48 protein-coding genes and 1 tRNA gene are annotated in these 49,443 nt (G+C 41.3%); 26 read left to right on the forward strand and 23 right to left on the reverse strand.

Annotation, left to right across the window (positions count from 1 at the left end):
- Window positions 1-137 precede the first annotated feature (137 nt).
- Window positions 138-1,445, reverse strand: coding sequence for a sensor histidine kinase (locus ACYVBM_RS17750; protein WP_460687040.1), 1,308 nt, complete (start codon window positions 1,443-1,445; stop codon window positions 138-140).
- A 134-nt stretch (window positions 1,446-1,579) separates the two neighbouring features.
- Between ACYVBM_RS17750 and ACYVBM_RS17755 the strand changes: the two genes are divergently transcribed.
- Genes ACYVBM_RS17755 through ACYVBM_RS17765 form a run of 3 tightly spaced genes read left to right on the forward strand, consistent with a single transcriptional unit; the run spans window position 1,580 to window position 3,697 of the window.
- On the forward strand, window positions 1,580-2,125 hold the full coding sequence (locus ACYVBM_RS17755) for an RNA polymerase sigma factor (RefSeq protein ID WP_460687041.1): 546 nt from the start codon (window positions 1,580-1,582) through the stop codon (window positions 2,123-2,125).
- Window positions 2,125-2,823, forward strand: coding sequence for an anti-sigma factor (locus tag ACYVBM_RS17760; protein ID WP_460687042.1), 699 nt, complete (start codon window positions 2,125-2,127; stop codon window positions 2,821-2,823). Before ACYVBM_RS17755 ends, ACYVBM_RS17760 begins: the two co-directional genes overlap by 1 nt.
- Entirely contained in the window at window positions 2,798-3,697 is a 900-nt protein-coding gene (locus ACYVBM_RS17765; RefSeq protein ID WP_460687043.1) for a DUF4097 family beta strand repeat-containing protein, read from the forward strand. Before ACYVBM_RS17760 ends, ACYVBM_RS17765 begins: the two co-directional genes overlap by 26 nt.
- A gap of 139 nt (window positions 3,698-3,836) precedes the next feature.
- On the opposite strand, the gene ACYVBM_RS17770 is transcribed toward ACYVBM_RS17765, so the two are convergent.
- From ACYVBM_RS17770 to ACYVBM_RS17785, 4 genes are all read right to left on the reverse strand, one after another.
- Window positions 3,837-5,270, reverse strand: a complete 1,434-nt coding sequence (locus ACYVBM_RS17770) for a Gfo/Idh/MocA family protein (protein WP_460687044.1) — start codon at window positions 5,268-5,270, stop codon at window positions 3,837-3,839.
- A gap of 132 nt (window positions 5,271-5,402) precedes the next feature.
- A complete protein-coding gene (locus ACYVBM_RS17775) occupies window positions 5,403-8,561 on the reverse strand; it encodes a glycoside hydrolase family 2 TIM barrel-domain containing protein (protein WP_460687045.1) in 3,159 nt (1,052 codons plus the stop codon).
- A 211-nt stretch (window positions 8,562-8,772) separates the two neighbouring features.
- A complete protein-coding gene (locus tag ACYVBM_RS17780) occupies window positions 8,773-9,045 on the reverse strand; it encodes a chaperone modulator CbpM (RefSeq protein ID WP_460687046.1) in 273 nt (90 codons plus the stop codon).
- 3 nt (window positions 9,046-9,048) lie between these two features.
- A complete protein-coding gene (locus ACYVBM_RS17785) occupies window positions 9,049-9,966 on the reverse strand; it encodes a DnaJ C-terminal domain-containing protein (protein WP_460687047.1) in 918 nt (305 codons plus the stop codon).
- Between the two features lie 124 nt (window positions 9,967-10,090).
- Here ACYVBM_RS17785 and ung point away from each other — a divergent pair, with 124 nt between their 5' ends.
- Genes ung through ACYVBM_RS17805 form a run of 4 tightly spaced genes read left to right on the forward strand, consistent with a single transcriptional unit; the run spans window position 10,091 to window position 12,134 of the window.
- Window positions 10,091-10,762: a uracil-DNA glycosylase gene (ung, locus tag ACYVBM_RS17790; protein ID WP_460687048.1), complete on the forward strand. Its 672-nt coding sequence runs from the start codon at window positions 10,091-10,093 to the stop codon at window positions 10,760-10,762.
- 30 nt (window positions 10,763-10,792) lie between these two features.
- A complete protein-coding gene (locus ACYVBM_RS17795; RefSeq protein WP_460687049.1) occupies window positions 10,793-11,236 on the forward strand; it encodes a GNAT family N-acetyltransferase in 444 nt (147 codons plus the stop codon).
- A gap of 12 nt (window positions 11,237-11,248) precedes the next feature.
- Window positions 11,249-11,377, forward strand: coding sequence for a hypothetical protein (locus ACYVBM_RS17800; protein WP_460687050.1), 129 nt, complete (start codon window positions 11,249-11,251; stop codon window positions 11,375-11,377).
- A gap of 4 nt (window positions 11,378-11,381) precedes the next feature.
- Complete coding sequence (locus tag ACYVBM_RS17805) at window positions 11,382-12,134, forward strand: lysophospholipid acyltransferase family protein (RefSeq protein WP_460687051.1); 753 nt, start codon at window positions 11,382-11,384, stop codon at window positions 12,132-12,134.
- Window positions 12,135-12,259: 125 nt separating this feature from the next.
- Here the strand turns inward: ACYVBM_RS17805 and ACYVBM_RS17810 are convergent, their stop codons facing one another.
- Window positions 12,260-15,169, reverse strand: coding sequence for a putative LPS assembly protein LptD (locus ACYVBM_RS17810; protein ID WP_460687052.1), 2,910 nt, complete (start codon window positions 15,167-15,169; stop codon window positions 12,260-12,262).
- A gap of 204 nt (window positions 15,170-15,373) precedes the next feature.
- Here ACYVBM_RS17810 and ACYVBM_RS17815 point away from each other — a divergent pair, with 204 nt between their 5' ends.
- The 6 genes from ACYVBM_RS17815 (at window position 15,374) to ACYVBM_RS17840 (ending at window position 22,748) form a co-directional block, all read left to right on the forward strand.
- Window positions 15,374-16,315 carry an N-acetylmuramoyl-L-alanine amidase family protein gene (locus ACYVBM_RS17815; protein WP_460687053.1) on the forward strand — a complete coding sequence of 314 codons (942 nt, stop codon included), beginning with the start codon at window positions 15,374-15,376 and terminating at the stop codon, window positions 16,313-16,315.
- A gap of 150 nt (window positions 16,316-16,465) precedes the next feature.
- Window positions 16,466-17,449: an MlaD family protein gene (locus tag ACYVBM_RS17820; RefSeq protein ID WP_460687054.1), complete on the forward strand. Its 984-nt coding sequence runs from the start codon at window positions 16,466-16,468 to the stop codon at window positions 17,447-17,449.
- Between the two features lie 101 nt (window positions 17,450-17,550).
- Window positions 17,551-19,350 carry an OstA-like protein gene (locus ACYVBM_RS17825; protein ID WP_460687055.1) on the forward strand — a complete coding sequence of 600 codons (1,800 nt, stop codon included), beginning with the start codon at window positions 17,551-17,553 and terminating at the stop codon, window positions 19,348-19,350.
- A 220-nt stretch (window positions 19,351-19,570) separates the two neighbouring features.
- Window positions 19,571-20,776, forward strand: a complete 1,206-nt coding sequence (locus ACYVBM_RS17830) for an ABC transporter permease (RefSeq protein WP_460687056.1) — start codon at window positions 19,571-19,573, stop codon at window positions 20,774-20,776.
- 46 nt (window positions 20,777-20,822) lie between these two features.
- Window positions 20,823-21,950 (forward strand): Nif3-like dinuclear metal center hexameric protein, encoded by a 1,128-nt coding sequence (locus ACYVBM_RS17835; RefSeq protein ID WP_460687057.1) that lies wholly within the window; start codon window positions 20,823-20,825, stop codon window positions 21,948-21,950.
- Between the two features lie 42 nt (window positions 21,951-21,992).
- A complete protein-coding gene (locus ACYVBM_RS17840; RefSeq protein WP_460687058.1) occupies window positions 21,993-22,748 on the forward strand; it encodes a zinc ribbon domain-containing protein in 756 nt (251 codons plus the stop codon).
- 200 nt (window positions 22,749-22,948) lie between these two features.
- Here the strand turns inward: ACYVBM_RS17840 and ACYVBM_RS17845 are convergent, their stop codons facing one another.
- From ACYVBM_RS17845 to ACYVBM_RS17870, 6 genes are all read right to left on the reverse strand, one after another.
- On the reverse strand, window positions 22,949-23,296 hold the full coding sequence (locus ACYVBM_RS17845; RefSeq protein ID WP_460687059.1) for a hypothetical protein: 348 nt from the start codon (window positions 23,294-23,296) through the stop codon (window positions 22,949-22,951).
- Window positions 23,297-23,354: 58 nt separating this feature from the next.
- Window positions 23,355-24,668: a ribosome biogenesis GTPase Der gene (der, locus tag ACYVBM_RS17850; RefSeq protein WP_460687060.1), complete on the reverse strand. Its 1,314-nt coding sequence runs from the start codon at window positions 24,666-24,668 to the stop codon at window positions 23,355-23,357.
- Between the two features lie 198 nt (window positions 24,669-24,866).
- Complete coding sequence (gene era, locus ACYVBM_RS17855) at window positions 24,867-25,739, reverse strand: GTPase Era (protein WP_460687061.1); 873 nt, start codon at window positions 25,737-25,739, stop codon at window positions 24,867-24,869.
- Between the two features lie 106 nt (window positions 25,740-25,845).
- Window positions 25,846-26,478 (reverse strand): DUF6624 domain-containing protein, encoded by a 633-nt coding sequence (locus tag ACYVBM_RS17860; RefSeq protein ID WP_460687062.1) that lies wholly within the window; start codon window positions 26,476-26,478, stop codon window positions 25,846-25,848.
- 368 nt (window positions 26,479-26,846) lie between these two features.
- Window positions 26,847-26,918: transfer RNA gene (locus ACYVBM_RS17865), tRNA-Met, on the reverse strand.
- A 51-nt stretch (window positions 26,919-26,969) separates the two neighbouring features.
- Window positions 26,970-27,899 (reverse strand): 3-keto-disaccharide hydrolase, encoded by a 930-nt coding sequence (locus tag ACYVBM_RS17870; RefSeq protein WP_460687063.1) that lies wholly within the window; start codon window positions 27,897-27,899, stop codon window positions 26,970-26,972.
- 192 nt (window positions 27,900-28,091) lie between these two features.
- On the opposite strand from ACYVBM_RS17870, the gene ACYVBM_RS17875 reads away from it, so the two are divergent.
- Window positions 28,092-28,577, forward strand: a complete 486-nt coding sequence (locus tag ACYVBM_RS17875) for a cytidine deaminase (protein WP_460687064.1) — start codon at window positions 28,092-28,094, stop codon at window positions 28,575-28,577.
- A 58-nt stretch (window positions 28,578-28,635) separates the two neighbouring features.
- Here the strand turns inward: ACYVBM_RS17875 and ACYVBM_RS17880 are convergent, their stop codons facing one another.
- The 3 genes from ACYVBM_RS17880 to ACYVBM_RS17890 all read right to left on the reverse strand — a co-directional run bounded on the left by ACYVBM_RS17880 (window position 28,636) and on the right by ACYVBM_RS17890 (window position 31,257).
- Window positions 28,636-29,706 (reverse strand): sensor histidine kinase, encoded by a 1,071-nt coding sequence (locus tag ACYVBM_RS17880; protein WP_460687065.1) that lies wholly within the window; start codon window positions 29,704-29,706, stop codon window positions 28,636-28,638.
- Between the two features lie 126 nt (window positions 29,707-29,832).
- On the reverse strand, window positions 29,833-30,294 hold the full coding sequence (locus ACYVBM_RS17885; protein ID WP_460687066.1) for an HXXEE domain-containing protein: 462 nt from the start codon (window positions 30,292-30,294) through the stop codon (window positions 29,833-29,835).
- A 54-nt stretch (window positions 30,295-30,348) separates the two neighbouring features.
- Window positions 30,349-31,257 (reverse strand): S41 family peptidase, encoded by a 909-nt coding sequence (locus ACYVBM_RS17890; RefSeq protein ID WP_460687067.1) that lies wholly within the window; start codon window positions 31,255-31,257, stop codon window positions 30,349-30,351.
- A gap of 251 nt (window positions 31,258-31,508) precedes the next feature.
- Here ACYVBM_RS17890 and ACYVBM_RS17895 point away from each other — a divergent pair, with 251 nt between their 5' ends.
- The 3 genes from ACYVBM_RS17895 to ACYVBM_RS17905 are packed head-to-tail and all read left to right on the forward strand — an operon-like array spanning window position 31,509 to window position 35,767.
- A complete protein-coding gene (locus tag ACYVBM_RS17895; protein WP_460687068.1) occupies window positions 31,509-33,893 on the forward strand; it encodes an ABC transporter permease in 2,385 nt (794 codons plus the stop codon).
- Between the two features lie 26 nt (window positions 33,894-33,919).
- On the forward strand, window positions 33,920-35,530 hold the full coding sequence (locus ACYVBM_RS17900) for an ankyrin repeat domain-containing protein (protein ID WP_460687069.1): 1,611 nt from the start codon (window positions 33,920-33,922) through the stop codon (window positions 35,528-35,530).
- A 57-nt stretch (window positions 35,531-35,587) separates the two neighbouring features.
- Window positions 35,588-35,767 carry a hypothetical protein gene (locus ACYVBM_RS17905; RefSeq protein WP_460687070.1) on the forward strand — a complete coding sequence of 60 codons (180 nt, stop codon included), beginning with the start codon at window positions 35,588-35,590 and terminating at the stop codon, window positions 35,765-35,767.
- Window positions 35,768-35,781: 14 nt separating this feature from the next.
- Here the strand turns inward: ACYVBM_RS17905 and ACYVBM_RS17910 are convergent, their stop codons facing one another.
- From ACYVBM_RS17910 to ACYVBM_RS17920, 3 genes are read right to left on the reverse strand one after another with little or no spacing between them, the layout of a single operon-like run.
- The gene (locus ACYVBM_RS17910) at window positions 35,782-37,305 is read right to left on the reverse strand and encodes a serine hydrolase domain-containing protein (RefSeq protein WP_460687071.1); all 1,524 of its coding nucleotides are present in this window, start codon (window positions 37,303-37,305) and stop codon (window positions 35,782-35,784) included.
- Window positions 37,306-37,343: 38 nt separating this feature from the next.
- Window positions 37,344-37,877 carry a hypothetical protein gene (locus tag ACYVBM_RS17915; protein ID WP_460687072.1) on the reverse strand — a complete coding sequence of 178 codons (534 nt, stop codon included), beginning with the start codon at window positions 37,875-37,877 and terminating at the stop codon, window positions 37,344-37,346.
- 28 nt (window positions 37,878-37,905) lie between these two features.
- Window positions 37,906-38,907, reverse strand: coding sequence for an alpha/beta fold hydrolase (locus ACYVBM_RS17920; protein WP_460687073.1), 1,002 nt, complete (start codon window positions 38,905-38,907; stop codon window positions 37,906-37,908).
- Window positions 38,908-39,299: 392 nt separating this feature from the next.
- Here ACYVBM_RS17920 and ACYVBM_RS17925 point away from each other — a divergent pair, with 392 nt between their 5' ends.
- The 4 genes from ACYVBM_RS17925 to ACYVBM_RS17940 are packed head-to-tail and all read left to right on the forward strand — an operon-like array spanning window position 39,300 to window position 42,712.
- The gene (locus ACYVBM_RS17925; RefSeq protein WP_460687074.1) at window positions 39,300-40,328 is read left to right on the forward strand and encodes a sensor histidine kinase; all 1,029 of its coding nucleotides are present in this window, start codon (window positions 39,300-39,302) and stop codon (window positions 40,326-40,328) included.
- Window positions 40,325-41,032: a LytR/AlgR family response regulator transcription factor gene (locus ACYVBM_RS17930; RefSeq protein WP_460687075.1), complete on the forward strand. Its 708-nt coding sequence runs from the start codon at window positions 40,325-40,327 to the stop codon at window positions 41,030-41,032. Before ACYVBM_RS17925 ends, ACYVBM_RS17930 begins: the two co-directional genes overlap by 4 nt.
- A gap of 17 nt (window positions 41,033-41,049) precedes the next feature.
- The gene (locus ACYVBM_RS17935; RefSeq protein ID WP_460687076.1) at window positions 41,050-41,871 is read left to right on the forward strand and encodes a class I SAM-dependent methyltransferase; all 822 of its coding nucleotides are present in this window, start codon (window positions 41,050-41,052) and stop codon (window positions 41,869-41,871) included.
- Between the two features lie 22 nt (window positions 41,872-41,893).
- Window positions 41,894-42,712: an SDR family NAD(P)-dependent oxidoreductase gene (locus tag ACYVBM_RS17940; protein WP_460687077.1), complete on the forward strand. Its 819-nt coding sequence runs from the start codon at window positions 41,894-41,896 to the stop codon at window positions 42,710-42,712.
- 43 nt (window positions 42,713-42,755) lie between these two features.
- Here ACYVBM_RS17940 and ACYVBM_RS17945 read toward each other — a convergent pair whose 3' ends face one another.
- The 4 genes from ACYVBM_RS17945 to ACYVBM_RS17960 form a co-directional block, all read right to left on the reverse strand.
- Window positions 42,756-43,487 carry a hypothetical protein gene (locus tag ACYVBM_RS17945; protein WP_460687078.1) on the reverse strand — a complete coding sequence of 244 codons (732 nt, stop codon included), beginning with the start codon at window positions 43,485-43,487 and terminating at the stop codon, window positions 42,756-42,758.
- A 5-nt stretch (window positions 43,488-43,492) separates the two neighbouring features.
- Window positions 43,493-44,239, reverse strand: coding sequence for an ankyrin repeat domain-containing protein (locus ACYVBM_RS17950; RefSeq protein ID WP_460687079.1), 747 nt, complete (start codon window positions 44,237-44,239; stop codon window positions 43,493-43,495).
- A gap of 221 nt (window positions 44,240-44,460) precedes the next feature.
- Entirely contained in the window at window positions 44,461-44,964 is a 504-nt protein-coding gene (locus ACYVBM_RS17955; protein ID WP_460687080.1) for a hypothetical protein, read from the reverse strand.
- A gap of 4 nt (window positions 44,965-44,968) precedes the next feature.
- On the reverse strand, window positions 44,969-45,469 hold the full coding sequence (locus ACYVBM_RS17960) for a hypothetical protein (protein ID WP_460687081.1): 501 nt from the start codon (window positions 45,467-45,469) through the stop codon (window positions 44,969-44,971).
- 800 nt (window positions 45,470-46,269) lie between these two features.
- Between ACYVBM_RS17960 and ACYVBM_RS17965 the strand changes: the two genes are divergently transcribed.
- The 5 genes from ACYVBM_RS17965 to ACYVBM_RS17985 all read left to right on the forward strand — a co-directional run bounded on the left by ACYVBM_RS17965 (window position 46,270) and on the right by ACYVBM_RS17985 (window position 48,866).
- On the forward strand, window positions 46,270-46,743 hold the full coding sequence (locus ACYVBM_RS17965) for a VOC family protein (RefSeq protein WP_460687082.1): 474 nt from the start codon (window positions 46,270-46,272) through the stop codon (window positions 46,741-46,743).
- Window positions 46,724-47,302 (forward strand): GNAT family N-acetyltransferase, encoded by a 579-nt coding sequence (locus tag ACYVBM_RS17970; protein WP_460687083.1) that lies wholly within the window; start codon window positions 46,724-46,726, stop codon window positions 47,300-47,302. The genes ACYVBM_RS17965 and ACYVBM_RS17970 overlap by 20 nt, the downstream gene beginning before the upstream one ends.
- A gap of 280 nt (window positions 47,303-47,582) precedes the next feature.
- Window positions 47,583-47,918, forward strand: coding sequence for a hypothetical protein (locus ACYVBM_RS17975; protein WP_460687084.1), 336 nt, complete (start codon window positions 47,583-47,585; stop codon window positions 47,916-47,918).
- A gap of 52 nt (window positions 47,919-47,970) precedes the next feature.
- Window positions 47,971-48,693 (forward strand): hypothetical protein, encoded by a 723-nt coding sequence (locus ACYVBM_RS17980; protein ID WP_460687085.1) that lies wholly within the window; start codon window positions 47,971-47,973, stop codon window positions 48,691-48,693.
- Complete coding sequence (locus ACYVBM_RS17985; RefSeq protein WP_460687086.1) at window positions 48,690-48,866, forward strand: serine hydrolase; 177 nt, start codon at window positions 48,690-48,692, stop codon at window positions 48,864-48,866. Before ACYVBM_RS17980 ends, ACYVBM_RS17985 begins: the two co-directional genes overlap by 4 nt.
- Window positions 48,867-48,964: 98 nt before the next feature.
- Here the strand turns inward: ACYVBM_RS17985 and ACYVBM_RS17990 are convergent, their stop codons facing one another.
- Complete coding sequence (locus tag ACYVBM_RS17990) at window positions 48,965-49,336, reverse strand: DoxX family protein (protein ID WP_460687087.1); 372 nt, start codon at window positions 49,334-49,336, stop codon at window positions 48,965-48,967.
- Between the last annotated feature and the right edge of the window lie 107 nt (window positions 49,337-49,443).

Below are 49,443 nucleotides of genomic sequence, written 5' to 3' on the forward strand. Positions count from 1 at the left end.
CCTCACTTAAAGCAATTTTTGCTCCAAATGAGGCATTTTTTATATTCTTTTGCTAATAAAATACAAGCCTACACTGCATTACATATTTTCAGGAAGACCCTATAGCATTTTTGTAAGCAGGCTTATACACGGATATTTTAGGACATGACCTGTGTCTCCTTTCCTTTTTGAAACAGCAGCCGGAAACACGTGCCTTTTCCCGGGGAGCTTTCTAAAGCTATATCACCGTCATTTTTGGTGATAAATTCTTTGGAGAGCAGCAGCCCAAGCCCCGCGCCCCTTTCGCCATTGGTTCCGTAAGCTGGATTTTGCCGGCTACTGAATAACTTATTTTTGATTTCTTCATCCATACCAGTTCCCTGGTCTTTTATATAAATGGCTACGCCATCTGCTGCATTTTCTGCAGAAACACTTACTTCCCCTCCGGGATAACTGAATTTTAGTGCATTGCCCAACAGGTTGCGCAACACCACCGCTACCTGGTCGCGATCTGCAAAAATCCGGATATTGTCAGGTACATTTACATTTACCGCAATCCCTTTTTGCTGCATAATGAATTCAAAAAAATGAAGCACCTCATTCAATAGATCTGTAAGGGGGAAAAAAACCGGCTTTGTTTGAATTCCCTGCATACCTGATGCGCTCCAACGCAGCAATTCCCCTATTGTGTTATTCAGCTGAGCTACTTTTTTTTGAAAAGACCCTGTCGCCTCCAGCATATCTTCTTTATCCAGTAGATCGCTGCGATACATGTCAAGAGCCCTTTCAAGGCTTAATAAGGGGCCCCTTATATCATGAGAAACAATAGAGAAGAGTCGCTCCTTGTTCTGGTTCGTCATAACCAGATCCTGCTGCCTTGCTTCTATTTCCTGCTGGTAATCTGATTGGACATATTTAAAAAAAACAACAGTTACTATAACGAACATTAAAGATATAGCAACAACGCTATTGATACGGCCCGGTGATATCTGCGCTTCACCCGGCAAATCGATATTGAAATTGAGAACGGCCAGGATTGCAGCCACAGTCAAAATACTCAGGCCACCAATGAGCCATTTATTATCAAATACAAGAATTAAAATCACAAGCGTTCCAACCAGGCAATATTCTGTTCCATTTTGATAAAACAGTCCAGACAATGTATAAATAATGATGGAAAAGGCAATTCTTACAAGCTTGGCGCTCTGATATAGCCTGTGCTTATGCATCAAAATCAGTAATAACAAAGAAATAAGATTCGCCAGGTTCAGCCCAACCAGTAAATACCTGTTCTGAACAATATTGAGCGCAAGAAACAATACAACAAATGGCATGCATATCATGGTCAGAATATTCAGCATTTTTACCCGCCTCGATTCTATTATGGGCAAATCGGGGTGTACGCCGGTATTGATAATATCTGTTAAATAGCGAGATATCACTAAGCTGTTCTGGTTTCTGCTCATTCCTTAAAGATAGTATTATCTACACGCTTTTTGAAAATATCCCGGTTAATTATCCGGCTTTTTTTGAAGTGGGCCTGAACAAGTGTAACATTCTTTGCAATTTTGCGATTATTCTATAAAAGCAGCAATAAATATTGAATCTTACGGCTGAAATAACATTGGACGAACAGGTAGAACTTTGCCGTGAGGGTAACAGGCAGGCGTATTATAATATATATAACCGGTATGCCCGGCCCATGCTTAACAGCAGTATGCGGCTATTAAATAACCTGGCAGATGCAGAGGATATGGTACAGGAAGCATTTACAGATGCCTTCAACAGCCTGGAAAAATTTACTTATAAAAGCTCTTTTGAGGCATGGCTAAGGAGGATTGTGATCAATAAATCTGTTAACCTGCTACGGAAAAAGAAAATAAAATGGGTAGATGCGGAGCTTACAAACATCAACAGCAGCACAGATCAGGAGGTAGATGAAGACGATTTTAAGGCTGATATAGATAAAATTAAACGGGCTATAGCGAACTTACCTGAAAATTACAGGGTGATATTCAACCTGTTTGTAATAGACGGGCTAAAGCAGGAAGAAATTGCCGTGTTACTAAATATATCTCACAATAATGTACGAACCATTTATCACCGTGCCAGGAAAAAAGTGATAGATGCCGTAAACGCAACATAATGAGTAAGAAACTAGAGAATTTCATACAGGATCATAAGGACGCATTTGACAGCTACCAGCCATCTGATGCATTATGGCATCGTATTGAAAAAAAGCTGGAAGCATCAAAAAGTGAAAAAAAGGCGAAGGTTTTCTTTATGAAAAACCGGATCAAAGCGGCGGCCGCCGTAGCAGCTATACTTACTACTGCTGCTTTGCTTTATATTCTTAATAAAGAGGCAGGGCCCGTGCATGAGCCACAGATAGCCGGAAATGGAGGTAATTATATTCCAGACAGCAGCCCTCTTAACGAAAAGCAATCACCGGTAGTTATAAACAGTGATACACCCAGGGACCATGCAAACATAGGAGGCAATAAAAAGGATTTGAATGAAAGGCCGGAGCTACCCATTAAAAAAGAGGAAGAAGAGCTATATCATTATACAAGGCTTATTGAAATAAAGCAGGAGCAGATGCAGGCTTTGAAAAAAAGTGAACCAGAGTTGTATAAAGAATTTTCGAAAGACATAGAAATGCTAGAAACCTCATATGATGCGCTGAAAGCACAGCTGAAAACCGGTATCAACAGTGAGAAACTCCTGGAAGCCATGATTGGCAATTTAAAAATGCAAACAGATCTGTTAAATACACAATTAGGAATACTGAAACAAGTACACCGTAAAAATAAACAAAATGGCAAAGATTATAAAAGCTTATAGCCTCCTGCTTTTGCTGACAGCTTTAACACTGGTAGCTCATGCAGATGATGGTGAAAAAAATAAAACCTATTCCAAGACTTATTCATTACGCGATAACCAGGAGGTAAAGATCAGCAATAAATTTGGGAAAGTAACTGTAAACAACTGGAACAGGAAAGAAGTAAAAGTGGATGTTAGCATCACAGTGTATGCTAATGACGATAAGGTAGCACAAAATATTATCGACAACATCAATATTGAAAGCACTGAAGCCAATTTCATCAGTTTTACAACCAAATTCTCCGGCAACAATAACAATAAAGGCAAGAACATAAAAATGAAGGTAAATTATACGGTTTATATGCCCTCTTCCAACCCGCTTTCCGTTAAAAATGAATTTGGAAATACGTATATACCAGACTGGCCAGGAGAAGTAAATATAGATCAGTCTTTTGGTGATATCGAAACCGGGGTATTACCGAAAGTAAAGGATATTAAAGTACAGTTCGGCTCGCTTATCTCAAAATCAATAAACGATGGTAATATGAAGATCTCCTATTCGGACTTAAAAATTGATAACCTTTCGGGCAACATCACTACTAGAATTGATTTTTGCAAAGGCTCAAAGATCGGACTGCCAAGCAAGCTGGACCGGCTTGATATGAAAATATCATACTCTGATGTGACACTGCATATTTCTCCATCATTAGATGCTACTTTTACTATAAGTACCAGCTTCGGTGACCTAAAAAACAGCAGTAAGCTGAACCTGACTAATGAAACCAGGGAAAAAAAGTACGGGCCTACATTTGATAAAAAATATAGCGGCAAAACAGGTTCTGGAAAAGCTGTAGTTAATATCAGCAACAGCTTTGGAGATATCGTGCTGAAATAAAAAGATACAAAGGAGGAAGGAAGCTTAAAACCTCTATTCGTATAAAGAGAAATGCCCCCGGATGCCGGGGGCATTTTCATATACCTAATTGATTGCTCACAAACTGATACAGGAGTTTATCCCCGAAAAATACCACTATCTATTTTACAAAAGCATGTTTAAATCCTTGCGTACGGTTCCATGCGCCCCTTGTAAAATCAGGTATCAGTACAGGTGCGCTGCCATTTTCAATAGAAATAGCCGAAAGCTCTGTAAGGCAACACCACTCGGCCAGGTCGTAAACGTCCATATCCAGCGGAAGGCCATTTTGTAAACAGTATGCCAGGCGGTAATCCATAATAAAGTCCATACCACCGTGCCCGCCAACCTTTTTGGCAGTTTCTTCCAGTTCCTGGTGAATAGGATGCTTATACTTTTTCATCAGGGCTTCTTTAACCTCTTTGCTTACAAAGCTGTGCGCATTCAGCTTCTCATGATCGGGTGTTATATCTGCTGTTACCTGCTCGGCATCCAGTGCATATCCGTCAACAGGATATTTATTGGCAAAACCTTTTGTGCCGGTCAGCTGGTACATACGAGAGTAAGGACGGGGCGTCATCACATTGTGTTGTATCTGCATGGTTTTACCATTCTGGGTTTTGATCATGGTAATGGTCTGGTCTCCGTTCTTAAACGCACCAGGATCCTCTCCTTTCAGCTTCCTCCACTCTTCCCGGCCATTGAATGATCTTGTATCAATGGAAACCAGGTAATTCATTTTATCGCCCCTGTGAATATTTAAAGCCTGGCATATAGGCCCGATGCCATGTGTAGGATACACATCGCCACGATAATTTTTATTATAATCTAAGCGCCAGTTATTCCAGTAATCATTCCAAAACTCTGACAGGTTGTGAATATAGGCACCCTCAGCATGTATTACTTCGCCAAACAACCCTTTCTGTGCCATATTTAAGGTTGTAAGTTCAAAAAAGTCATACACACAGTTTTCCAACATCATGCAATGCTTGCGTGTTCTTTCCGAAGTATTGATCAAATCCCAGATATCCTTCATATTCATGGCAGCAGGTACTTCTATAGCTACGTGCTTTCCCTTTTCCATAGCATATAAAGCCATAGGAACATGATGTTTCCAGTCAGTGGCTATATAAACCAGGTCAATATCATCTCTTTCACAGAGCTTCTTCCAGGCATTTTCTTCTCCTGAATAGGCCGCTGCACGGGCTACATTATTTTTATCAAGGATTTTTTGGGCCACTTCTACCCTTTCCGGCCTCAGGTCTGCAAGAGCTACTATTCGGGTATTCGGGATCTGTGTCCAGCGCCCTACAGCGCCGGGGCCGCGCATACCTAAACCAATAAAGCCAACCCTTACTACAGGGATCTTAGGCGCTGCAAAAGCCAGCATGTCCTGTTGTCCTGCAGGACGCGGTGGTGCCGGAACAGCAATAGACCTGATGCCTCTGGCCTGTGTAGCTCCTGTTTGAGCAACTTTTTGAGCACTATTACAACCTTGCATTACCAGGCCCAGCAACGCAAAGGCAACAAAGCAAATTTTCCACCTGTTCATCATGGGCTTAAAAATTTATTTAGTTTATACCACCGATCTCAATGGCGAAGATTAAAGATAACCGTTTACCCTCTATAGTAAACAGGCAAACGTTTGCACAAAAAAAATTCACCATGAAAAAAGTATACATCCGGATTACTGTAAAGGCCTGACCCAATAACTGTAATGATACTCTCCAGGAATGATCCAATACTTTTTCATTGGCATAGCTCCCCAGCTGTCTATACCCTGAACACCTAATTGCAACAGGTCGATGTGCATGTAAATCCTGTCGCGCTCTGTAAGCTCACCAGAATGATACTGATGCTTTTCAGGAGCCGGATCCAAATCATTCAGGCTATAGGGTAACGCAGATACGGATAGCAGGCTGTCTGCAAAATCGATCCTGATCCCTTTGCCTTTATTGTTGGTGAGCGTTATCCACCGTACATCTGTTTTATTGCCGCTTTCCTGCGGTCGGGCATAAGGGAAATACTGTTGTTGCAGTGTTTGAGTATAAATACCTGTTTCACTGGCATACTTCCTGTCCCAATAATTTTCCCAGGGGCCACGTCCATACCACCGGATATGGTTTAGTTGTTTATTTACTTCAAGATCGTTACCAATGCGCATCACCGTTTTATAGCTTCCTTTTTCTATTTTAAAATTGTTATTTACTTTGATGCTGCCATCACCATACACAGAAAATACCTGGACCGTTTGCGCTTTGTTATCTAAAATATTTTTTGTGAAGGTGATCCTGTACTCATTATCTGCTACCTGCTCCGTTTTGACTGTTGCCACATCCTCCTGCCCGTAAGCATTCCGCCAGTTACGTAAAGACTGGTTCAATCCCGCACCTATATCATTATCTGTAGGCGCCCGGTAAAAAGAAGGCACCGGGCCACTTTCGAGTACTGGTATACTATTTACTTTATACGAAGTAAGCACTCCTTTTTTTGTATCGAAAGTGACCACAAAATTTTTACCCGTTACATGGAGCAAAGAGCTGCTTTGGCTGGCCTTCACTGCTGCTTTGGATATAGATGGTTTTGCTGCCGCAGGCATACCGGCATATGCCACCTGCTCATACGCTATTTCATATCCCTTGTCGAGCAAAGGCTCGCCATTTTTTAAAACATACCGCAGATTGAGAAGATATTCCCTGCCCTCTTTAGGGTTTAGCTTTACAGGTAACTGGATATCGGCCCCTGCACAGGGTTGTATATCCAGTTGCTCAACATTTCCTTTTGCTATAACGCGCCCATCTTCAAGAACCGACCACTCTAACTGTACATTATCCATATTTCTGAAAGAGTAGGCATTAGTGATATGGACCGTATTATTTCCTTTATAGGTTGTTTTTATAAACTGGTGCACTTTTTTCAGCTCCACTGCCATTGGCGTAAGCTCCCGATAGGCGGTAACCACACCTTTTACACAAAAGTTATTATCGCTGAAATCCTCATTTACAGGGCCTGTTAAAGGGAAATCCCCGCCATAGGCCATAATCCTTTTCCCATTTTTAACTGTATCAAAAGCCTGGTCGATCCACTCCCAAACATAACCACCCTGAGCACCGGGGGTAGATTCTATAGCATCCCAGTAATCTTTAAAGTTACCAAGGCTATTACCCATAATATGGGCGTACTCACTCATAATAAGCGGACGGGGGTCTTTCGACTTTCCCCAGCCTGCCACCCAATCAGGAGAAGGGTACTGGGGGCAAAGAACATCAGTATTGTAATCCCGCTCTGAACGCTCGTACTGCACCGGTCGCGTATCTTCTTTCTTCAGCCAATCATAAGCCTCGTACATATTTACACCGTTGCCGGCTTCGTTGCCTAAAGACCAGGTTATAACACACGGATAGTTCTTATCCCGTTCATACATCCTCTTTATGCGTTCTAAATGTGCGGTGCGCCATTTTTTATCATTCGCAAAAGTGTATTCAAGGTCATAGCCTCTGCCATGCGATTCTATGTTAGCCTCGTCAATAACATACAGCCCGTATTCATCGCAAAGCTCCATCCAGTAAGGGTCTGGCGGATAATGAGAATGACGAACTGCATTTACGTTCAGCTTTTTCATCATTTCCATGTCCTTCAGCATATCTGCTTTTGTTAAAGCATGGCCTGTTTTGGGATTGTGCTCATGCCTGTTCACCCCTTTAAAAAAAACACGCTTCCCGTTCACCAACATATCCCTTCCCTTAATTTCTATGCTTCTGAAACCTACGCGTACCGGCACTACTTCCAATATTTTGCCCTCTTTGTCTTTTAATGTTAAATTAAGCACATACAAATAGGGTGTTTCTGCAGTCCATGTTTTTACTGCAGGTATTTCCTTCTTAAAAGAAACATTGGTTTTATAGTGCCCCAGCACTGTATGAATACCAGAAATCTCTTTACAAACTTCTTTTCCGGAAGCATCGGTGAGCCGCGCTTCTACAGTAAATGAATCAGGTTTGGAATGAAGGGTTTTTACATCGGTTTTATAACTGTTTACTTCAACATCTACCTGCAAACTGCCATCCTTATAGTTATTTATAAGATTGCTTTGCACTTTAAAATCCCTTATATCCAGCTTTGGAGTAGCATACAGGTACACGTCTCTTTCAATGCCGGAAATACGCCACATATCCTGACACTCCAGGTAACTGGCATCGCTCCAGCGATATACCTGTAAAGCCACCAGGTTTTCCCCTGGTTTTACATACTCAGTTATATCGAACTCTGCAGCCAGCTTGCTGTCTTCACTGTACCCCGCTTTTTTACCGTTCACCCAAATGAAGAAAGCAGACTTTACAGCACCCAGGTGAATAAATATTTGCCTGCCATCCCAGTCGGCCGGGATCACTACTTTCTTCCTGTATGAGCCTACAGGATTGTTATCGTCCGGAATATCAAAAGGCGGGTTCAGCCTTCCTCCTCTAAATTTAGCACCAGCGAACTCATAAGGCTGGTTTACATAAATAGGCAGGCCATAGCCGTTCAGCTCCCAATTGGCAGGAACGGGAAAGTTCACCCATTTACTATCATTATAAGTAAGTGTATAAAAATCCTGGGGCCTGTCGTTAGGGTTTTGTACCCAGTTAAATTTCCATTGGCCATTAAGAGATAAAAAATATTTAGAACTTTCTTTTACCCGTTTTTCTGCTAAGGCAGCACTTTCATAAGCAAAAGCACTGGCGCGCATAGGCATCCTGTTCACAGAAACAATTTCCGGTGTTTGTAATTCAACAGGCAGTGATGATTGCGAGAATGCGGTTAAAACAAAAAGGTTGAGTACAAGCAAAAATGACAGGAGCTTCATATTATAAAATTACGATTGACAATAGCATAAACAATGTTTACAAAGAAACATGGAAACATCTTAATTACAAAGCCTTGTGCAAACGATTGATCTGCCTGTTATACGGGTTATAGTATAAACAGATTGTAGCTTTTCCCTGTTTTAATGAATGCTATCATACGCTGGCCATGCAGGTACTGCACTTCCACCCTCCTGTAAGAAACTGACAAGATTACGCCTTCAAAGCCCGTAATTCGGTCTGAAGGGACTCTATTTTTTTTAATAAATGGCTGATGGCCTCCATACCTTCCATATTGATGTCAAGATCAAAATGCAGGTGCATATATCTTTCCAGCAGTGACAAATGTTCACTACTGATAAAATAAGACTCGTTGGTATATTCCAGCTCAATCAGGCCATGCTCGCTCAGGTTTTTTACAAACGATGTTTCAATACTGTAATACCTGCAGCATTCCTCTATTAAAATATGATTCCCGTTTTCCATATATTATTTTTTAGAGGCTTCATCAGCCAGTTGTTGAAATAAGCTTTTTTCTCTTTCATTCAGGTTTCCAGGCAGCTTTACATCCCAGGTTATGTATAAATCTCCAAATACACCTTCTTTTTTATATACAGGGAACCCCTTGCCTTTTAGCCTGACCCTTGTTCCATTCTGCGTTTCGGGCTTCAAAGTAAGCTTTACCTTTCCATCCAGGGTATCAACCATTTGCTCGCCACCCAGCATGGCCTTATACAGGTCAATAGATGCATTCAGGTATAGGTCATTCTCCTTACGTGTAAAAGCAGTATTGTTTGTAACAGTAAAGGTAATGAACAAATCTCCCGCAGGACCGCCATTTACGCCTGCGCCACCGTATCCTTTAATTTTAATTTCCTGCCCGTTTTCAATACCGGCAGGTACTGTAATACGTATATTTTTGCCATTAACAGTAAAAGTTTGCTGGTGCGTTTTATAAGCATCGGTTAAATTCAGTTGTACCTCTGCCCTGTAATCCTGCCCCCTGTATTTCACATTTCTTTTCGAATGCGAAGCTCCGCCAAACATCTGCGAAAAGAAATCAGAAAAATCGCTGCCATCGCTGTAAGTAAAATGCCCGCCATAATCATCGCCGCCGAAAGGACTTCCGGTACCGGCTCCTTGCTGCTGCCGTTGCTGCCGGGCCTGCTCAAACTGCTCCGCATGTTTCCAGTCAGCGCCATACTGATCGTATTTCTTACGTTTTTCAGGATCGCTTAAAACCTCGTGCGCCTCATTGATCTGCTGGAATACTTTTACAGCCTCCGTGTCATTGGGATTAAGGTCCGGGTGATGTTTCCTGGCCAGCTTCCGGTATGCTTTTTTGATATCGTCGGCCGAAGCACTCCTGTCCAGGCCTAAAACTTTATAATAATCTATATAATCCATAATCTGAAATAAATAATGAGGGCAATTTAAGTTTTTTCTCCATTATATTACAATGAGAAAAACCTCTTTACATCATATTAACACCAACAATTATTATTAAGTTTGAGCTTTTAAACAACAAGGCATGGATGTACAAATAGAAGCCTCATGGAAAGAGAAGCTAAAAGATGAATTTGAAAAACCTTATTTTGGAAATATTGTCAATCACCTCAAAGCAGAAAAGCAATTAAAAAAGATCATTTATCCTCCAGGCCCGATGATCTTTAATGCCTTTAATTCAACTCCTTTTGATAAAGTAAAAGTATTGATACTGGGGCAGGACCCTTATCACGGCCCGGGACAGGCACATGGCCTGTGCTTTTCGGTGCCGGATAGCGTACCCCCTCCACCCTCACTAATCAATATATTTAAAGAGCTACAAACAGATATCGGGATGCCGGCGCCTCCAAGTGGCAACTTAAGCAAATGGGCTGCGGAAGGAGTTTTTCTACTGAACGCATCGCTTACGGTTCGTGCGGGAGAACCTATGAGCCATGCAAAAATTGGCTGGGCCCAGTTTACAAATGCTGTTATTAAAATCATTGCAGAACAAAAACAACACGTCGTTTTTTTACTATGGGGCAAATTTGCACAGGAGAAAGCGGCTTTTATCGATACTTCCAGGCACTTGATCTTAAAAGCGGCCCACCCCTCTCCCCTGTCGGCCCATAACGGGTTTTTAGGCTGCAAACATTTTTCTAAAACCAATGAATACCTTACCGCGCAAGGCATTGAGCCGGTAGACTGGAAGCTGTAAATGTGAAATATAGAATATGTAAACTATTGAATGGTACGGAATGATGTAGTACTACAAACCGAAAAAGTTTTACTTCGCCCTATCGAAACCGGTGATTATGCTCCGTTTCTGCAGCTTACACGGGAGGATAGGGATATGTGGGAATATTTTTCTTCCAGACTTAGCGATGCGGATCAGCTAAAAAACTGGTTGGATAGCGCCCTGCAGGAAAAAGCCGCAGGAACGCGCATGCCATTTACTATTATAGAGAAAGTAACGGGGCAGATTGCCGGCAGTAGCAGCATCGGCAATATTTCATGGCACGACAAACGCCTTGAAATTGGCTGGAGCTGGCTGGCAGCGCAGTTCAGAAGTACTGGCATCAACCGACATGCTAAGTTTTGTATGATGCGCCACGCCTCTGAAGAAATGAATTTCGAAAGAGTGGAATTTAAGACCGGTGTACTAAATACCCGTGCCCGCAAAGGACTTTAAAAAGTAGGCGGTGTGGAGGAAGGCATTTTAAGAAGCCATTCTTTATTGTGGAACGGCAACAGGCGCACTTCGGTATTTTACAGTGTTTTGAAAGATGAATGGCCAAAACTGAAAACGACTATTTTTGCCGATATTCAATAAAACAATGGGTATCCTTAAAGAAATAGCAGGCCGTATATGGGCCACATGGGGATTGATTTCCTTTATCATTACCTTTATTATCATCTTCCCGGTCTCTATGATATCTTATCTCTTTCCTGAACCCAAAGGAACAGACTTTCTTATCAGGGTATCAAGAATATGGATGAGGGTATGGATGTTTTTAATTGCCTGCCCCATAAAAATAACAGGCCGGAAGAACTTTGAAAAAGGGAAAAGTTATATTGTTACCTGTAATCATAATTCTTTATTAGATATACCGCTGTCATCGCCTTTTATCCCTGGCCCCAACAAAACAATAGCAAAAACAAGCTTTGCCAAAGTTCCTGTTTTTGGATGGTTTTATGCAAAAGGATCGGTACTGGTAGACCGTAAAAATGAACAAAGCCGCAAAAGAAGTTTTGAAAAAATGAAACAGGTGCTAAAAATGGGAATGCATATGTGTATCTACCCAGAGGGTACACGCAACAGAACCTCAGCACCTTTAAAACCCTTTTACAGCGGGGCTTTTAAGCTGGCACACGAAACCGGGGCATCTATTATTCCTGCTATTATTTCAGGAACTAAAGAAGCTGTTCCCCTCAATAAAACATTTTTCTTTTTACCTAAAAAGCTGGAGCTCCGCTTCCTGCCTCCCGTATCTTCTGAAAACATTACTGCTGCTGAGTTAAAAGAAAAGGTATACCATATTATGGAAGAAGCTATACTCAATAGCCGGCATATAGCAAATAACGGTTAACAGTTATGAGAAACAGAAAGCTAAATACAGAAAAGCTGGTAGCTGTTAAATAGTCAGCTATTTGAATAGGGTGCATTCAATATTCGAAAAATAGTTTATGCCTTTTATCTATCGTTTATCAACTATCATCTGGTAGAATAGAACGATCTGGTACGGTTGATCTTCAGATCCTGTAATATACCCGCTTTGGGGCTTATAGTAAAATTGAAAAACCGGTATAGGCCAATAGGCGTTACGTTAATGGCCATCTGCCAGCAGTGTAGATCCCTTGAAATAGCCATTGAAAAAGTCTGCACTTTGGCGGTAGCAAAATCATAATAGCCGTTTACGCTAAAGTTCCATTTAGGCGTAAGATTAAAGCTCCCGTTGAAATTAACGCTGGAGGTTACCGGGCTTACTGAGCTTTGAAGCGTATTTAAGTTACGCCCGCGGCGGGAGTAATTAAGCGAGTAAGACAGGCTGATAGACCACGGAGTATTAAAATCCACAAACTCTGCGGGATTCTGGCGCATATATTCCATAAGTCTTTGCTGATCTGCCTGCAACATAGGGTCGTTCAGATTTTGATTAATGGCTTTTTCGCGGGCCTTAGCCTTTTCGGGATCTGTAGGCTTGCTTTGAAAGCTGGTGCTCATGGAAATACTGGCATTAGTAACGGTTCCTACTTTCCATCCGCCATCGGCCCAGGCATATTTGCTCGTGGCATAACCACTCTCGCTAAGCTCATAAGGTACGAGCGTGGCGGAAGCGTTAATATTTATTTTTTCAAAAAGATTGGTTCTGAAATACATGCTGATCGGCGACAGCTTCATGCTATCGGCCAGGAAATTATACGACCCGTTAAAACCAAATCCATCCGCCAGCTTGATTTTTTTAATTCCGTTTTCAGCATCTTCTTTCGATGTATTGGCATACGAGTCGAGTGTTTTATCGGGTACATTTTCATCAGCAGGGTCTTCTTGACCTGAAGACTTTGCTTTCTTCTTGGGCTTTGCCCTTACTTTCATTTCGAGATTATTATCCAGCCCGAAATTGATGCCGCCCGACCGCCTGCTGGTAAACTGGTTAACAGGCCTGGAGTACAAACCGTCTAATTGGTTATAGGCTGCTTTTGTACCTATACTATCAATCTGCACGGCGTCCCAAAAACGCTGATTCAGGTCGGGGGTATAGCTCAGCCCGAATGTAGGGCGCATCACATGCCGTATCGCGATTATTTTTTCAGTAGGCAACTCGTATAACCCGTATAATGCCGTATTAAACGAGATACCAAAAGACGCCTGCTGCTTGATCTTAAATGCACGTTTCAGGTTAGCCACAATAGTATCTTTTACATAAGCGCTGTCGCCATACCAGAAAGTTTTCGGCCCCCAGCGCATGGTAGTGATCCCATCCACCCACTCCTGCGAGTAAGAAACCGAGGGGGCTATTACCAGGGCACCACCAAGAATAGGCGGCAGTGACAGAGTGATAGGTATATTATGATTGGCGCTCCAGCGGGCAGTATCTTTCAGGAACTCAAAAATCCTCCGGTTCCCCATCCGGTCGTTAGTACGCGAATAATTGATACTGTCGTAGAAATTAAAATCATTCCTGAAGCTGCCTGTATAGCCTATCCCCAATTGCTCGTACCATCTTTTTTTGCCTACAGCATCTTTTTTCTGAAAAGGATATAAGGTAGTGACTGAAAAATTAGCTGTAGGAAAATTAATGGTCATTAACCGGGAGGTATTGTTCTGGCTGTGGTTCATAGCCAGGGTAAGGTTGAACGGTTTATCGATCCATTGTTTGGAATATGTTATAGATGAGCTGAGGTTATTGTTATAGGGCGCCATCGGAACATTGGACAGGTTCCGGTTATAATTGGTAGAACTGAAGTTCACATTAGAAGAAAAATTAATACCCGGCCTGGCCCGGCTGTCTGATGAATGTGACCATGAAAAAGAGTATGTGTTACTTTTATAATAGTCAGGATCGTCCTTTGTATTTCTTTTTGTACTCTGTATACCCAGGTTCAGGTTTCCCTGGTATTTATATTTTTTAATATATTTTGGATTGGCATTTACCCTCCAGGTACCGAAAGAATAAATATCCCCATATACCTGTACATCCCAGTAATCACTGATGCCAAGGTAATACCCTAAGCCGGATAAGCCCACCCCTTCCTGGTCGTTGGTTTCAAAGCTGGGTGCCATAAATCCTGAGTGCCGGCCCTGGTAAAGCGGGTAAAACCCAAACGGTAAATAAATAGGAACGGGTACCGAATCAAATTCAGGACGCACAGCGCCGGTTACAGCCAGCTTTTTATTTATAATCTTTGCCTTGTTGGCACGAAAGCCGAAATGCGGATGATCGAGATTACAGGTTGTAAAAAAGTTACCTCTTGCATAAAAGGTATTTTCATTTACTTTTTTAGCTATTTGTGCGTGCACAAACATTTCACCCTGCTGGGAAATAGTACCTCTTAAAATACCCTGCTGGCTTTTAAAATTATAATCAAGCGTATCAGACCTTTGGGTACCATCACCATAATCTATGTTTACATATTCCACAATGGTCCCTGTGCTGTCTCTCTGGGGTCTTGCCGTTACAATACCTGTAGCCTGGTTCAGCCTCATATACGGAGCTTCCAGTGAACTGTTCTGATACTCCGTCTTTGCCTTTCCGTACAACTCTATTGTCTTGCCCTGAATCATACCAATAGCGGAATCCTGTGCCTTATATATAACGGGTGCAGATAAACTGTCTTTAGAGAGTTTTAAAGTAAATGTATCGGTTGGGGCCTGGCGGGCAGAATCAATAGGAGTGACCGTAGTATCCACAATAGCAGTATCGGTAATAATAACCGAATCTTTACGCGAGGGAACCGTATCTTTCAGTTGCAGCACACCGCTTTCCACCACTAAGCTATGATTAATGGTAGCGGAAGTTTTTTTTGCAAAAAAATTAATAGCGCCAATTTGTTTACTGACCGTTAAAAGGAAGATAACAGTAAGTATAAGTACGGCATGGTAAATTCTTTTAAATTTGCGCATTGGTTTTCAAAGTTCGCAAACGTACAGTAAATTTTTCATTCTAATTTCAGCAGGTCCGGATGAAAAATACATATTGAGGGTGCCAGAGTTGATTTTTAACAAAAAATATGTCAGGCACGTTTGAATATTATAAATTCTGTAACTATTGTATAAACAGAAGTTTTGTCAATGATTATTAAAAAATAAAAATATACGTATAAATTAATGATCCGATACATACTTATTGCAGGCTTTTTTTTAAGTTGTTGCTTTTCTTATGGGCAAACGGGGTCTTCTGTAAAAACCATTATTGTAGATGCTGGTCATGGAGGCCCGGATGTGGGCGCCAGAGGTACCGAAACCAATGAAGCCACGATTACCTTACAGGTAGGTATAAAATTAGCAAAAGCATTACGAGAGCAGTTTCCATCTGTTAAAATACTTGAAACCCGGCCCTCTTTTGCACTTCCCGGTAATCATACCAACGCAAATGCCGCCAACAGGTACAGAGCAGAATTTGCTAATAATAACCATGGTGACCTTTTTATTTCCCTGCATTGTAACGCTGCCGGAAAGAAACCCGGCGGCTGGTACGCTAAAAAAGTAATAGGCAGGGAGGCCAGAACACGTTATGTAAAAAAAGGGAAGAAAAAGGTAAAACAAACTTATTATGTAAATAAATATCAGGATGTTTGGGTAGAGAACGGAGCAAAAGGAACTGAAACGTATATATGGGCTGTAAACAAGAACGACCAGAAAGTGTCTTCCCTGAAAAATACCCTACCGGAAGATGGTGATGAGGATTATTACAGCGAAGAAGGAGAAGACCAGGAAAGCGACAGTCTTGAATTGCCGGACCTGAACGATCCGGCCGAGAAAGCAAGAATGCTGATATATGCCCAGCATTATTTCAGGAAAAGCTATGCTTTGGCTACCCTGGTAGAAAAAGAGTTTATTTCCAGCGGGCGAACAAGCCGTGGGGTGCAGCAGCGTAACCATAAAGGCATTTGGGTATTACAGGCTACAGGAATGCCCAGTATACTGGTTGAAATGGGTTTTATAAGCAATAATGAAGATCAGGCTTACCTTATGAGCGAAGAGGGACAGAACACCATTGTTAAAGATATTGTTAATGCTGTAAAGGTTTACCTGGAAAAATATGGTTAAACTAACTAATTTAACCTACTTTGCGAAACTTTGGCTATGAACTGGTTAATGAAAATTCAGGCATATATTTTGTCTTATGGCTTATATTGCATGTGATCAATCAAACATTATCGTCTAACTACCACTACAAAACCCTAAGAAAATATAAAAATGAGAATCTCAAATGAAGTAAAAGTCGGGGCTTTAGCCCTTGTATCCATAGCTTTATTAATCATTGGCTTCAGATTTTTAAAGGCAAAAGATATTTTCAACCGTACACCAAAGCTGTATGCTGTATTCAAATCAGTTGGAGGGCTTGAAAAGTCGAACTTTGTAAAAATAAACGGGCTTACGGTAGGCACAGTCTATTCTATGGAACCCGCAGATGAAAACGTAACAGCTGTAAAAGTCGTACTCAGTATAACAGAAGATGTGCATATACCATCCAATTCTGTAGCGTATATTGAAGGGGCATTGCTCGGATCTTCTAATATTGTTATAGAAAGAGGCAATTCAAAAACCAATCTCCAGAGCGGCGACAGGATCAATACAAAAGAAGAAGCAGGCCTTTTAGGCAATTTGTCCTCAGAAGCTAAACCGCTGATGTCAAAAATAAAAACAGTAGCTGATTCTGTAACACTGCTGCTTTCCCATTTCAATCATATACTCAATGAAAATACGCAGAGAGATGTGCAGAATGCCATAGCCAATCTCAATTACTCTACAGCCACGCTTAATGCCCTACTCGCAGGTATCAATAAGCCCTTAACCCATACGCTGGATAACGTAAGTGCTATTACAGGCAACCTTAAAAATCAAAATGAGGCCATTCAAGGAATTTTAAGCAATGCCAATACTTTTACAGCCAACCTGAGGCAGCTGGAGTTTCAAAAAACTGTTGATACCCTTAACGCGGCTATAACAGATCTTCATAGTACTATTAATCGCATATCTGATCCAAACGGTACGCTGGGTGCCTTGACCAACGACAGGCAGCTGTATAACAAAATGAGTGATGTTTTGCTAAGCGCAGAAATATTACTGGACGATCTTCGTGTACATCCAAAACGCTATGTCAACATTTCAGTATTTGGTAAAAAAAATAAAGCCGGGGAATTAACAGCTCCTGCTATAAAAGACTCTGTTCCCCGGTGATAATAAAAACTTTCACATCCCGCATTTTATCATTCCACGTTGCTTTTGCAGTATTAGGCTGCCTTATAGTGTATGGCACTACTGCCAAATATAACTTTGCAATGGCAAATATCAAAAGTGGAGCTCCGCTACGGGATACCATTAAAATCATTAAGTCCAACACTTTATCCATCCAAAAGGAAAATGACAGCACTACGCTTACCGTTCTGGAAGGCAATGTAATATTACAACAGGGAAAAACCATTTTCAAAGCGGATAAGGCTATTAAAAACGACAACCTGAATACATTTGAAGCCTGGGGACATGTACACATCAACGATGCCGATACTACAAATATTTATTCCGATCACTTAAAATATTTTGGTACTACACAAATCGCCCATCTTGATGGCAATGTAAAACTTACCGACGGGCAGGCCACGCTTACCACACCCAGCCTGGTTTATAATATGAACACCAATATAGGCGTTTATAAAGAAGGGGGCAAAGTAGTAAACAAAAAAAGCGTGATCACCAGTAAGGAAGGCGAATACTACTCTGATATAAAAGATGTGTTCTTTAAGAAAAATGTGGTAGTTACCGACCCAGCCTACAATATCAAAACAGACTCCTTACAATACAATACCGGTACGCAGATAGCTACTTTTATTACCCTGACACATATAAAGGATAGCGCGCGCCGAAGTATCGATACCAGAGAAGGGTATTACAACCTCCGAACAGGCCAGGCCGAATTTGGTCAGCGGCCTTTTATCAACGATGATAATAAGTCTACCCTTAATGCGGACAAAGTATACCTCGACGACAATATAGCCCGCGCCGAAGGAAACGCCATAGCCGTAGACTCTACCCGCGGCACCATCATTATTGCCAACCTGATCTTTCAGAACAGGATCAACGAAGCGATACTGGCCACTCAAAAGCCGGTAATGATCATTAAGCAGGACAACGATTCTATTTATGTGGCCGCTGATACTTTGTTCAGCGCCAGGCTTTCCGATCTTTTTGAAACGCAGACAGTGCCTGTAAACAATGAATCCGGTACTAAAAACGATATAAATCACATAGCTGATACAGGAGAAGACAGTATTATTGCTGTAAAAGAAGAGGTAAGGAATGATACGGGTGCTATAAAGCAGAAAAAAAGCGCCAGACCTTCTGATGTTTTTGAAACGCAGGCAGCACCTTTAAACGGCGCACCTGTTGCTAAAAACAATGCAGATACAACAGCCGCTTCAGGCAAAGACAGTGTTGTTGCCAACACGGTTATCACTGTAAAAAAAGATATAAGAAGAGATACTACTACTGTAGCGCAGAAGAAAGCTGCAACGGACAGTACCGACCGCTATTTTGAAGCGTTTCACCATGTAAGGATCTACTCAGACTCCATGCAGGCTGTTTCCGATAGCCTGTTCTATTCTTTTAAAGACTCGACCTTCAGGCTTTTTAAGGACCCTGTAGTATGGGGTAAGGATAACCAGATCACCGGAGACACCATACTTCTGCATACGCAAAATAAAAAACCACACTGGATGGAAGCCTTCAAAAATGGTTTTATGGTTAATCATATTGGCAGCCAGGCTTTTAACCAGATCAGTGCTACCCGTATTGATGCATTCTTTATAGATGGGGGTCTCGACTCTGTCCGGGCTAAAGGCACAGCCCGGTGTATTTATTACTTGCAGGATGAAGACAGCGCCTTTACAGGGATCAACCAGTCTCAATGCGATATTATTGATTCCTATTTTCAGAATAAGCAATTATATAAAGTGGCTTTCCGAAGCCAGGTAGAAGGTACTATTTATCCCATCAGCCAGAAATCACCTGCTGAAATGAAGCTGGACGGTTTTATATGGAAAGAGGCCCTGCGGCCTAAAACCAAGTACGAATTATTCGAGTAGACTGTTGGTTACTGGTTAGGTATATATATTTTTTTCGTTTTAAGCATAAAGGAAGGACCGCCGAACACACCCTACAAAGCCTACCCCTGATCCATGTCCCCCCCGAAACAGGAAATGTTAGGCTCCCTTTGGTTTAGATATCAATTAAATATTAAATTGCGGAACAAAAATAATTAATACTATCCGTCGCACTTTAGAAATAATAGGTAATAGTTTCAAGATGGCCCTGCAGGAGCTGCTGAAAAATAAACTCCGGACCTTTTTAAGTCTGTTCGGTGTTACTATTGGTATTTTTTGCATTATCGGCGTGCTGGCCACTGTAAACAGCCTGCAGCGTAATATCCAGAACGAGATAAAGTCCATGGGGGATAACATTATCTTTATCGACAAATGGGTATGGAGCGGCGGCCCCGATTATCCCTGGTGGAAATTTGTAAACCGCCCCTATCCCAAGTATTACGAGCTAAAGCAGATCAGGGAAAGATCACCCAGCACTCAATATGCCGCCTTCTTTTATGATCTTTCGGACAATATAGAATTTGGAGGATCTTTACTGAATGGAGTGAGGGTATATGGCGTTAGCGAAGAATATAATGATATTCAAAAACTGGCCTTCGCCAATGGAAGATATATTTCTGATGCAGAATTCAGTTATGGCACCAATGTAGCTGTAATTGGCGATGAAGTAGCTACCAAGCTTTTTAGTATACCCGAAATGGCCCTTAACAAACAGATCAAGCTAAAAGGCCGCATGGTAAAAGTAATAGGTACTATTAAAAAACAGGGTAAGCAGATCACAGGCGGCTGGAATTTTGACAAAAGCATTATAATTCCTTACCAGTTTGCCAAAACCATTTATTTAGAGCGCTATTCCGACCCCAAAATAATAGTCAAAGGCTACGACCGCATCAATAGCACCGCGTTAAAAGATGAGCTGGAAGGTGTCATGCGCAGCATTCACCGGTTAAGTCCCACAAAGGAATCAGATTTTGCGCTGAATGACCTGAATGATATCAGCAAAGAGGTAGAAGCGGCTTTTGTGGGCTTAAATATCGGCGGAGCCATTATAGGCGGTATCAGCCTGATCGTGGGACTTTTTGGGGTGGCCAATATAATGTTTGTAACAGTAAAGGAACGTACCCCTCAGATAGGATTAAAAAAAGCGATTGGTGCAAAAAAACATATCATCCTCACCGAATTTTTGCTGGAAGCAGCCTTTCTTTGTATCATTGGCGGCCTTATAGGCCTGGCGCTCGTGGCAGGGCTTGCAGTAATACTTACCAAAGCGCTCGAATTTCCTATTTATGTTTCTGTTTCCAATATGGTATGGACCTTTATTATCTGTATACTGGTTGGCATTATAGCAGGTATCATTCCTGCCATGCAGGCAGCCAAAATGGATCCTGTAGTGGCTATACGGAGTTAAAGAGATGTTAGTTAGTATTCAGACAATAGATATTATATGATACCAGATGACATTACCTATTACCAACTCACTACTCACCATGAATATCAATCAAATCATATCGTATTTAGAAAGCATAGCACCTGCGGCCCTGCAGGAAAGTTACGACAATGCCGGTCTGCTTACAGGCCAGCCTGATTGGCCATGTACCGGTGTCCTTTGCTGCCTCGATGCTACTGAAGCGATAGTGGATGAGGCCATCGAAAAACAGTGCAATCTCATTGTTGCCCACCACCCCATTATTTTTAGCGGGCTGAAAAAAATAACCGGTAAAAATTATGTAGAGCGTACCATCATCAAGGCCATAAAAAATGATATCGCTATTTATGCCATCCATACCAATCTTGACAATAGCCTTACCGGCGTAAATGGTAAAATAGCAGAAAAACTCGGCTTAAAAAAAATCCGCATACTGGCCCCCAAAACCAGGCAGCTTTGCAAACTATATTTTTATGTGCCCGCCGATCACTCCACCACTGTTATGAATGCGCTTTTTGAAGCCGGGGCTGGCAACATAGGTAATTACAGCGAGTGCAGCTTTCGGGTAAACGGCACCGGAACCTTCAGGCCTAACGAAAAGGCCCATCCTTTTACAGGAGAAATTGACAAAAGGCATGAGGATGAAGAGCTCAAAATAGAAATCCTTTTTCCATCCTGGCTGGAAGCCAAAATCACTGCCGTACTAAAAGCCAACCATCCTTATGAAGAAGTGGCTTATGAGGTGATCCCGCTCAACAACCAGCATCAGCAAATTGGCGCCGGTATTACCGGCGAATGGGAAGATGCCATTACTGAAGACCGTTTTATGCAAAAGCTGAAGGATATTTTCGGGTTGCCCATTATAAAACATACCCTTAAAACCGGCAAGCCGGTAAAAAAAGTAAGTATTTGCGGTGGGGCCGGCATCTTTTTACTTAAAGATGCAATAAATTCAAAATCAGACGCTTACATAACATCTGATATAAAATATCATGAATATTTTGATGCAGACGGGCATATTTTACTGGCAGATATAGGCCACTACGAAAGTGAACAATTTACGATTGAGCTGCTGACGAATCTTTTAGAACAAAAATTCCCTAACTTTGCCGTCCTTAAAACAGGCATAAATACAAATCCTGTCCATTATTTTTAAAACCTTTAAACCAGGTTTTAAAAAGATTAATATTGAAAATATATGGCACAATTAAAAGAATTTTCCATTGAAGAAAAATTAAGTTCATTGATCCACTTGCAAAAAATTGACAGCAAGATGGATGAAATTAAAATTCTGAAAGGCGAGCTTCCTATGGAAGTAGCAGATCTTGAAGATGAGCTGCAGGGATTACGTGCAAGGCAAACACGTATTGAAGAAGAGATCAATGGTGTTACAGAATTTATAGAAGAACGTAAGGCCGCCATTAAAGAGAGCGAAGCGCTTATTAAGAAATATGAGAAAGACAGTGAAAATGTAAAAAATAACCGCGAGTTTGAAGCTATCAACAAAGAAACTGAAATGCAGCAGCTCGAAATTAAGCTGGCTGAAAAGCATATTAAAGATGCCAACGAAGAAATAGCCGAAAAAGTAGTGCTTCTTGAAAAAGCTAAAAAGAACATTGCTACAAAAGAAGGCTCCCTGGAATTAAAAAAATCTGAGCTGGAAAAGATTATTACTGCAAATGAAAAAGAGGAAAAAGAATTTGCTAAATTATCTGAAGCTGCAAAACGCGAAGTAGAGCCAAGATTATTAGCCAGCTACGAAAAGATCCGCGGAAATTTCAGAAATGGACTGGCAGTAGTTCCGGTAGTAAGAGATGCCTGTGGTGGATGTTTTTACTCTATTCCTCCGCAAAAGCAAAGTGAGATCAAACAGCACAAAAAGATCATTGCCTGCGAAAATTGCGGCCGTATCCTGGTGGATGAGGAGCTGCACACAAACATTGATGTGAAATAAACTATTTTTTCTTTTTTTATTTTTCTCCAGCCCGCAAGGCTGGAGTTTTTTTTTCCGCTGGTCTTATACCTATTTAAAAATACCGTTCATTCATAGAAATGATATGAACGGATACGGGATGGGTTGTTAAAAGTACTGCCGGAACAGCAAAATGAACTACCTCCCGCGACTGGCAATCTGGGTAATGCAAATACCCGGGATTATTTTTTCAGCTCATCCCTGGCTGCATCCACACCAGCTTTAGCAGCATCTTTAATTTTTTGGGCGCCTTCTTTTAACTTCCCCACCCCTTCATTTGCCTTTTGCCTGGCTGCATCACCCAGATCTTTAGTATGTTGCTTAATCTTATCCGCCGCATTACTGATATCCGCTTTCAGCGAATCACCGATTGAAGATAAAGCAGTATCTGCCATAGATACAGTATCATTAATGGTGGCGTCCACCGCATCTATCGAATCCTGTTCAGCTTCTTTTGTAGTAGATGCCGTTTCGCAAGAGACAAATAAAATGGTACCTAGAATCAACCATCCCGGAAAAAACTTTTTCATTGCTTATCTTTTCTTCTTATTCAAAAAATAAAGAATAGTAACCTTAAAAATTGCTTAATTATTTCTTCCTGAAAAACAATCTTACCGGTACCCCGCTGAAGTTAAAATGTTTACGCAGCTGGTTCTCCAGGTAATTCTTATACGGGGTTTTTATATCATCAGGAAAATTACAGAAGAACGCGAATGATGGCACATGTGTAGGAAGCTGCGTTACAAACTTAATTTTAATAGCATGGCCCCGAACCACCGGTGCATGGTGCGCCTGTACCGCTTTCAGCATTACGTCATTCAGTTTAGCTGTAGGCACTTTCCGCCTGCGGTTCTCATACACTTCCAGTGCGGTTTCTATTGCTTTAAAGATCCGGGTCTTTTCCAGGGCCGAAACGAAGATCACCGGCACATCAGTAAACGGCGCCAACCTTTTCTTCAGCTCATTTTCATAGTCCCTTGCCGTATTGGTTTCCTTTTTTACCAGGTCCCATTTATTCACCAGCAGTAATATACCTTTCCCTTTTCTCGCAGCAAGGCTGAATATATTTAAATCCTGCGCGGTGATACCTTTCTCTGCATCGATCAACAGCAAACAAATATCTGCTTCGTCCACAGCCTTAATTGCCCGGATCACCGAGTAAAATTCCAGGTCCTCATGCACCCGTGCTTTACGGCGGATGCCTGCTGTATCTATCAGGACAAACTCTTTCTGAAAAAGATTATAGTGCGTATGAATAGTATCGCGCGTAGTACCGGCAATATCGCTTACAATAGTGCGCTCCTGCCCTACCAATGCGTTGAGCAAAGAAGATTTACCGACATTGGGCTGGCCAATGATAGCAAATTTCGGCAATGCTTCCTTGTCTGTTTCCACTTCTTTTTTCTCTTCGGGGATCAAATCGGCTACTGCATCCAGCAGTTCACCCGTACCACTACCGCTTGCCGATGCAATAAAATAAACATGATCAAAGCCCATGCTGTAAAATTCAGTAGCATCCAGCATCCTGTCATTATTGTCCACTTTATTTACCGTCAAAAAAACAGGCTTAATACTTTTACGCAATACATTGGACATTTCTTCATCCAGATGCGTAATACCTGTACCGGCATCTACCATAAATAAAATGGCATCGGCTTCATCCACCGCAATCAATACCTGTTTGGCTATTTCACGTTCAAATACATCTTCGCTGCCATGCACAAAGCCACCGGTATCAATCACATTAAACAGCTTACCGTTCCAGTCGCTGATCCCATACTGTCTGTCGCGCGTAACGCCGCTGACATCGTCCACGATCGCTTTTCGTTGCTCCAGCAAACGATTAAACAATGTGCTCTTGCCCACATTTGGCCTGCCAACTATTGCTACTGTAAAACCCATATAGCCCCCTTAGTCCCCCAGAGGGGGAATTTTATTTTAAATATTATTATTTGTTTATTCAACAATGAACAAATCTCGTCTTCCTTGCCACGCTCGCTTCTTTTGTAATACATTACCCCAACCTATATAAACGCTGCCATTCTTTATTGCTATATTAAACAAAGTCTATGTCAACCCTTAAACTTTTAAACGTATCAACTACACCCCGTATCCATACTCTTTCAGATGCAGATCATTATCACGCCATTTGGGTTTTACCTTTACAAACAGCTCCAAAAATACCTTTTGTTGAAGAAAAGCCTCAATATCCTTTCGTGCCATGGTGCCCAGCTTCTTGATCATACTGCCCTTTTCACCAATCAGTATCATTTTCTGCGTTTCGCGGTGAACAATAATATCTGCCACAATCTTTGTTAATGTTTGCTTCTCCTTAAATTCCCTGATCAGCACTGCGGTATGGTATGGAATTTCATCCTGCGCCAGTTCGTATATTTTTTCCCGGATCAGCTCGCTTACAAAAAATTTTTCGGGCAGATCACTGATGCTGTCATCTTCATAAAATGGTTCTCCCTCCGGCAACAGATCTAATATCGGCCGGAGAAACTTTTTAAAATCAATCCCTGTTAATGCAGAGATGGCTGCTGTATTTTTGCAATACGGCTTCTTAGAAAAAAAATCCCTGGCCGCTGCTATCCGTTCTTTGTTTGCTTTATCTACTTTATTCAATACCACCACTGCCGGTACACGAAGTTTCAACGCAGTAAAAATGGCATCACATTCTTCCCAGTTATCATTTATATCTACAATTAACAAAGCTATATCCGCATCTTCCAGCGCCCCCTTTACCGATTGCATCATCTTTTCGTGCAGCTTATACTCGGGCTTAATAATGCCAGGCGTATCGCTGAAAATGACCTGGTAATCTTTTTCAGTAAGAATTGCTTTTATACGATGCCGGGTAGTTTGTACTTTATGCGATACAATAGCCAGCTTCTCGCCCATGAGCGCATTGAGTAATGTGCTTTTCCCCGCATTGGGCCTGCCGAATATATTTACAAAACCTGATTTCATTGTTCAGTTGATAGTTGACGGAGGACAGTTGACAGATGCTGTTCGAGGCATCCTCGCCTCGTACCTCCTATGTTATCGCCTCCCGGCAACAAAAATAAACCTAAAACTACTTTTCTTTGCTTAATAAATAACGCTTTCTATGTTTCTCCAAGACCTTTTCCGCTTCAGGTAATTCCTTATAATAGGTATTCAAATCCCAATCCATTCCAAATTTATTTTTTAAATAATATTTTAATGGTAACAAGTAAACAGTGTTTCTTAGAGAATCTACCGATTCCGGCTTTTCAACCGGGAGCATATACGATTTCGTGCTGCCAATAGTTACTGACAATTGCGTACCGTATTTTTGTTTTAAACCTTTGCTTACCAGTATCCTATCTTCCAGGTATGCCGCATCTGCCGGCTCAGCCTTTAAATCTGCAACTGCTTTTTTTACCACAGGAAAATATTTTTCCTGTACCACAGGATCCGCATGCTGCAATACCGCCCAAATAGTTCTGGATCCCTCTGCCCCAATAACTTTCTTATCCGGCCACCCCATGCTATCAAGCAACTTTAATACCTTAATCTGGTTCATTGAATCTGCCACGCTGGTTTTTTTTCCTAATAAAATAAAAGCCAAAGTATCATTGCTGCCTTTATTAACCAGCTTTTCCGTTTCACGCCTGTATCGCTGATCCTCCTCATCTATTTCCTGTAATATTTTTACCAAAGAACTATTAGATATTCCCAATGCCACTGACCTTTCGTTTTTGGGGTTAGGTGTACACCTAACCCCAAAAACGAAAAATGTTATTCCTATAACAAAAATGCTTTTCAAAATTGTGCATCAATTGGATGATATATTTTTTGACAACCTCCTGTTAGGAATATTCCTGGCAGAAAACTAGTGTTACTCTGTGTCCTCTGAACAGCAGGTGGTGCTTTATGCAATGGAATTAAAACCTCCTCAATGAGCAATGTCGTGGTGAGCTTGCCGGACCATGATTCATTTGAAAAAAAGTCCTTCTGCAGGCTCAGGAAGACAACACTTTTTAAGCTAAAAATGATATGATTCCCTACAGCCGCTCAAATAAAAAACCCGCCACAATCGGCGGGTAAATTTAGTTGCGAAGGCAGGGATCGAACCTGCGACCTTCGGGTTATGAGCCCGACGAGCTACCGCTGCTCTACCTCGCAATGCAAATATAGAACATTTCCCGGTAACTTCAAAAAGATTGTTTAATTATTTCATTTCGCCGGAGTAATTATTATGTTCCTGAACTCAATAGGCCCGTGATCTCCCTGGAAATATATGGGGCCCGGTTCTTCCTCATTACTGTCTAACGCACCTCCTGTAATACCCGGGATCTCCTGGTTGCTGATCACGGTTTTACCGTTTGCTACTACGGTAACCATTCTTCCAATTAAGGTAATATCATAACGCTGCCATTCACCCGGCCCCCTGGAATTGATCTCGCTGGGCGTTAGAAAACCATAGATACCGCTAAACAGCACATTAGAGGGATGCTCACTTTTATCATTATCCAGTATCTGTGTTTCATACCGGCCGCGAAGGTACACACCGCTATTGCTACCCTTCTGATAACGAAACTCAATATGCAGTTTAAAATCATTAAACTTTTGCTCAGAAATAAGGTTTGCTCCCGATTTCGGACTGGTTAAAACACCGTTTTTTACGATCCATTGATTAGGGGCACCAACCGCTTTCCATCCTGTCAGATCTTTTCCATTAAATAGTTTTACGGGAGCACCCCATACAGGAGCTTTCGTTCTTTTTAAATAAGGGGCTTTTACACCTTTCCATTTATATTTTTTCCCATTAGGATACACTACCGTTCCTTCTATGCCATTACCTGTTAAAGTGCCTTCAAGTACCATGTTATTGGGCTCGCTTTCCCATTGCGGTGGTATAGAAAATGAGAATGCCCCATTATCAAATTTTACTTCCGATACAGGTCTGGCGCTACCGCCTTCTGCCACAAAGTAACCTACAAGCGTTTTAAAACCAGATAATTTTACTTCAAGCCATGAAGGAGCATTTATCCCGCTCTTATCTATTGTAATATCCCAGCGGCCAATAAGGTCTTTGGAATCGTAAGCATAGGTATGAAATACTGATAAACCGGCGGCAATAAGAAAAAGTAATTTTTTGAACATGAGATGCTGTTTATTAAGTTTAAATATACCTGACGGATATGAAAATTCTCACTGCAAAATTATGCAAGCATAGCTTGAAAAATTCACCGAAAATTTTCTTCTGCCAATATAAGCATTTAACCATCACGCAGGATATAATTTTTTCAGGGATGAGCGCATAACAATAGTATCTTTATTGAAGATATAATTGAAATGAAAAAGCTCAGCTATAATTTTTCCTATACAGTTTTTGATGACATTAACGATCTTGACAGCGCCGACGCTGATATTTTGCGGCAGGCGCGCGAGTTAACTGAAGTGTCTTATGCTCCTTACTCCCGGTTTCATGTAGCCAGTGTAGCAAAACTGGCTAACGGAGCAACAGTAAAAGGCACCAACCAGGAAAACGCATCGTTTCCAGTAGGTATTTGCGCCGAAAGAAGTTTACTTGCCGCTACCGGAACCTTGTATCCCAACGAAGTGATCGAAGCAATTGCCATTACCTATCAGCCAGAAGAAGGTAAAAGCAATCAACCCATTTCTCCCTGCGGTATGTGCAGACAGGCGTTGCTGGAATATGAAACAAGAGTCAAACATCCTATAAGAGTGATCCTGTCGGGCATGGAAGGGCCTGTTTATGTAATCAATACTGTCAAAAACCTGCTGCCTTTCGCATTTGAAGGGGAAGATCTGCAATGAATCATATCGTTAGCTATCGGATCCCTTCGGTTTGACGGCAACGATATCTGTAACACATTCATTGAAACGCCTCATTACAATCATCAGATTTTGCAGATGACAATTCAATGCATAGATCAATTGAATAAACATGACCATTGTCGCTGATTTTCAAACGGTGCTTCTCAGGATACAACAAATTTAATCGGCGCTTTACATTTGCAAGCCCAATACCGCTTTGTTTTGCAGGCCGGTCTTCATAAGAATTGCTGCAATGAAATAGTATATGCTCTTGTACTTTTTGATGAAGGGAAATTTCAACAAAACTATCGGTATCTCCTACGGCCAGTCCATGTTTAAACGCATTTTCCACGAAGGGAATAAAGATTAATGGAGCAATTTTTACTGATTGTTTGGGCGCTTTAACGGAGAAGCTTATTTCCAGGTTTTGATTTCTTCTCGCTTTTTGCAGTGCTACGTAGTTTTCCAAACACGCTATTTCCTGTCCAAGTTCGACCCATTCTACGTCCGCTTCGTACAAGCTATACCTTAGCAAGTCCGAAAACTGCAATACTATATTTCTGGCTTCTTCATTCTCACTATTGATGTTTCCATAAATGGTATTTAGACCATTAAATAGAAAGTGTGGGTTTATTTGAGTCCGGAGATATCTTAGTTCAGATTGCAATTGTGTTATCTCAATATTCTTCACTTTATCTTTTTGATCGATCCATCTAAGGCTGAACAATAGCAATGTTGAGATCAGAATGGCCCAGAAATTGTCAAGCAATGTCCAGGTAAAATAAGCGTAAGCTGATGGGGTTTTTGAAGGCCATAATAAAGAATCACAATAACGCAGAGCCACACTGCGCGCAAACGTACACAAGGCGATCAGCAATATGATACATACGGTGTAGCCGATAACCCTTTTCTTATCGAGCAGCAGTGGTACCAACAAATAAGCATTGACGTAAATTAATGTAGCAGTCAATATAAGCGTCATGAAAAAAGGTAACATTGCAAACAGCCACCCGCTTTCCTGTACATATTCCTGCATTCGCATCAACGTATAAACGCTATACACCATCCAAACAAGGGTATGGAATAAATACTTCTCTGAGAATAACCTTTTTAAAAACTTCGGTGCCATCACTTCAAAATTAACCGTTATTTTGTGCTGCCGGGTATTGAAAAAGTTTCACTGTGTTAGTCTTTTGGAGCTTAATTGCATGGAAACAAATATTTATTATTGCAGCAAGCACCGCACCAAATCCTCTTATTGAATTTTGAGAGCAAGAAAAGATACCATCACTTGAATTAATATACCTGCAGCTAAACAAGAAATTTTTTTAGGGGTTGAGACGGTAGGCTGGTAACGCAAAAGCCATCTCAAGGATAGTGGCAGCCAAAGCAACAATGCGGATACAAGACCTGGTGAATAAGAATTTGTCACTATACTCCCAATAAGATGTAATAAGGCATTTGATAGGATAATACCTGCCAATACCAAGGGGATTCGAATATCACGCCGATACAATGCTATTACACAAGCCGCGATCATAATAATAAGGCATATCGCATTTAATACCAGAAAAGAATTTGCTGTCATTCTTGCCCCGGCAAAGTGGTTCAGCCAATTAAAAAATCGCTCTCCAAACCAATATTCTTCCGCAATATGAATCAGATAGGTGGCAGGAAAAAGTAATACGCGTTTTGCTTGTTTTTGAATTTCCTCCATTATAGTTTATTTGATAGCACCCTCATTGTTACCTTTACGGTATCAATTACCCGGCTATTTTAATGGCTGTGTGCAATCCGCCTCTATATCAGGAAGTACACCAATTCCTTCCCAGCCCTTGCCTGTTAGCGGATCTACAATTTTTCCGACAGGAATTGTTATGATGAAGTCATGCGTTAGAAAATGAGGCCCGGCTATATTTCCGGCTCCAGCAGTAGTACCACCTATGATAACAGCCCGTTGCCGGTTCTTCATGATTAACGTAAAGGCTTCGGCTGCGCTAAAGGTATTGTGATCACATAAGATGAAGATGGGGTTCGCGTAAATCATCCTGCTGGTGTCTGTATATGTTTTTAACGTTACCGTATCGCCGCGCCGGTATATAATCTGTAATAACGGCTCACCACGAGCTGGAAGAAATGAACTGCATAACAGTTGAACCATGGACCCACTCCCACCAGAATTACCCCTCAAATCAAGGATCAGTGACTTTGTACCTGCAACCGATCCTAACGCCTTTAATGCCGCCTGCTTCGAGTTACCGGTATCGGCAAAGTATCTAAGCCTGATGTAACCAACATTGCCGCTAAGAATGTTGGTTTGTTCAAAACCATAATTTTCCTTTCTCTCTTTTGCAGCCTGTTCAACTTTGTCATCTCTGTTGCTTTCGAGCTCTTTGGCATAATTGGGATTATATTCTACGGATAAATGCTTGTCTTTAGTATACTGAAAAAGCAATTTATTCAATCGTTTCACAAATTCGGTTCTATTGTTCACGGCTTTGAACTGTGAGTCATTTAGGGAATCCGATACAATCTTTGATTTTTCGTTGCTGATAAAGTGCTCCGTTAACAGCTGTTTAGCCTTTTCGATGATGGCAGTCTTTTCACCGGCAGAGATGTTTTGCGCATGAGCGATAAAGAAAAATGATAACAACAGGATCGTAAGAAATGATCTTTTCATTGACATAGGGTACTTTGAATATTCTAAAATCGTATTCGTAATTGTTTTTACAAAGATATTTTGACAATTATGCGCATTGTCTACGCAATAGTCTTTATAGCTGTTTTCCTAACGCCCCATTATCACGAAAACAGGCTTAATTATGGTGCAATTATGATTAGTCATCAAAAACATTTCGCCTGATCAATATACATTTTGGATATTAAGGAATAAAATTGAACCCTTTTATGCTATTGAACCGCTTCAGACGGATGCTTCGGAGAATTGGGAAGAATAAAGCTGCAACTTTCATAAATGTTATTGGCCTGTCAGCAGGGCTTACCTGTTTCATTTTAATCAGTCTTTGGGTAAAAGATGAACTAAGCTTTGATAAGTTTCAAACAAACGCTGACAGGATCGCCAGATTAGTCGAAATCCGAAACATTGATGGAAAGACGGAAGAATCGGCGCGGACAAGTGCGCCTATGGCTGCGGCTCTGGAGCATGATTATCAGGAAATTGAAAAGACTGTTCGACTGCGGTTAAGAGAAGAAATCGTGCAGCAGGACGGAAAGCAGTTTTTGCAACCAGGTATACTTCTTACGGACCAGTCATTCTTTGACATATTCAGCTTTCGCCTTTTATCAGGGGATAGGACTCAGGCATTGACCGATCCTTATTCCATCGTCTTAACCAAAACGGCTGCGAAAAAATACTTTGGAAACACCGATCCCCTGGGTCAGTCTCTGTTGATATTTATGAACGATACGAGTGGCCGGGGGGCCAATTACAAAGTGACCGGCGTAGTGGAAGATCCGCCGAAGCATTCACACTTCACTTTTTCTATATTATCCTCTTTTAATACTGTAGAGCAATTCAACCCATCGATCTTGTCTAACGAAGGATGGAAAGAGGCAAAGTTTTACACTTACCTTTTACTTAAACCGAATGTTGATATAGATGTATTCAAAAAGAAAATCAGCAAATTTTATCTTTCTCATATAGAACAGCCTGATGATTTCCGGTCCAATTATTCATATACCTTGCAGCCATTATCAGCTATTCACCTGCACTCAAACCTTCAGAATGAAATAGCTCCTGTAGGAAGTATCGCACAGGTCTATGTATTTTCTATAATCGGTATTTTTATACTCCTTCTTGCGGCCATCAACTATACCAACCTGTCAAATGTGCAATCATTGAGCAGGGCGAAGGAGGTTGGCATTAAGAAGCTTATAGGTGTGTCGAAAATGAATCTGGTTCTGCAGTATTTATCTGAATCTGTTTTTCTAACCTTTTTGGGGTTACTCATTTCTTCAATACTGGCGAAGTGCCTGCAACCCTTGTTCCTGCAGGTGACGGGAAAAGATGTTTCCTTGCTGGCTTCTCCGGGTTTGGTGCTGTTCCTTCTTGGCGTGACATTGCTTCTCGGTATCATTTCAGGTATCTACCCCGCACTGGTATTATCTTCATTTCAGCCGATTACCGTATTGAAAGGTTCCTTCAAAACATCTATAAAAGGTGCATTGCTCAGAAAATCACTGACGGTTTCGCAGTTCGTGATCACTCTAATATTGTTTATCTGTATAGGGGTCATTTACTCCCAAATTGACTATATAAAGCATAAAGACCTGGGCTATGATAAAAATGCATTATTGTTTCTGAGAGTCAATGGGAACGCCGATGTAATAAAAGGCTATGAGGCCTTCAAAAATGACCTATTAAAACACACAGCGCTTAAAAACGTAGCCGTTTCCAATTCATTAATTGTCTCGGGCTTATCGAGCAGCGATATAGAAACCACAGATCAAAATGGCAGGCCCTTGAAAAGGACTACCTCCAGGCTGGGGGTCGATGAAGCGTTTTTGAGTACTTACGGCATTAAGCTTCTGGCAGGAAGGATGTTTGATCACAACCAGAACCTTTCCGGATCGAACGATATCATCCTGAATGAATCGGCTGTGCGCCAGTTTGGATGGAAAAATGCCGAGTCTGCTATAGGGAAACCGGTTAAATTCAATGATAAATCCGGAACCGTTATCGGTGTAGTCAGAGACTTTCATTACAACTCTTTCCAGCATTTAATTGAACCTTTAGCCATTAGCCAGCTGGGTGAGAACTTCTCCCGGATAACGGTAAAGATTAGCGATGGAGAGTTATCAGATGGGGTTAAAGCTGTCAGCAACGTTTGGAAGAAGCATTATCCTTCGGCATTATTTGATTATGATTTCGTGGATGCGGAATTGAAGAGACAATATATAGCCGAAGAACGGTTCTCGAAGATCATTACCTTCTTTTCCACACTTGCGCTGATAATAGCCACACTTGGTTTGTATGGCCTGATTGCCTATGAGGTGACACAGCGGACTAAAGAAATAGGGATCAGAAAAGTACTTGGTGCTTCTGTGCTGGACATTTCTTATCAGCTTTCCAGGAAATTGTTATGGCTGATGGGAATTGCCGCGGTTATTTCCCTGCCATTTTCCATCATGTTTGCTCATAAGTGGTTACAGAATTTTGAATACCGGGTGAATATTCCATGGCTCTTATTTGTACTGCCGATGGTTTTCGTATTCACTATTTCTTTGCTCGTAATTGGTATAAAATCATTCAGGGCTGCATTTGTGCAACCAGTAACCGCGCTCCGGGCAGATTAATAAAGCATCGGATTATAATACATTTTATGAGGCAGCCCCATGCGCTAAAAACAGAGGCATATATTCCTTTTGCAAACGGCAATGGGAACCGTGTATGGGCCATGATCTGTGCGGCTATTGGAGGCGATTTGGAAAGCGTGCAGAAGCTCGCGGAAATCGACAGGCGGCTCCTGACCTGCGAATATGAGTATTTTACCCCGATGCATTTTGCGGTCAGGGAAAACCACAGGCATATCGTGGAATTCCTTTTAAGACAAGGCGTGAATGCTGTATATGAGCCGGGTGAGCCATTACTGACCACTGCCGCGGACAGGGCATATACAGAGATAATGGGATACCTGAACGCCGTTCTAAAGGAACACTATAACATTTCACCTGAAGGAAATGCTATCGCCGAAGCGATAAAAAATGGCCAAACTCAAGCGGCAATAGCGTTAATTGAAAGCCAGGATGCGATGATTGCAGCTGATACCAAAGGCAATCAACCGATGCATTGGGCTGTTTTTACGGCCAATTATGAACTGATTGAATATTTATTGGCGCATGGAGCAGACATCAATGCGAAAAGGCCAGACGGTGCCCGGCCTATCGATTTGGCGAATGTTTATCTTCATCAAAGAACATGGCATGTTCCCAGGGATTCAGATCTTTTTGCGAAGAATAATGAGTTGCTCAACTTTCTAATAAAAAGCGATGCCGACTGTGATATAGGCACAGCCGCCAGGATCGGCGACTATGATCTTGTGCAAGAAATTGTCAAAGGGAATCCAGACTCGATCAATGCGCAGCCTCTATATGCTGATTATTTTTCCGGCCTTCCTTTACGGATGGCAGCCGGTGCCGGGTATTTTTCTATTGCCGAGTTTCTCCTGCAGCACGGTGCTCGCTCAAATCAGGCTGAACCAGGGGTAGCACCTGAAGGAGGTGCATTACATGCTGCTGTTTGGGGACGACATTTCGATATCGCACAGCGATTACTTGAACATGGAGCAAATGTTGATGCAGAGGTCGAATCCTCGGGTGATGCCATTTTTATGGCAGCGTGGGTTAAGGCTCCAGCCGGATTTATTGCTGCTTTGAAACAACATTCAAAAAACAGGTTGAAAGATATCCTGGAGGGTGATTTGATTCAGTTTAAAGCGATGGTGGCTTCCAATAATTCTTTGGCTGAGACTTTTATTGACCATCTCATACGCGAGGATCTGCGGGACCATATATCCGTCCTATTGGAAAGCCGGGCAGATCTATTACGCCACCGGGATTATGATCCCGCCGCGTGGTGGGATTCATTCACTTTTAAGTCTGCCGGAAGCGCCCGGTGGTTCTTAGAGCATGGGCTTCCGGCAAACCGGTATAATTGGCTTGGCATTACACCGCTCCATAGAGCCGCAGGAAGTGGTGATATTGCGATTGCTGAAATTCTTTTGGCCTATGGCGCGGATATTAATGCTGTAGAAGTGGAATGGTGTTCCACACCACTTGGTTGGGCGGCGAGAAGCGGACAAAAAGCTATGGTTGAATTCCTTTTAAAAAATCGGGCGCTCACAGACGTGAAAGGCCAAAAAACCTGGTCGACGCCCGGCTCCTGGGCTGAAAAAAAAGGATTTGATGAGATAACGTCGCTCCTAAATAATTAAGGTTTATCTGAAACACGATCTTGTAAAATAGCATCACATGAGTGTATTTAAGCTGCTATGCTTCTCCACGACATGATCATTGTGGGCATTGGAAATATAGATCGCACAAAGGATCTGACGCCCACACATTCTACTATCGGAAACAATGGAAAAGCTGACACCAGCATGGCCGCTACATTGAAAACAAACGGTAATGGCGAAAGATTGCTTCGGTTTATGCGAAACGAGCTGCCGTGAGTTTTTTTCATGAATTATAGCCTGCCGTTGATTATTTCGTTGTTTAAACCCGTCCCCTCCCCGGCCTCAATGACCAGGCTACCGGCACTTTCCCCAAACTTGCATTTTAACGTATAGTTATTGATAGCGCCTACCATGTCGATCTGTATTTCCAGCGAATCATTATCGAGCCATTGGGCGGTACAAGCCTGTTCCAGCCGTACCAGCGGATTCATCGAGAAGCGTGGTACCCCATCGAGGCCAGCTTTACAGCTTACAGGGTTCCCATTCCACGTTATGTCAATCAGGCATTCTTTTTCGCTGATGGTTTTTAGCTGGATAGATGAAAATCCCAGTGAATTGGAATCCAGTTTATACTGCTTCCCCTCCACTAATGAGGCTATGGGAGGTTTGGCTTTTATTACCGACGGTCTGGGCGGAGCAACAGCACTTAAAATGTTGCCTTTTAGAAGCGTATAGGCTGCTTGATCCTGATTCAATGATCCTTTTGCCTTTATAGCCTTTAGAATGAAAGGAACGAGGTCTGATGTGTTAAAGCCACCCCCTGTAAAGACGATAACTATATCGTTTGACGGCCAGATAGTAATCCGCTGACCTCCACGCCCCACCGCTTCGAATACATCGGGATAGTCGCCGCCCGGTACCCACCAGTAATAGCCGTAGCCATCAGAACCGCCGGTTTCTTTGACATGCGCCTTTGTTGCTGTGTTTAGCCAACCCTCGGAAACAAGCTGATGACCGTTCCATTTGCCTTTATGAAGCATCAGTACGCCGATTTTGAGCATGTCATAAGGATGCAGTTGCATATCTGCCCAGCCATAGTTAATTCCCTGCGGATCGGCCGGCCAATAAAAATTCTTAATACCCAAGGAGGCAAGAAGCTCCCGGGTACCAAAACTTTCAAGGCTTTCACCGGTGGCCTTCTGAATAATAGCAGAGAGCAGATGGCAATTGGCATTGCAGTAAGCGAATTTTTCCCCCGGTTTGCGGATCATCGGTATTTGCAGCGCACAATGGATCCAATCAGTACATTTTCTCATCTCAGCCAGTCGTTCGTCCACATTTATCGAAGGATCGCTTAGATCAGTTCCACAATCCAATCCTGATTGCATAGTGAGCAGGTTTTCTATAGTTACAGATTGCTTTAAGGCATCCATAGAGTTGTACCCCGGGAAATATTTAAAAGCAGGATCTGTTACCCGGGGGATAAACTTTTTATCGATTGCGATACCTGCCAGCGTGGAGGTAATGCTTTTCGTTACGGAAGCAACCTCGTGTAAAGATGTACCGCTGTAGGGGTAGAAATAAGCATCCAGTAACAGTTTATTATGTCTTAAAATCTGAATGCTGTGAACTTTTATTTTGTTCGCATGGATATAATCAAACATTTCATTTAATACAGCAGAGGAAAGACCCTGTTCTTCCGGAGTGCTCTTTTCCCAGATACCAGTAAAGACGGTGGTTTTAATTGCCGGTTTTTGCGCCGGAACCGCCAATGATCCAAGTAATGCGAAAACAATTAAAAAAAAGCACTTCATCTTCGTGATATTGACTTTTGGTATATAATGTAAAAAAATTACAGCGTAAGTTTCACCTGCATTTCAGTTGCACCCAGATCGCGTAAATAGTCTTTGATCTTATTGGCCGCATCTGTCCCCACGGTTGCGTGATGCAGCGGTGTAAAGCCATGGGGGCCTTTTGCGTGTACGAGGTCCGGGTAAAGGTCGAGCATACCTTTCACAATATCGTATTTTCCCAGCATGCAAAGCGTAAAGAAATTAATTCTGGCGCCTTTACTGAGCAGGAATCGGGCAATTTCCACATTACCTACATGCCCTGCGGCTTCAATACCATTTTCAAAGTCTCCATTTTGCCAATCATGGGAAGCATAAATTAACATCGGTTCCTGGGCATAAAGCGCCTTGACTTTGGCAAGATCGCCGTGACAATTGGCTACAAAGTCTTTTACTAGGGCGGGATTGAGTTGAGGATGCTCCATATTCTTTTTTTTATTTTCAGCATGTAATTGAATGGGAGTAAAAAAATAACCGAGTATGCCTGCAGCACCCCATTTCAAGAAAAGTCTTCGTGTTTCAAACAGCAGTTTCATAACATCAGTTGATCAGTTATAAATATTGTTACCTGATATTTGCAATGAATTTTTTGATTACGGGATACGTTTTGTCTGGAGCATCTTTCCAAACAAATACGCCTGCGTTATCAATATCCACAACTGTTATACTCGTGTTTTCAGATTTTACAGAATCCCATTTGTCAATGAATTGGGGTTTAATATAGTTGTTGATTGGATTTTTTAAAATATCCGGCGTAAACAAGGGTCGCAGCACCAATACCGGACATTTTAAATGATTAAAGAGACCGGATATATCTGATGCAATATATTCGCACAAATAACGGATCATAACAGGCAAAGGGACATTTGCTGAGATATCCCATAGTGTACTTCCCGTTTTACTATCCGTAGAATAGACTTCAGGTAAATAATTACCGGTATCCCAGGCAGTTTTCGAAATTTTTTTGAACATAACTGGTGCTGTATAAGTATCAGTGAAACGGATAAGATCAGCAAGAGCGTAGTCTTTAGGCTTGCCAGCTTCCATAGAAATGAACTTCGCCGGCCCTCCAATCAGAACAAGTCCACCAATTTTTTCCGGATATCGCGCTGCGACTTCCGTGGCAATTTGAGTACCCGTTACGAAATGCCCAACTAAAATAGGACGTATAATTTTTTCTTTCTCAACAAGCCGCATAATACCTTCTCCGGCACTTTTATTCCATGAGTTTTCTCCATAGCTAGTACCGGATGCGGGCATCGGCGGGGCCTTCGTATTTCCGAAACCCGGAAGGGTTATTACGTAAATCGTAAAGTCGGACTTTGTTGCACTGATGAAATCTGCGAAAGCTGAAGCGTCGAAGCCAAGACCGGGGACAAGGAGAAGGCTTTTTTTGCCTTTACCAAACTTTTTGTATTCCGGCAAGCCATTCGTTTCGGATGACTTATAGTTTAAGCTATGGGTCAAATTATTGACAGTATCCACATGCTCGTTGGGATGGGCCTGAGCGTTTATTGTTCCCACAAAAAGAAAGTTAAAAAGGATCAGGAGTAATGGGAACTTCATATCCATTTAGTTTATGACTAAAAATATGGGCTGAAAGGAGAATCGAGAAACATTTTTGATATATTGTACTAAAAGCTACTTGAACACCCGCTCTGTCTTGACACAATTAAAATTGTGTCAGGACAGGTTTCGGACTAAAGGAGGACGAAAAAAGATTTAATGCCTGTTTGACAAGAAAAACAAGCTAAGTGTGTAACTAATTTTATGCAGCAAATGCATGCTACTAATTTTAGCTATAAAGTCATACAAGAGCAAGGTATGTTAATACTATGAATTTGAATTTCGGCAACAGAATGGTGCAGACAGATCGGGTATATTGAATCATCCCTGACTGAAATTATTGCCAGCGTTAATGATTAAATTTGTAAGAGCAGCCCATATAATAATATTCAATGGTAAAAAAACAAATATTAGCCTGGGTGACCGGAAAGTATATCTATCACCTGCTTTTTACGATTGCCTATATCATACTACTCATTCCCAGCAGAAAGCTGTATGTTGGTCATGAAGACTGGCAGACTTTCCTGCCAATATTTTGTGTACATCTACTTTTAATGTTAATGATGATCTGTGTGAACAGCTCTATTTTGATGCCCCGCTTAGCCGCAACACGGCGTCTCACACAATACATCGTTTTTGTCAGCCTCTTAATTGCTGTATATGTGCTTATAAAGGGGCTTTATGATGCGTACACCGTTTCCAGACTTTATAGTATGGAAATAAAATCCTATAGCCCGTACTTCCTAAATGCCCTTCCATATGCTATCTGGTTCGCCGTTATTTCCTCCATGCTGTACATCACACAAGCGCAGTATGAAAGCAAACAGGAGTTGAAGAATATAAAGATTAACCAATTGGAAACTGAGCTCAAATATTTAAAAGCTCAGATTAACCCTCATTTCCTGTTTAACGGATTAAATACGATTTTTGGTTTCATTGATAAAAACAACCAGCAAGCTAAAGATGCTCTTCTTCAATTTTCGGATTTGTTACGCTACAATCTTTACGAAGCGGATGCTGACAAGGTAGATTTGACAAAGGAAGTTATATACATTGAAAACTATGTTGCTATTCAAAAGGCCAGAAGCGACAGCAATCTGAAAGTAGATTTGCAGGTTGATATGGGTCAGGGCGAAGTAAAGATCGCCCCGCTGCTATTTTTGCCCTTTATCGAAAATGCGTTCAAGTATGTATCACGCGATGAAAACGATGATAGCGCTATTAAAATCTCTTTATCCTACGATAAAAAGATTATTACGTTTGAATGCGAAAACTCATTCGAAGAGGTAGCTGATAAAGGAAAAGGAATTGGGCTTGAAAACGTTACAAGGCGGCTAGACTTATTATACAAAGATGCTTATGAGCTTTTCACCTGGAAGCGCGACAATGTTTGGCGTGTTAAACTAAAATTAATGATATGAGTAATTTAAAATGCATCATAGTGGATGATGAGCCTGTGGCAAGAAAGGTTGTCAGGGAATATATCGAGGAAATTGCTTTTCTCAATTTGGCTGGTGAATTTGAGAACGCACCAAAAGCGGATACATGGCTAAAAAAGCATCCTGTGGATATCATGTTCCTGGATATTGAAATGCCTAAGAAAAATGGAATTGACTTTTTGAAAGGTTCTCAGATAAAACCTTTAGCTATACTTACAACAGCCTACCCTGAATATGCCCTTGAGGGATACGAATTAGATATAATCGATTACCTGCTAAAGCCGATTTCATTCAAGCGCTTTTTAAAGGCTGCGCAGAAGGCGAAAGAATACATTGAACTACGGGCGAACTATACCGGACCAGACATGCCATTTATTTTTGTAAGGAGCGAAAAAAAGATCGAAAAGCTTCCTATAGAAGAAATCCTGTTCATTGAGAGTGCCGGCAATTACATTTTTATCCACACGGAAAGCCGGAAAATAATTGCCTACTTAACCTTGAAGAGTATTGAGGGCCAGCTACCCAGTAATTTTGTTAAAGTACATCATTCATTCCTCGTAAACTTTATGCTCATAGATGCCATAGAAGGGAACACTGTAAAGTTTAAAAATAAAGAAGTTCCTATTAGCAGACAATACAAGGAACAGTTGATGGAATTGATCGTTAAACGTCTTTTAAAAAGATAATGTCTATTACCGTAGTTATGGAAAAAGAAGATATTGAAAAATACTATGAAACATTTAACGAAGACCTAAGGCTAAAAAGTGCTTATGGTAAACTGGAGGAAGAACATATACGCCGTGTTATCTTAAAAAATACCCCCGATAAAACATCAGTAATATTTGACATCGGAGGGGGTACTGGTCATTACTCCAGGTGGTTAGCTGAATCGGGATACCAGGTTCATTATTCTGACGTCGTTCCTAAACATGTGGAGCTTTTTAATGAACGACATCGTGGTTTGGAAGGTATCGTAACCAGCTCCGTACAGGATGCCCGGAATCTGTGTTACGATGATAGTTGTGCAGACGTAGTAATACTAAACGGGCCACTCTATCATTTAACTGAAAAAGAGGACCGGATCAAAGCTTTAAGGGAATCAAAACGAATATTGAGAAGCGGAGGAAAATTACTGGCCGTTACAATCGGTAGACTCGCAGGTCTTCAGTACGCGATGAGTTCAGGAATGATATTCGATGACGACTATTACGGTATGGTTGCAATGGAAGCTGCTACCGGTGTACGGAAAAACAATTCTTCAAAACTTTCAACTTTTGATATCGCCTATTTTCATACAGTCCGGGAAATTAACACAGAAATGCGTGAATCAGGTTTTAGTGTTTTATCAACGTTGGGATTAGTTGGACTGTCCGGTATCTCACCAACGCTGGAATCTGACATGGGGGACGAACACAAAAGAGAACGTTTGCTCGCTGCTGCTGAATTGACTGAGATGTATCCTGTTTTAAGTCCAAAGATGATGACAATCGGAATTAAAAACGTTGACATTAAATTTAAAACCTAATTTTTTGTAATTAAAATCCAACATGAAAACTAAAAATCGATTGGATCTATGTACCGCACTAGTCACCGGCGCCAGCCGTGGAGTGGGCAGAGGGATTGCGATAGGTCTTGGCGAATACGGTGCTAAAGTTTATATCACTGGGCGAAACTTAGTGGCATTAAACGAAACTGCTGAAGCTGTCAGGGAGGCAGGCGGCATATGTATTCCCGTTCAGTGTGATCATCGGCACGACGATCAAACAAAATCCGTTCTCGAGCGGATAAAATCTGACGGTTGTACGATATCGATATTGGCCAACTGCGCCTGGGGCGGATATGAAGACATGGTAGAGAATGGTAAGTTCACCTGGACTGATAAATTCTGGGATCAGCCTGTCAAAAGATGGGACAAGATTTTTGAGGTTGGGGTCAGATCAATATTTGTAACCAGCAAATTTGCATTGGAGCTAATGAGATCTGATGAATCTGGCCTTATCGTAAATATTTCCTTCTGGGCTGCAAAGAAATATGTTGGTAACGTTATTTATGGTGCGTCCAAAGCAGCGGCTGACAAATTAACATCTGATATGGCATTGGAGCTTCGGGATACAAAGATTTCTGTGGTCTCGTTATATCCTGGTCTTGTAAGAACAGAGGAGGTCATGAAAGCTGCTGCCTACCTTGATCTAACAAATTCCGAATCTCCACAATTCATTGGACGGGTGATCGCTAATATGTTCCTGGATACTAAAATACTCGATAAGTCAGGAAAGGTCTGCATTGCTGCTCAATTGGCACTGGATTATCATATTACTGATATCGATGGCAAGCAGCCTCAACCGCTGACACTGGAAAAGATCTGAGATCTGTTTCGAAGGAAATGATGATCGTGAAGTGATACAAGTTCTAGTCTTCATCATTCAAACTCCTTTCCTTTATCCATACTGAAATGGGTTTCATCCATGCATCGTATGGCTTAAAGATAAACCCATGACCATTACCCATTGTGAGATTTACTTCACGAAAGCGGTTTTTGCAATCGGATTGGCCCAGCAGTTCTCTGCAACTTTTTTTGCTATCAGAACTCTCAAAAATTGAAAGGAAATTCCCGCAAAGCTGCTTCTTAATTTTTTTATAGTAATTGATATTATATTCATTACAAATGGCAAGTACCACATAGTTGATTTTATTATTCCTCATTAGGTGGGCAATTTCAATTGTAATAAATCCGCCCTGAGATGCGCCTACCACTACAATATTTTTTGGAGAAATTCCTTTTATTAATAAGCTATCTATTTGTCTGCAGACTTTTTTCGCATAATTAATTTCCTGGGTTCCGCGGGGCCTTACTTCGCTAATAACATGAAAACCCTCTTTTTTAAATGAATCGAGAATTGCATGATATTCATATCGTCCAAAATCTTTGCTGATGGCATTTGCTCCCTGCTCCTGGACAATGCCCCCATGCAGGTAAAAAAGATATACTTCATTTCTGTCAATATAGCCAGCCAGATTAATCGTTCCTGATTTTGCATAAGTGTAATACAGGGTCTGGCAAAGCATAACGACCATAAGTACAGTAAGCTTGATAAATTTCTTTATGCTCTCTTCTGAAATCTCAAACGAAATCTGCTTCATCGTATTTAACTGTTCAAATACTTATTAGGAATATTTGGTGGCATGTAACCTTTTCCGTGAGCTGCCTCAAGCAAAATCGAAACTACTTCATAGATTAATTTTTCTTTTCTTTGGAACTGTGGTAACAGTCCCATCATAGCATAGCTGATAGGGTTGACTGCGGGTATAAAAGTTTCCCATTCATAGTTCTTTCCCCAGATAAGTCCTTTTACAGTAATGTCCAGATCGGCGCTTTGAGACACTAAAAATTTCAACACGTCTATACATTTATTGTCCTTTTGATTTACGGTATGAAAGATAGCAGTTTGTCCGCCAAAGCCGTGTTCATCAGTGCCTGCCTGGGTATTCACATGGAGACCGTGCTGTACTAAGATCTCAGCACAGGCCAGGTGATTGTATTCGGCGCATACATGCAGTAAGGTCACATCCAGCATTTGTGTAAAAGCACAGTCAAACGAATACTTTTTATCTATCAAATGGTTGTCCTTTGCTAAAAGTGATTTAAGCATTTGAGGATCATCAAGTAAAACCGCAAGCAGTACTTTGTCTTCAAAGGTGACCCCGTATTCTACAAAAGCCCTTATAGAGTTCCTGAATCCCTCCCCCCGGGGATAGCCCGAGATTACCTCATAAATCAGCGGCCGGTTTTTAAAGTCTGCATCAGGCGAAATGCCGTGCTCAAAGCATTCCTTTATACCTTCTATCGACTGGAGTTCGATATCGATGATGATCTTCTCTAAATAATTTGTCATAGCTTTCTTGTTATGCCTTCTTGAAGAGACACCAGGAAATGTAAGTTAGTGAAGTAAACGGGATCTGAAACTTTTTTTGACAGTCTGCAACAAAAACTACAGAAAAAGCGCATCTGTTATGTCAACTGTTGATTAGATGGCAAACCTTAAAATTCCGGTATTGATCTCAACTTCTTTAAAAAGAAAGTTCTTAAAGTTTTGATATCTTAATTTCCGTAAATCTATTCTCGCGTTCTATTTAATGTATAACTGAAATTATTGTCACCCACCATAAAGTTCTTCTTTTTATCAAGAAAGAATAACACGTTATCATCGCCCTTATAAAGGTAGATCGCTTCATCGGGTTTCTCGGTGTCAAGCTGATAAACCGTTGCGCTCGGGTTTGTGCGGGTACCTTTTACGATACGCCATTTACCGGTTCGTGGAGGATTTTTGTACACAAATCCTTCGAGGCTAAATGTTGTTGGCGCATGGGTAACAGCGTCTTGATACAAAATGAGCCGCCATTTGATTTTTATACATTCAGGGATCGTTTTTTCATTTAACGCTCTGGCAATGCCCTGGCAGGGCGTTCGTCCATCGAAAACGCCAAGCACAGTCGGCCCCTTTGGGAGCGGCAGAAGCGAGGTATTGGGAGCAGGTACATTTTCTGAATTTTGATTCTGACCAAAGAGGTTGGCTTGCAACAGGCCGCAGAGTACCATAAGTTGAATAAGCTTAGCCATCTTTCTAATTTTTGATTTTGTTGAGTGTATAGCTCCATCCGGCATCACCGATCATAAGATTCCGGTCGCGATAGAGCAAGTGTAATATATCTTTGTCTATCCTGACAAATGACATCGATTTGTCACCGTTGTGTAGCCGGTAAACAATCGCATCGGGATTGACCGGTGTACCTTTATTAATCTCGCATTTGCCTTTAATTTGCTTACTTGTGCCTCCGCCGGAGAATCCGGGACCACTTTGCTGTTGCATTCCATAAGTGTATTCTAAACTAAAGGCTACAGCGCCGCTCGTGTCAGTATCGTGTAACAGGGTAAGCGTCCATTTAACCCGGTCACAATCTCCTGAAAGGGGAATATTCAATAATGACCTGACGTAACTTCCGCATGGGCTATTCCCTGCATAGGTGGTCTGTCGCTGATCCTGGTACTGTGCGTTACTGCATTGGCATCCCAATATAGAAAGGATCAGGGCGCAATAGAAGATTTTTACATAATCGCTTAGCATTGTTATTGCTTTTGAGTTTATAAATATTATGCTTTTAAAATTCTTTTATCTATTGTACTGTTTAACGATAAATAAAGCCGACAGGCACCTTATTACCAATTTTAGTAGATGAACTATCAGAAATTTAGACATCCACACACAATAAGTGATCAAGGCAACCAGGTTGATAAAAAAAACTTTGCATAAGAACATTTGACTATAAATTGAATCCCGTTTATGAACCTAAAAAACTGTTAGCTCAATTTGAAATAAATTAGATATATGGCAGATTTATCTACACAATTGCATCGGTTGCCGCGAATAATTTATAACAGTTGTGCACTATCTGATACTATCGTCACTAACTAACCCGGACTTTCTTGCCGCATTTTTCTTTAGCTTTCCAAACGGATATTGAATGCTGTTGTAAGAAGATACTTCTTGACAGTTTGTGTGATCTCCATACTATTAAGATCGATGAAGAATCCGCAATTGCGGAATAGCCAGGAATATGTATATAAGGAGAAATATGCTGATTACATAGAAATCATGCGTAGCTGTCACAAAATCTTAGAACAAAGTTTCATTTTTTTAACTTTGAAGTTGTTTAAACTTATTTAACTATGAATACAAAATTGCATGTCAGGCTGAGCTTGCCGAAGCCTTTGTACGGGAAAATACAAGCTCCGACAACAGTTCGACAAGCTCATTGTGACATTAGGAGTGCATTTTTCCAACTCTGAACAGTAAAATTAAAAAGTTTAAGCAAGTTCTTTATAGATTTCTAACGGCCATAACAGGGCTAATTAAAAATACTAACTATGAATGGTAAGATAAATAGCGTGCCTTACGAGTACCAGAACATCGTACCTTATATCATGGCCGACAACGTCGCCGGGTTAATTGCGTTTCTGCAACGAGCATTTGGCGGAACTTTGAAATATAAACTGGATAGGCCCGATGGGTCGATTATGCACGCGGAAGTTACTATTGGAAAGAATTTTATCATGATGGATGAGCCTACCGAGCAATTTGGGGCCATGCCAGTGGCAATTTATTTATATGTAGAAGATTGTGATAAGGTCTATGAACAAGCTTTGATCGCCGGGGCAGTATCCCTGTCACCCGTGAAAACCATGCAGCATGCCGGTGAACGTTACGGGTGCGTACGTGATCCTGCGGGCAATATCTGGTGGATCGCTTCCCATGTTGAAGATATGAGCCTGGAAGAGAGTCAGAGAAGAATTGCAAACACGGATCATCAATCTCAACCCTATGAAACAGGCCAGCCATAGTCAGAAAGATTTAATCGTTGATATACTCAGCAACGCCTTTAATGACAATAAGAGCGTAAACTATATAGTTCCGCAAGATGCGCACAGGATCAAAAGAATCAGAGCCCTGATGGCATACGCTTATGAAATCTGCTCGATGTTTGGAGAGGTGCTTATAACGGAAGATGAAAGTGCCTGTGCCTTACTAATGTATCCTGATAAAAAGAGAACTTCAATAAGATCTGTTTTTCAAGATGTTTTACTTGTAATAAGATGTCTTGGTTTCACAAACATTAAAAAAGCAGCAAAGCGGGAGGCACTGATCAAACGCCTCCAGCCTAAGGGAGTAATGACCTATCTATGGTTTATCGGAGTAGATACCGGCAAACAAAATAAAGGAGTCGGCAGCCAGCTGCTGCAGTCAGTGATTTCGAAAAGCGATCAACAAGGAAGAGTGATATGCCTTGAAACTTCCACACTGAAAAATATTCCCTGGTATAAAAAGTCTGGATTTGAAGTTTATAAAGAAGTGAACCTTAGTTACAAGCTGTTTTTTCTAAAAAGAGAACCTCAAAGATGAACTGGTGCGGCTTGTATTTGACACATGTTATTCAATACTACTGAGAAGAACTGAACCCAAAAAGATGTCAATTGCGCAGGTGAGCAATATCAGGATAGTGCCTTTTTCTCCCTGATTGACTTCTATATACTTTATCAATACTTCCTGTAAGTCAGCTATCTCAAAACCAGGTCACGTACGTATGGCAACATGCGATTTACGTAAATATTTTTGAATTCAACAATAGTTCAATTAACTTTGTAATGCAAAGCACTTTTTAATTATTCTAAAACGCAATTGTATGAAAATTATAAAAACAAAATTCGTCATCATTTTTCTCGTTTTGGCGTTTGTCTTTCAATTCATCTCTAATTCAGTTTTGGGCACTGAGGTCAGCCTCTTTCCCCGAAACGGCGAATGGTTTCCGGGAACCGGTTCACCAATAGCCTGGAAAAGCACCTTGGCTACTATTTTATACCCTGTTAAATTTGTTTTAATAGCACCCTTGTCTTTTTTAGCTAAGGACCCGGATCCGGCACCCCCCGTTTTATTTTTTGCGTTTGCTTGCTACTGGACTGTCATTGCATTGGTTCTTCATTTTCTGGTAAGCAAAACATTTAATCGCAAGAAGATATGAGTTGTGCCTCAATCTCGATTCAGACAGGAACTCATTCAAATGCTTTGATGATATGAATAGCATTGAAGAAATATATCATGAAGCCAGGTCTGACAAATGGTTTCAACACTTTGCTGTTTTTTGCCGCATCGCCCTGGCAGCGAGCTTTCTTCCATCGGGTTATATTAAAATAATGGGACAGCGTTTTGCCGAAGGCCTATCCCATAATAATCCATTGGGGCATTACTTTGACGCCCTGTTGGCCACAGGGTATTACTATACTTTTATTGGGCTTACTCAGATTTTGATCGCTCTATTATTGCTGATACCGAGAACCGCCCTACCTGGTGCGCTCATGTATTTCTGCATGATCGTCAATATCGCTGTACTTACGTATGCCACCCGGTTTCATGGAACGCGGATTGTCACGATAATGATATTGGCCTGCCTGTATTTACTGATATGGGATTATGACCGGATCAAATATATTTTGCCATTCAGACAACTTCATGCTGCTCCCCGGGTAATCAAAAAACCGTTGGGCAACCGTCTGCGCTTTCTATTTTTTGGTGGTTGTATCGCAGTGCTGACCGTTATTATCATAGGCACTCCGTATTTATATGAGATCGCACCGGGCGATACTGAAGAAGAGGCCCGAAATCAATGCCCCGGCAGTGAAAACCCTGAAGCTTGCGAGGATTTCTGCAATTGCATCTATAAGCAAGGGCGACCGCTGGATAGTTGTTTGGCTGCTTATGAACAAAGGCGTGGGCTCTATTGCGCACTGAAACCTTGAAAAAGCCGCTGACAGAAGAGTCGAAATTCCGGGTTGCTTCTATTGCAAAGACTTACACAGCTGTAATGATCTTTCAGTTGATTGAAGAAGGAAAATTAAAACTGAGTGACCATTGGATACATTTTTTCCGCAGGTACCGAATGCCGGTAAGATCACTATTGAGCAGATGCTGAACCATCGGAGTGGTATTCCGGAGCTTACGGTCGGCGCAGGCTGGAGAGCGCAGCTCAAAACGCATCAAGAAATTTTGTCGGGTACATTTTTAAGTTTCTTACACTACTATCTTGAAATTTTTATCAGTAGCCAGTAAAATAATTGTAAGTATGCACATCATCAAAGCGTTGTAGAAGTGATGATATTCTTGGTGAGCCATGTGTGCCGTAAATGCACCAACCGCAAAAGGAAACAAGAATAAAACTGCGAGATTTTTGTATTGAGGTTTGAACAATCCGATTAGGAGCAAAATAACACCAATTAATTCTCCAATTCCAATGAGGATAGTCCATGTCTTATTGAAGCCTAAATGTTGCATATTTTGCATCATAGATGTTTTTTGAAATACTTTGAATAGGGAAGCATAGCCAAATACATACAGATAATAAGCATAGCTTAACCAGTGAACCAGGGTTGTAACTTTTTCCATTTTTACATTTTTTTATTTACTGTACAAATATCTTTGATAACTTGCATTAATGAAAGAACGTACAAAATTGTATGATACCAACAAAAAAGTAAGTATGCTAAAAAAAA

This window comes from Niabella aquatica (assembly GCF_054779315.1).

Bases quoted from the DNA above. Each gene is read 5' to 3' on its own strand.
- ACYVBM_RS17940 (WP_460687077.1), top strand. From the start codon at position 41,894: ATGAAAACTAAAAATCGATTGGATCTATGTACCGCACTAGTCACCGGC.
- ACYVBM_RS17975 (WP_460687084.1), top strand. From the start codon at position 47,583: ATGAAAATTATAAAAACAAAATTCGTCATCATTTTTCTCGTTTTGGCG.
- ACYVBM_RS17950 (WP_460687079.1), bottom strand. From the start codon at position 44,239: ATGACAAATTATTTAGAGAAGATCATCATCGATATCGAACTCCAGTCG.
- ACYVBM_RS17915 (WP_460687072.1), bottom strand. From the start codon at position 37,877: ATGAAACTGCTGTTTGAAACACGAAGACTTTTCTTGAAATGGGGTGCT.
- ACYVBM_RS17840 (WP_460687058.1), top strand. From the start codon at position 21,993: ATGGCACAATTAAAAGAATTTTCCATTGAAGAAAAATTAAGTTCATTG.
- ACYVBM_RS17990 (WP_460687087.1), bottom strand. From the start codon at position 49,336: ATGGAAAAAGTTACAACCCTGGTTCACTGGTTAAGCTATGCTTATTAT.
- ACYVBM_RS17905 (WP_460687070.1), top strand. From the start codon at position 35,588: ATGCTTCTCCACGACATGATCATTGTGGGCATTGGAAATATAGATCGC.
- ACYVBM_RS17900 (WP_460687069.1), top strand. From the start codon at position 33,920: ATGAGGCAGCCCCATGCGCTAAAAACAGAGGCATATATTCCTTTTGCA.
- ACYVBM_RS17935 (WP_460687076.1), top strand. From the start codon at position 41,050: ATGGAAAAAGAAGATATTGAAAAATACTATGAAACATTTAACGAAGAC.
- ung (WP_460687048.1), top strand. From the start codon at position 10,091: ATGGATGTACAAATAGAAGCCTCATGGAAAGAGAAGCTAAAAGATGAA.
- ACYVBM_RS17750 (WP_460687040.1), bottom strand. From the start codon at position 1,445: ATGAGCAGAAACCAGAACAGCTTAGTGATATCTCGCTATTTAACAGAT.
- ACYVBM_RS17875 (WP_460687064.1), top strand. From the start codon at position 28,092: ATGAAAAAGCTCAGCTATAATTTTTCCTATACAGTTTTTGATGACATT.
- ACYVBM_RS17945 (WP_460687078.1), bottom strand. From the start codon at position 43,487: ATGAAGCAGATTTCGTTTGAGATTTCAGAAGAGAGCATAAAGAAATTT.
- ACYVBM_RS17845 (WP_460687059.1), bottom strand. From the start codon at position 23,296: ATGAAAAAGTTTTTTCCGGGATGGTTGATTCTAGGTACCATTTTATTT.
- ACYVBM_RS17965 (WP_460687082.1), top strand. From the start codon at position 46,270: ATGAATGGTAAGATAAATAGCGTGCCTTACGAGTACCAGAACATCGTA.
- ACYVBM_RS17885 (WP_460687066.1), bottom strand. From the start codon at position 30,294: ATGGAGGAAATTCAAAAACAAGCAAAACGCGTATTACTTTTTCCTGCC.
- ACYVBM_RS17795 (WP_460687049.1), top strand. From the start codon at position 10,793: ATGGTACGGAATGATGTAGTACTACAAACCGAAAAAGTTTTACTTCGC.
- ACYVBM_RS17960 (WP_460687081.1), bottom strand. From the start codon at position 45,469: ATGCTAAGCGATTATGTAAAAATCTTCTATTGCGCCCTGATCCTTTCT.
- ACYVBM_RS17930 (WP_460687075.1), top strand. From the start codon at position 40,325: ATGAGTAATTTAAAATGCATCATAGTGGATGATGAGCCTGTGGCAAGA.
- ACYVBM_RS17920 (WP_460687073.1), bottom strand. From the start codon at position 38,907: ATGAAGTTCCCATTACTCCTGATCCTTTTTAACTTTCTTTTTGTGGGA.
- ACYVBM_RS17770 (WP_460687044.1), bottom strand. From the start codon at position 5,270: ATGATGAACAGGTGGAAAATTTGCTTTGTTGCCTTTGCGTTGCTGGGC.
- ACYVBM_RS17890 (WP_460687067.1), bottom strand. From the start codon at position 31,257: ATGAAAAGATCATTTCTTACGATCCTGTTGTTATCATTTTTCTTTATC.
- der (WP_460687060.1), bottom strand. From the start codon at position 24,668: ATGGGTTTTACAGTAGCAATAGTTGGCAGGCCAAATGTGGGCAAGAGC.
- ACYVBM_RS17825 (WP_460687055.1), top strand. From the start codon at position 17,551: ATGGCAAATATCAAAAGTGGAGCTCCGCTACGGGATACCATTAAAATC.
- ACYVBM_RS17780 (WP_460687046.1), bottom strand. From the start codon at position 9,045: ATGGAAAACGGGAATCATATTTTAATAGAGGAATGCTGCAGGTATTAC.
- ACYVBM_RS17820 (WP_460687054.1), top strand. From the start codon at position 16,466: ATGAGAATCTCAAATGAAGTAAAAGTCGGGGCTTTAGCCCTTGTATCC.
- ACYVBM_RS17970 (WP_460687083.1), top strand. From the start codon at position 46,724: ATGAAACAGGCCAGCCATAGTCAGAAAGATTTAATCGTTGATATACTC.
- ACYVBM_RS17765 (WP_460687043.1), top strand. From the start codon at position 2,798: ATGGCAAAGATTATAAAAGCTTATAGCCTCCTGCTTTTGCTGACAGCT.
- ACYVBM_RS17785 (WP_460687047.1), bottom strand. From the start codon at position 9,966: ATGGATTATATAGATTATTATAAAGTTTTAGGCCTGGACAGGAGTGCT.
- ACYVBM_RS17880 (WP_460687065.1), bottom strand. From the start codon at position 29,706: ATGGCACCGAAGTTTTTAAAAAGGTTATTCTCAGAGAAGTATTTATTC.
- ACYVBM_RS17830 (WP_460687056.1), top strand. From the start codon at position 19,571: ATGGCCCTGCAGGAGCTGCTGAAAAATAAACTCCGGACCTTTTTAAGT.
- ACYVBM_RS17805 (WP_460687051.1), top strand. From the start codon at position 11,382: ATGGGTATCCTTAAAGAAATAGCAGGCCGTATATGGGCCACATGGGGA.
- ACYVBM_RS17835 (WP_460687057.1), top strand. From the start codon at position 20,823: ATGACATTACCTATTACCAACTCACTACTCACCATGAATATCAATCAA.
- ACYVBM_RS17925 (WP_460687074.1), top strand. From the start codon at position 39,300: ATGGTAAAAAAACAAATATTAGCCTGGGTGACCGGAAAGTATATCTAT.
- era (WP_460687061.1), bottom strand. From the start codon at position 25,739: ATGAAATCAGGTTTTGTAAATATATTCGGCAGGCCCAATGCGGGGAAA.
- ACYVBM_RS17775 (WP_460687045.1), bottom strand. From the start codon at position 8,561: ATGAAGCTCCTGTCATTTTTGCTTGTACTCAACCTTTTTGTTTTAACC.
- ACYVBM_RS17910 (WP_460687071.1), bottom strand. From the start codon at position 37,305: ATGAAGTGCTTTTTTTTAATTGTTTTCGCATTACTTGGATCATTGGCG.
- ACYVBM_RS17870 (WP_460687063.1), bottom strand. From the start codon at position 27,899: ATGTTCAAAAAATTACTTTTTCTTATTGCCGCCGGTTTATCAGTATTT.
- ACYVBM_RS17815 (WP_460687053.1), top strand. From the start codon at position 15,374: ATGATCCGATACATACTTATTGCAGGCTTTTTTTTAAGTTGTTGCTTT.
- ACYVBM_RS17980 (WP_460687085.1), top strand. From the start codon at position 47,971: ATGAATAGCATTGAAGAAATATATCATGAAGCCAGGTCTGACAAATGG.
- ACYVBM_RS17955 (WP_460687080.1), bottom strand. From the start codon at position 44,964: ATGGCTAAGCTTATTCAACTTATGGTACTCTGCGGCCTGTTGCAAGCC.
- ACYVBM_RS17810 (WP_460687052.1), bottom strand. From the start codon at position 15,169: ATGCGCAAATTTAAAAGAATTTACCATGCCGTACTTATACTTACTGTT.
- ACYVBM_RS17895 (WP_460687068.1), top strand. From the start codon at position 31,509: ATGCTTCGGAGAATTGGGAAGAATAAAGCTGCAACTTTCATAAATGTT.
- ACYVBM_RS17760 (WP_460687042.1), top strand. From the start codon at position 2,125: ATGAGTAAGAAACTAGAGAATTTCATACAGGATCATAAGGACGCATTT.